The sequence below is a fragment of the Arthrobacter rhamnosi genome (genome assembly GCF_054510975.1).
Genome location: NZ_JBTNDN010000007.1, coordinates 54,841 through 110,991, shown reverse-complemented (window position 1 = coordinate 110,991; position 56,151 = coordinate 54,841). Strand labels below are relative to the sequence as shown.

Genomic DNA, 56,151 nt, shown 5'->3' with positions numbered 1-56,151 from the left:
GCACGAGCGGCTCCTCGAGAGGGCGGCCCGCGGCCTGCAGGTGCCCCAGATCGATGCCCAGGAAGTCATCCAGATCTACGACCTCCGGGTCATGCTCGAGGAGGAGGCTGCCGGCCAGGCGGCCCTGAACCGCGGATCGGCGGACATCATGCGGCTCGAGGCGCTGCTCGAACGCGACCGCGCCGTCATCGACCCGGATGACACCACCAAGGTGACCAACAACCTCGAATTCCACACCTCCCTCTGGGCCTCCGCGCGCAACCCCATCCTCATGGACCTCCTGCAGCGGCTCTCGACCCACCTCATCCACACGCCGCGCTCCACGCTGTCCGTGGGCAACCGCTGGAAGGACGTGCTCCTCGAACACGAGTCGCTGATCAGCGCCATCGCCGAACGGCGCAGCGACGACGCCCGCGCCATCGCGCGCACGCACATGGAGACGGCCCGCACGCTCCGGCTGCAGCTGCTCCGCACCACCGCGGCGGACTGATGGTGGCGGACACCCGGCAGCGCCTCCTGCTCGATGTCGACACCGGCATCGATGACGCCGTCGCCCTCCTGTACCTGCTCGCAACGCCCGGCGTGGGCATCGAGGCCATCACCTGCACGGCCGGCAATGTCGGTGCCCGGCAGGTGGCCCTCAACAACCTCGCCCTGCTCGAACTGTGCGGACATGCCGGCGTCGAGGTGGCCATCGGCAGCGAGGTCCCGCTCGAGGTCCCGCTCGTCACCACCGAGGAGACGCACGGCGACCAGGGCATCGGGTACGCCGTCCTGCCGTCGCCGCGGGGTTCCGTCTCGGCGCGCCACGCCGTCGACGTGTGGCTCGAAGCCGTCCGCTGCCATCCGGGGCAGATCACCGCGCTGGTCACCGGACCGCTCACCAACCTCGCTCTGGCCCTCCGTGCCGAACCGGAGCTGCCCATGCTCCTGAAGGGGCTCGTGATCATGGGTGGGGCCTTCAACTACCCGGGGAACACGACGCCGGTGGCCGAGTGGAACATCCATGTGGACCCCCACGCGGCCAAGGAGGTCTTCGCGGCCTACGAGGGGCTACCGCGGGAGAAGCTGCCCGTGGTGTGCGCGCTCGAGACCACCGAGCGCATCGAGTGCACGCCGGCTCACATCGACGCCCTCGCGCGCGCGGCCGGTGCCGGGCCCGAGGTGCTCGACCCCGACGAACCGGAGGGGACCCGCAGCGGCAGCGACAACGCCGTCGTCGCCTGCGTGTCCGACGCCCTGCGCTTCTACATGGAGTTCCACCGCCTGTACGACCAGGGCTACATCGCGCACCTGCACGACCTGTTCGCGGCGATGGTGGCGACGGGGGAGGCGGGCTTCGAGGAGCGGCTCGCAACCGTCGATGTCGAGACGGACTCGCCGCTGACCATCGGGCAGACGGTCGCGGACGTCGCGGGGATGTGGAGGCGGGCGCCGAACGCGCGGATCGTCACGGGCAACGATCCTGCCGCGGTGTTCGAGCTTCTGGTCCGCCGGTTGTCGAGCCTTGCGAGGATGCACGGCTGAGGCCTGCTGTCCGGTGTGCACCTGGCGTCTGGGCGGGCAGACGTTCGTCGAGCGTGCAGACGTTCGTCGAGCGGGCACCCGGCGCGGCGGTGCAGACCCGTGGCGGCGTTGCCCCGGGTCTGGACGCCCGGCGCGGCGGCGCAACGCCCCGGTACACTGGTAGCTGCCCGCAGTGCTGCGCGGCTGGCGCCGAGGTGACATGAGGTGCGTCCTCCTCCCTCCATCGCGCCCAAGGAATATCGTGAGTTCACCCCTGACCCTCGCAGCCGAGCCCACCGCACAGCGCCCGCGGCGCCTGCTCCTCGCCCTGGGCGGAGCGCTCATCGTTGCCACCTACCTGTTCCTCGTGATCGTCCAGCCGGCGGAGATCGCCGGCGGGATGGGCAGCACGGCGTCGCTCGTCTCCCTGTTCGGGTTCCTCGGCGGCGGTGCGCTGCTGGTCGGCGGCATCCTGCCGATGCTGACCACGAGTTCCCTGGTCGTCATGCCGCTCGGCATCGCCCTGAACATCGCCATCGGGCAGATCGCCGGCTCCCTGGGCATGCAGATCTACCTCGACGCGATCGGGACCGTCCTCGTGGCCGTCCTCGCCGGTCCTGCCGCCGGAGCGGCAACCGGCGCGATCAGCAACGCGATCTGGGGCCTCTTCAACCCCTTCGCGCTGCCCTTCGCGGCGGGCGCCGCCCTCATCGGGCTGCTCGCCGGCCTGGCCGCGAAGTACGGGGCGTTCCGCCGGGTGTACCTCGCGCCCATCGCGGGTCTCGTCGTGGGTGCCATCGGCGGGTTGGTGGCCGCCCCGGTGGCCGTGTTCATGTTCGGCGCGGCCGGGACCTTCGGCACCAACGCCATCATCGCCGCCTTCCGCTCGATGGGTGACAAGCTGCTGGTCGCGGCCACCAAGCAGGGACTGCTGTCGGACTCGCTGGACAAGATCGTGGTCTTCGTCCTGGTGGCCCTGATCGTGTACGCCCTGCCGCAGCGCGCCGTCCGCCAGTTCCCGTTCGCACGGACCCACCGGGTCCTCGGGACGCGGGCCGGCACCCGGACCGGCGACGCTGCTGTCCAGCCCGCGGGGAAATAGCACCCGCGCAGCCTCGGCCATGCCCCGCCGACGGATCTACAACCCCCTGACCGAACTGCTCGCCGCGGTCCTGCTGGTGGTGCTCGTCCTCGTGGTGAACCGCTGGGAGTTCTCCCTCGCGGTCCTGGTGTTCGGGGTGCTCCCCGCGGTACTGCTGTCCGGCAGGGCGCGCCGGATCGGCCTCGCGATCGTGCTGGTGGCCGGGCCGCTGCTGCTCTCGTCGCTCCTGCTCCACGGCCTGTTCTTCCCCGAGGGCAGCACGGTCCTGGTCGACCTGGGCATCGCCCGGGTGACGGCGGAGGGCCTCACCTTCGCGGCCGGAATGGGCCTGCGCATGACCGTGTTCACCGGAGTGCTGCTGACGGCGACGATGACCCTGGACATCCCCGAACTCCTGGCCACCATGACGCATCGGGGCTGGAACCGGAAACTCGTGTTCATCGTGGGATCCGCTGTCGGGCTGCTTCCCCATGTCACCCTGCGGGCGGGGCAGGTGACACGCGCCCAGCAGGCCCGCGGACTGGTCGTCGGCCGCGGCCCGCTCTCGCGCTTCCGGGCACTGGTGGCCGTCACGACGCCGCTCGTCATCGGGCTCCTCGTGGACGCATCGGAACGCAACTCCATGCTCGAGGCCCGGGGCTTCTCGTCCTCCGGCGCGCGCACGAGCTATCTGCCGGACACGGACACCCCGCTTCAGCGCCGGGTGCGCCGCGCGATGGTCGGCGTCGTCGGCGTGTTCTCGGCGGCATGGCTCGTGGTCACGGCGATCACGTGATCAGCGTCGACAGCGAGACCTTCGCCTACGACGACGGCGTGCCGCTCCTGGCGGGTCTGACCCTCACGGTACGGCCGGGGGAGTACGTCGTTATCGCGGGAGCGTCGGGTTCCGGCAAGACGACACTGGCCCGGCTGCTCGCCGGGATGACGGGCGCCGATGCCGGGTCCGTCTTCCGCGGTTCGATAGCACTGGACGGCGAGACGATCCGTTTCACGGGCACCCCCACGGATCCGCGGATCGACCCCGCCGCCTGGAGCAGCAGGGTCGCCTACGTGGCACAGGGAGCGTGGGGGCAGCTGTCCATGATGTCCGCAACGGTCGGAGAGGAGATAGCCTTCGGCCCCTCCAACCGCGGCGTCCCCACGGAACGGCTGCGCCGGCTCGTCGCGGAGGTCGCAGCGTCTTTGAAGCTGACACCCCTGCTCGGCCGTGATCCCCGCCGGCTCTCCGGGGGCCAGCTGCAGCGGACCCTCATCGCCGCTGCCGTGGTCCAGCGACCACGGATCCTCGTCCTCGACGAGCCGTTCCAGGGGCTCGACGACGACGCGGTACAGGACGTCGCGGCGGCCCTGGAGGCCCTTCGTCGGGACGGCACGGCCGTGGTGGTATGCGAGCCGATGCTCCCGCGGTCCGCACCCTCCGGCGCCCGCGTCGTCGCACTGGCCGACGGACGTCCCGTCTTCGACGGCCCGCTGGAGGAAGGGCTCCGGGCGGGACTGCGGCGCTACGGGATCGGCACGGCAGGGGAGTCTCCCCGCGTCGATCCCGGGGCCGTAGCCGCCCAGGGCTGCTCCGGTCCCGTCCCCGCTCCCGTCCCGGGACCCGACCGGAAACCCGGCCCTCCGCTCGTCGTACTGCGCGATGCCACCTTCCGCTACCCTGCGGCCGGTGGGCCCCACCCGCCGACGGGCCTGACGGACGTGAACCTGACGATCTCGGCGGGCGAGATCGTCGCGGTGAGGGGACCCAACGGTTCGGGGAAGTCGACGCTCCTCCAGCACCTGGACGGCCTGTACCGGGCGGACAGCGGCTCCGTCACGGTGGACGGGATCACGATCCGCCGCCAGCCGACGGGCACCCTCGCCACCACGGTCGGCTACCTGTTCCAGGACACGGACCGGCAGCTCTTCGAGCGCACCGTGCTGCGCGAGGTCTCCTACGGCCCGCGGGCCACCGGGTCGCGCAGGGCGGACGCCGTCCGGAAGGCCGGTGAGGCCCTCGACCGTGTGGGACTGGGTGGGCTGAAGGACGCCCATCCCTACGAACTGAGCTTCGTCCGGCGGCGTCTCGTCGCCCTTGCCTCCCTCATGGCCACGGGCCCGCTGGTCTGGGCGCTCGACGAGCCGACCGCGGGCCTCGACGAGCCCACCCGTTCGATGCTCGCCACCCTGCTGACCCGCCATGCCGAGGGCGGGGGCGCCGTCGTCCTGGCGACGCACGATGCCGCCTTCGCCGACACTGTCGCGCACAGGTCCGTCTGGCTCGAGGACGGCAGGATCCGCGCCACCGGCACTGGCACCGGCGCTGCCTCCTGACTCGGCGCCCGGCTCGGCACCCGGCTCCTGATACGAGATTCCGGCTCCTGATACAGGATTTCTGCACCGGCTCGGCGCCCGTCCGCGCCGGTGAGCACCTAGGGTGGGACGCATGGACGTGTTGCGCGAGAGGCATCGGACGATCCGCACCCAGGGAGCGGACCTCGCGGTGTTCGAGTACGGGCGGGACCCTCACCCCGACGCTCCGACGATGGTCTTCCTGCACGGATACCCCGACAACCACCGGGTGTTCCACCCGGTCCTGCGGGAGCTCGCGCCCACACACCATCTCGTCGCGTTCGACACGCGCAACGCCGGCCGGTCACGCCCCCGCGACGGAGCCGGTTTCACGCTGGCGGAACTGGTCGACGACCTCTTCGCCGTCCTCGACGGGATCGACGCCCCCGGCGGGGTCCGCCTCGTGGGCCACGACTGGGGTTCCATCCAGGGCTGGGCCGCCGTGCAGGACGAGCGCGCGGACGGGAGGATCACCGACTACACGAGCATCTCGGGTCCCGACCTGCGCCATTTCTCCCGCTGGCTGCGCGGCCGCTTCCGGAACCCTCGGCTGGTCCCCCAGGGGATCGGACAGGTACTGCGCAGCTGGTACGTCGCGGCCTTCCAGCTGCCGGTCCTGCCCGAGCTGTCCTGGAAATACGTCCTGACCCGCCGCTACGAGCTGACGGCGCGGCGCAACGTCGGCGCGGACCCTCTCCGCGGCCTCGCCCTGTACCGGACGAACATGTCCCGTACTGCAGAGCCTCCCCGGGGCCGACCGGTCACCCTTCCCGTGCATGTCATCGTCCCCCGGAAGGATCCGTTCCTGTCCCGGCACCTCGTCGACGGACTGGAGGAGTGGGTGGAGGACCTCACCGTCACCACTGTCCACGGTGGCCACTGGTGGATCGCCTCGCGACCCCGGGAGTTCGCGGAACTGCTCGACCCCTCGCTGCGCGGCGAGGCCTGATCGAGGTTCCGGGCGCGCGCTACGCCTCCAGCAGGCCCCGGATGTCCTCGGCGGTGAGCGCGGAGCTGAAGACGGCGTCGTCGTCCATGACCGAGGTGAACAGCTTGGCCTTCTGCTCCTTGAGCTTCATGACCTTCTCCTCGATGGTCCCCGTGGACACCATGCGGTAGACCATGACGTTCTTCGTCTGCCCGATGCGGTGGGTGCGGTCCACGGCCTGCGCCTCCGAGGCCGGGTTCCACCAGGGGTCGAGGAGGAAGCAGTAGTCCGCCTCGGTGAGGTTGAGGCCGAAACCGCCGGCCTTGAGGCTGATGAGGAACACGGGGGCCTTGCCGTCCTTGAAGGAGTCGATGACCTCGCCCCGGCTGCGGGTGGAGCCGTCGAGGTACGCATACTCGATGCCCCGGGCGTCGAGCTGCTCGGCGGCCTTCTTGAGGTAGGACGTGAATTGGCTGAAGACGAGCGCGCGGTGTCCCTCGGCGAGGACGTCCTCGAGGTTCTCGAACAGGACCTCGAGCTTGGCGGACGGGACGCCCTCGTGCTCGGGATCGACGAGCGAGGCATCGAGACTGAGCATGCGCAGCAGGGTCAGGGACCGGAAGACGATCATCCGGTTGCGGTTCATGTCCTCGATCAGGCCGAGGAGCTTCTGCCGCTCGCGCTGCAGGTACGTCTCGTAGATGCGCCTGTGCTCGGGATGGAGCTCCACCTCGAGGACCTGTTCCTGCTTCGGCGGGAGGTCGGACGCGACGGCCTCCTTGGTGCGGCGCATCATCAGCGGCCGGATGCGCTTGCGCAGCCGCACCAGCGGCCGGTTGTCGCCGATCTTCTCGATCGGCGTCCGGTAGTCCTCCGTGAACTTCCGGGCGGAGGGGAACAAGCCCGGCGCCACGATGTTGAACAGGGACCACAGCTCCATGAGGTTGTTCTCCATGGGCGTTCCGGTGATGGCGAGTTTGAAGGGCGCGTCGAAGTCCTTCGCCGCCTGGTGCACCTTGGACGCCCTGTTCTTGACGAACTGGGCCTCGTCGAGCACGAGCCCGGACCACGAGAGGTCTTGGTAGGCGGAGAAGTCGAGCCGGAACAGGGTGTAGGAGGTGATGACGACGTCGGCGTCGCCCACCTGCTCGCGGATCGGGACGCCGGAGGCGCCCTGCGTGTCACTGATCGCGGCGACCTTGAGGCCGGGCACGAAGCGGTGCGCCTCCTTGGACCAGTTGGGCACCACGGAGGTGGGCGCTACGACGAGGAACGGAGCATCGAGCCCCGTGCTCTCCTTCGCGTAGGCCATGAGCGCGAGCGCCTGCAGGGTCTTGCCGAGGCCCATGTCGTCGGCGAGTACTCCGCCGAGCTGGTGCCGCCACAGGAACGCGAGCCAGCTGAAGCCCTCCGCCTGGTAGGGCCGCATCTCCGCGACGAGGCCCGCGGGCGCCGGGGTGGCTTTGACATCCTTGAGTTCGAGCAGGCCGCTGACGGCGTCACGCCAGGACTGCGCCTGCTCGGTCTCCTCGGCGAGGTCCTCGAAGTCCGCCCACAACCCCGCCTGGTAACGGCTGATCTGCAGGCCGGACTCGGGATCCCACTCGCTCAGCGCGCGGGCCTCCTCGATGAGTTCACGGAGCTGGTCGAAGACGGGCTGCTCGAGGGACAGGTAGCTGTTGTCGACGAGCTTCAGCTTCTTCCGGCCCTGCGCCAGTGCGCGGAAGATCGAGTCGAAGGGGATGGTGCGCCCGCTCACCGTCACCATGACGCCGAGGTCGAACCAGTCGCGATTGTCCGTCTCGACGGTGCTGATGCGCAGCGTGGGCGTCTCCGTCAGCTCCCGGTAGTCCGGCTTCTCGCCGACGACGTCCACGCTCACGCCGTCGAGCTCCAAAAGTTTCGGCAGCACGTCCTCGGCGAACTCCACGGCCTGCATGTCCTCGAGATTCAGGGACTTCAGGGGCAGGGCACCGAGGACCTGGCGGACAGCAGCGGCGAGCGCGTCCTCGGCATCGGTGTCGCGGTATCCGTCGTCGCTGCCCGGACCGCCCCGGCGGAACGGCCTGCGCTGCACGGCGTCACCCAGCGGGTAGTCGAAGTTCCAGTCGAGGGCCACGGACCCGTCGGCGCCGTAGGCCGTCGTCAGGACGAGGACCGGGGGCTGGATCTCGGGGAGCTCGACGGTGCCGTCGCTGCTCTCCACGGAGATGGACTGCCGCAGCTTGGGGTAGTACTCCTGCAGGAAGAGGGACTTCTCCTCCTCGGGGACGACGACGGCGCGGCCGCGCTGCAGGAGCTCGATGTCCTTGGGCGTGAGCCTCCGCGAGGTCGGCGCGAGCGTGATGGTGTCATCGGGGGCCACGGTGTAGATGCCGTGGGTGCTGATGACGTGGGCGGTCTCCGAGGGGTGGGGCCGGCCGTCGACGTCGAGGGCCGGGCAGAGCTGGAGTGAGCCGTCCTCCGTCTCCGTCGCGTCGAGTTTCAGGGTGGCGCGGGCGGCGAGCTCGATGGTCACCGATTTCTTGGACCCCACGAAGGCGATCCCGAGGCGCTGCGCCTCGTCCAGCAGCTGCCACAGGAGCGGGTTGCTGAAGTCGTCGAGGTACAGCCAGGAGTCGTTGTTGCCGAAGTAGTTGACGCCCGTCCCGCGGTGCAGCGCCGGGAACTGGGAGAACCAGCGGTGCTGGTCGGGGTCGAGCTTCAGCCCGTACGTCTGGTAGCTGATGCTGCCCCAGGACAGGTTGTTCTTGATCCACTTGCCCTTGCCGTTCTGGCTGACCGGCCGCACCCCGAGGCGCGTATTGAGCGTCCGCTGCCCCTGGCGCTGGGCTGCCGACCCCCACCGCTGGACGGCCACTTCGGGGGTCCGCAGCTCGAACTGGAGCCCGAGGGGCGTCAGCGCCGCCGCCGGGCTCCCGTCGGAGCCGTCGGCGTCGAGGAGCTCGAGGAGGGAGGCCTGCCAGCCTTCCGGAGCCGACGGACGCGGCGCGGGCCGTGCGCCCAGTTCGCGCTCGTGCTGCGCGAGGAGGTTCTCGGTGTTGCTCTGCAGGGCCGTGGCGGCGACGTGCTTGCAGTCCGCGCCGACGGGGCAGCTGCAGAAGTTCTCCAGCGGGCGGAAGCGGCCGTCGCCCTTCACCCCGAGGCGGAGTTTGGTCCGGTAGTCGGAGGGTGCGGTGCCGCGGACCTTTCCGGTCAGGATCTTGGACTCCGCATCCCACGCGAGGGAGCTGACGGCGCCGTCCTTGGCGTAGGTCTGTCCGCGCTGGAACGCAGCCCCGCCCACGATCCGGATGATGTCGGTGACATCGACCATGGGGTGGCTGGAATTGGGCATAATTCCATGCTCTCACGCGAGGGTGACGCCCCGGGCCACAGGAGTCCGCTTTCGCGCGCAGCTGCCCGCCACCGCGCGCCCGGATGCTGCGGCCGGCTGCCGCCGCCCGCCCGGATGCGGGTCCTGGACCATGCGCCCTGACGGTGCAACCGGATGATGGGTCGGAATGCCTGCCCTACTGTTGGTAAGGGGGCTGACAAACGCCGGGGTCGGCGGAAACGGAAGAGGTCGTGCGTGTTCGAGGTACCCAGCATCATCTATGCGGCGGCGGGGCTCGCCGTGTTCGCCGCCGCGCTCCTGCCACGGCTGCTCATGCGCGCGCCGGTCTCGATGCCCATGGTGTTCCTCGCCGCGGGCATCCTGGTCTTCGGTTTCGCGCGTGACCTGCCCGATCCCGACCCGCTGAAGTACAGCGACGTGGCGCTCCACCTCAGCGAGGTGTGCGTGATCATCTCGCTCATGGGAGCCGGGCTCGCCCTGGACCGCAGGGTGGGCTGGCGCAGCTGGTCCACCACGTGGCGCCTCCTCGGCATCGCGATGCCCCTGTGCATCCTCCTCCTGACCCTGATGGGGCTGTGGCTGCTCGGGCTCGGCCTGGCCTCCGCCCTGCTGGTGGCTGCGGCTCTGGCGCCGACCGATCCCGTCCTCGCCTCCGAGGTGCAGGTCGGTGAGCCGTCGGAGTCGGAGGAGGACCTCGGTGCCGAGGACGAGGTGCGCTTCGGGCTGACGTCCGAGGCCGGCCTCAACGACGGGCTGGCCTTCCCCTTCGTCTACCTCGCCATCCTGATGAGCACTGTCGGGCTGGCGCCGTCCGCCTGGTTCGCGGAATGGATCCTGCTCGACGTGCTGTGGCGGATGATCATCGGCTGTGCCTTCGGGTTCGGCATCGGCAGGCTGCTGGGCCGTATTTTCTTCCGGACGCCGATCAAGAGCGTCCGCCTCGCGAACTACTCCGAGGGTTTCGTGGCGCTGGCCGCGACGTTCCTGACGTACGGACTGACCGAAGCCGTGGAGGGCTACGGTTTCATCGCGGTCTTCGTCTGCGCCGTCACCATCCGGGCCGGCGAACAGACCCATGGCTACCACGGAGTGCTGCACAGCTACATCGAGCAGCTGGAGCGGCTCCTGACCGTCGTCGTGCTCGTCCTGCTCGGCGGCGCCGTCGCCCGGGGGCTGTTCGAGGGCCTGCGACCCCTGGAGGTGGTGGTCGCCGTCGCGTTCATCCTGCTGGTCCGCCCGCTCACCGCCTGGCTGAGCCTCGCGCGTGGCAAGACCGGCCCCAGGGAACGCACCGTGCTCGCCTTCTTCGGGGTGCGCGGGATCGGCTCCATCTACTACCTCAGCTACGCGCTGTCGAAGGGCGAGTTCGCGGCGGACGAGACGGCACTGTGGCGGGTCGGCGGACTCGTCATCGTCCTGTCGATCGTGGTCCACGGCATCACTGCCGCGCCCGTCATCAACGCCCTGGACCGCGCCCGCCAGCGCAAGGCGCGCGCGCAGGGCGATGAGGCGCAGGCGCCGAACACCCCCGTCTAGCCGCATCCGCCTCAGCCGAGCGGAGCCTTCCGTTCCAGGGCCGCCCGGACCAGGAGCCCGCCGACGAGTGCCCAGAACGCCCCTCCGATCCCGAGGACGGACAGGCCCGACGCCGCCAGCAGGAACGTCACGGCGCCGCTCATCCGGCCCCTCGCATCCTGAAAGGATGCCGTCACCGCCGTCGCCATGGTGCCGATGAGCGCCAGGCCGGCCACGGCCTCCACGAGCCCTGCCGGGGCGGCGCCCACGACGACGACGAGGGCACCCGAGACGCCGGCGAGCACCAGGTAGGAGAGCCCGGCCGTCAGGGCCGCGATCCAGCGGCGGTCCCGGTCCTCGCCTGCGCCTTCCCCGGCGGACAGCGCCGCGGACAGGGCCGCGAGGTTGACCGCGTGCCCGCCGAAGGGCGCGACGACGGCGGTGCCGAGTCCCGTCACGGCGAGCGCCGGCCGCCAGGGTGCCCGGTAGCCGAAGGACGCGAGGACGGCGACGCCGGGGAGGTTCTGCGACGCCATGGTCACCACGTAGAGGGGCAGGGCTATGCCGACGACGGCGGCCGGATCCAGGGCCGGCAGGGTGACGGTGAGCGTCGGTGCCAGGGAGGAGGGGTCGATGACGGTCCCGTGGAGGGTGAGCTGGACGCCGATCACCGCCAGGGCGGCGGCGAGGGCGAGCGGAACGGCCCACTTCGGCACGAGCGCGGAGGCAGCGAGCCAGACGGCGATCACCGGGAACACCAGCAGCGGGATGGAGCCCAGGGACTGGAAAGGGGCCAGGCAGAGCGGCAGCAGCACGCCTGCGAGCATGGCCTGGGCGAGGTGCTGCGGGATCCGGGCGACGAGGCGGCCGAGCCAGGGCACCGCGCCGGTCAGGGCGATCAGGACGCCCGTGACGAGGAACGCGCCCACCGCTGCCGGCCAGCCTCCCGCCGGGATGCTCGCGCCGGCCAGGAGGGCGGCTCCGGGCGTGGACCAGGACAGGGTGACCGGGAGGCGGTACCGCAGCGACAGCAGGACGATCCCGACGCCCACGACGGCCGTCAGGGCGAGCAACCCCGAAGCAGCCTGCTCCGGCGTGGCGCCGGTGGCCCGCAGTCCCGCGAGGACGACGGCGAAGGACGACGTGAAGCCGACGAGGGCCGTGACGACCCCGGCGAGGACGGGTTCGTGCAGGCCGGGCCGGACGGCGGTACTCGTGTGCACCGGGGTCTCCTGTTCGGAACGCCGAGCGCCCAGTCGATCGAAGTGTTCTGTATATGGAACGGCAAGCGTAGGATGCGGGGATGCCCGAGGACAAGCCCGACCGGACCGGATCGCTCCGAACCGCCGTCGCCCGGCGCATCACGGCGCTGCGACAGGAGAAAGGGCTCTCACTCAGCAGCCTGGCCGCCCGGGCAGGGATCGGCAAGGGCACGCTGTCCGAACTCGAGGCCGGCACCCGCAATGCGACCCTCGAGACCCTGTACGCGCTGGCGGGTCCGCTGGGAGTTCCACTGACCGGCCTCGTGGGGGACGAGACGGGCCGCAGCGTGTCCGACGGCGTGGTGGACGCCCGGCTCCTGTCGGTCCGCCTGCACGACGACGGCGGGACCACGGAGATCTTCTGGCTCACCATCGCCGCCGGCGGCACGAGGACCTCGCCACCGCATGCCCCGGGCACCACCGAGCATCTGCGGCTGGTGCGGGGGAGTGCGCAGGTGGGGCCCCGGGGCGCCGAGCGGCCGGTCGACGCAGGCGGGTCGCGGTCGTGGTCCGGCGACACGGTGCACTGCTACGGGTCCGCGGAGGGAGCCGAAGGAGTCCTCGTCATCGAGACTCCGAGGGGGCCGGCCTGAGCAGGGTCAGGTAGGGCCGATCGGACGCCCGCGTCCCCTCAGCCGTTGCGGACCTGCTCCAGGCGCCGCTGCACGGCTTCCAGTTCGTCGCTGAGGGACTGCAGGCGCGCGGTGTTCTGTTCCACGGCGAGTGCCCGGACGAGGGAGTCCTGGCGCTCGCGGAGCGCCGTCTCGGAGGTCGGCAGGTCGGGATTCGGCATGCTCCCAGTCTCGCAGAGCGCGGCCTGCCGCGGCGTGATATCGGCCACTGCCCTGCAGGGCCCGGGCCCTGCAGGAAATAGATGCGCCGAGGCAACCGTTCCCTCAACAGGCCCACGACTGCCGTCGTGGTTCTGGAAATCGAGAGGTGCATCCATGACTGTCCCCCTGTCCATCCTGGATCTGGCGCAGGTCGCCGAGGGTTCCACTCCGGCGGAGACGTTCGCGTCCAGCGTGTCGCTCGCGCAGCACGCCGAGACGTGGGGCTACCGCCGTATCTGGTACGCGGAGCACCACAACATGGGCAGCATCGCCTCCTCGGCCACGAGCGTCCTGATCGCCCACATCGCCGCCCACACCTCGAGCATCCGGCTCGGTTCCGGCGGCGTCATGCTGCCCAACCACTCACCGCTGACGATCGCGGAGCAGTTCGGCACCCTCGAGAGCCTGCACCCCGGACGCATCGACCTCGGGCTCGGCCGCGCCCCGGGGAGCGACCAGGTCACGGCCCGCGCGCTGCGCCGCGATCCCGCGTCCGCGGACAGCTTCCCGCAGGACGTCCTCGAACTGCAGGGCTACCTCACGGGGGAGACGAGGGTTCCCGGCGTCCAGGCCACCCCCGGCAAGGGCACCAACGTCCCGCTGTACATCCTCGGGTCCTCGCTTTTCGGCGCGCGGCTCGCCGCTGCCCTCGGCCTGCCCTTCGCCTTCGCCTCCCACTTCGCGCCGCAGGCCCTGCAGGATGCCGCCGCGATCTACCGCCGGGAGTTCAAGCCCTCCGAGCAGGCCGACAGGCCGCACTTCATCGCCGGGGTCAACGTGATCGCGGCGGACAGCGCGAACGATGCGCACCACGAGTTCCACGAGGCGATGCTGCGTCGCGTGAGCCTCCTCCTCGGGCGCGGCCAGACCTTCACGCGCGAGGAGTCCGAAGCCATCCTCGCCTCTCCGGGCGGCCAGCAGATGGCCGACATGGCCCGCTACAGCGCGGTGGGAACGGCCGACGTCGTGCAGGACTACCTGGACCGATTCGCCGCCCAGACCGGGGCGGACGAACTCATCATCGCGACGCAGGCGGGCAGCACGGAGGCGTGGCTGCGCTCCTTCGAGCTGGTGGCCGACGCCATGCTTCGCGTCGGCGCCTGAGGGCCACGAAAAAAAGAACCTCGCACTTCTGCTTGCCATCACCCTCCAACGTTTGGTTAAGTAGGACCTAGTTGTAGTGTTGCGCATTTGAATTTCGCGCGGTTTAGCCCTCGCGGGATAGGCCGCGTCTCTGAAAAAGCGGACAAGCACGCCGCGACTGGGGCGTTCCGAAAGTCGGAGCGCGTCTGAATTTCAGAAGGATGAACAAAAAATGGCAACAGGTACCGTGAAGTGGTTCAACGCTGAAAAGGGCTTTGGATTCATTGCTCCCGACGACGGAAGCGCAGACGTGTTCGCACACTTCTCCGCGATCAACGCGAGCGGCTACCGCTCGCTCGACGAGAACCAGAAGGTCAGCTTCGACACCGAGCAGGGCCCCAAGGGTCCCCAGGCGTCGAACATCCAGCCCCTCTAAGGCTCGGATCTTCAACTAGATCTTTTCGAAGAAGCAGGATGGACTCCGGTCCGTCCTGCTTCTTCGTTTAACTCGCCGGGCAGCGGACGGGGTCGCCCGTCAGGAGACGCCGGCGCAGAGTCCGATGAAGGCGCCGAGCTCCTCGAGGGCTGCCGGCGTCGACGGCAGGTGGTGGGTCAGCCGGGGCGAGCGGATGAGGACGGCCCGCCATTGACCGCGTGAGACGGCCACATTGATGCGATTGCGGTTGAGCAGGAACCCGATGCCCCTCGGTGCCTCCGCAGCCGAGGATGCCGCCATGGTGACGATCACGACGGCGGCCTGCTGGCCCTGGAACCGGTCCACCGTTCCCACCCGGACGTCCCCATACCCCGCGGCGGCCAGTGCCTTCCGCACGAGCTGCACCTGTGCGTTGTAGGCGGCCACCACGAGGATGTCGGTCTGCGCGAGGGGGCGGGGCGTGGCGCGCGCGTCCGGGGTCCAGGGAAGACCGAGGTGCCGCCGCACCTGAGCGACCACCTCCTCGGCCTCCTCGGGTGAGGACGTGGCATTGCCGGAATGCTCCACGGACACGCATTCGACGCCGGGTCCGGACCTCTCCAGGTGGCGGCCCCGGGCGGCCGGAGCCGTGGTGAGGCGTCCGTCGTAGGCGAAGGCAGACACCGCCCGGCACAGGTCCGGGTGCATCCGCCAGGTGTCCGCCAGGAAGTAACCGAACTCCGCCGGAAGGGTCGAGTGGCCGGCGGAGAGCCAGCCGAGCGCCGAGGCATCGACCGGTTCGGGGTGGGTCCCCTGGGTCACCTGCGGAAGCTGTTGTGGATCCCCGAGGAGCAGGAGCCGGGAGGCGGCCTGCGCCACGGCCATCGTGTTGGCGAGCGAGAACTGACCCGCCTCGTCGATGACCAGCAGGTCGAGCGAGCCCGCCGGGACCTTGCTGCCGGTCATCGTCCAGGCCGTGCCGCCGATGAGGCACCCGCCCGCCGTGCCGAGAAGGCGGGCGACGTCGTCGTCGGACCGCTGGTTCCAGGGCGTGGTGGGGTCCTCGGTCCGTTTGGCCACCAGCTGTGCGGGAACCCCCGCTTCCATCGCGCGGCACAGCAGGTTCTCGACCACGGCATGGGACTGGGCGACGACGCCGACCTTCCAGCCGCTCCGCACCAGCCGTTCGACGACGTCGGCGCCGACGTGCGTCTTGCCCGTGCCGGGCGGTCCCTGCACCGCGAGGTACGAGTCGGAGAGCAACCGCAGTGCCGCGGTGATCGCCTCCGCATAGCCGTTGCTCCCCGGCGGGACGGCGGGCAGGACGCCGCTCGAGAGGCGTGGCGGTATGCGCCGCAGCAGGTCGAGTGCAGGACCCGCGGGGATCCCGGGCAGCGCCCGGCCGACACGGTCCGCAAGCGCCACCAGTGCCTCCTGCAGGGACTTCGTCAGGAGGGGCTGGTCCGGGGAGAGGGCCACGGGCACGACGGGACGAGGCTCTGCACCGCGCTTCAGCTTCTCCCGGAGGACCGCTGCGACGCCGTCGCCGTCCTCCGACAGCTCCGTCACCTCGACCCCGAACCACCCGCCGCGCCCGGTGCCGCTGCTGTCCGCGACGTCGGCGCCGGCGGGCACGGGGGAGTCGTAGATGGCGAAGTAGGAGGAGCCCTCACGGAAGTCCGCGCCGGGCTGTAGCCGGGCTGTGACCTTCAGCGTCCGCACGGGGTTGGACCGGGACGTCGGCCGGGCCCAGTCCTCGACGACCTCCAGCGTGCGGAAGGCCATCACATCGCGGGACTCCTCCCACTCGGAGGCGGGAGCCGCCAGGCGGTCGAAGTGCGACCACCAGAACTGCTTCCTCTCCCGCCGGTGGTAGCCCACCGCCGCCGCGACGAGGGCGACGGCCTGCTGGTCGGGGTGCTTCGCCTCCTCGGGCGACAGCCGCGCGAGGTGGTCCAGCAGCCGCGCCTCCTCGGGGGCGGGCCCGTAGGCGATCCGCTCCTCGGCGGCCGGACCATCCCGGTCCACCGGGTCTGGCCCCGCGTGGCGTACCCGGAGGCCGAGCAGCCAGTCCCGGAGCCGGAGCGTCGAGACGCAGTCGTACCGGTTGTAGTCGCTGATCCCGGCCAGGATCTCCGCCGCAGCGGCCTGCTCACCGGCGTCACGAGCGGTGCAGTAGGCGGCATAGGCGACGACGGAGGCGCCGGCATCCGGGACATCGCCCGAGCGGAGGTCGCCGTCCATGTAGAGGGGCTCGAGCTTCTTGAGGCTGTAGGAGCGTTCGGAGATGCGGAGACTGGAGCGCACGGTCTCGTAGAGGTCCATGAGCACACCGTCCCGCAGCAGCGTGTCCACGGCGTCCTCGCCGATGACGTGGACGAGGGACAGGCGGCGCAGCGCGCTCTTCTCGTAGGCCGCGTAGTGGTAGACGTGCAGGTCCGGATACTGCCGGCGGCGCTGCGCCACGTAGTCCAGGAAGTGGGCGAAGGCACTGCGTTCCTCGGCCCTGCTGTGCGCCCAGAACGGACGGAAGGTCGGCTCCGCCGCGTCGTCGGCCGGCTGTTCGACGACGCCGAACAGGTACTCGATGCCCCAGCTCCCATCCGCGGGGTCCTGCCACAGCGGATCGCCCTCGAAGTCGAAGAAGATGTCGCCCTTGCTCGGGGCGGGGAGCGACGCCAGGGCGTGGCCGGGGAGGACGCGGTAGGAGACGGTGTGCTCCCGGCCTCCGGCGTCGCGGTAGGTGACGCCACCGTCGACCTCCGCAGTGCCGAGCTGCAGGCGCGCCTGCTCCTGCAGCCGGGTGAGGGATGCATCCTCCGGGCGCGGTGCCATGGCGGCGAGCTGCTCGATCGTCGCGATGCCCTCGCGGCGCAGCCTCGCCCTGCGCTCCCCGGTCATCGAGGCGACGAGCAGCAGGTCGCGCGTCGCCTCGACCTGCTCCCAGCAGTAGTCGCAGCGGCCACAGGCGGCGAGGTCCGCCGTCTCCCAGGCCACGGGGTCCGGCTGGTTCCGGTGGCTGTGCACGAGGTCGAGGAAGCGTGCGCGGCGTTCGCGGAACACCGGCAGGAGGTCGGAGAGGCTGTGGACGCTGCGCGTACGGTCGCCGAGCACGAGCGTCACGTCCGGCGAGGTCGGGATGCCGGCCGCCTGCAGCTGATCGCCGTAGGCGGCGAGCTGGAGCAGGGCGCCGACCTTCGCGTGGCGCGCCAGCTTCGTGTCCCAGACGGCGTAGGAGCCGTCCCCCTGCCGGACGAGGAAGTCGGAGCGGCCGTGGAACGTGCCGTCGAAGAAGGCCGCCTGGAACACCACGGATGCTCCCGAGCGCAGCGCGCGGATCGATTCCTCGTGCTTGTCCACCAGGACGCCGCGGTCCATCACCGCGGCCGGTTCGACGTCGTACACGCCCGTCGGGTTGCCCGGCGACCAGAGCCCGTGCTCGGCCACCAGCTCATCCAGCACCCGGCGCTCGTGCAGGTCGCCGAGGGCGGCCGCACGCTGCAGCATCTCATCCGTTGCGAACTCGGCACGCTCGGCCCGTCCCAGCTTCTCGTCGAGGACGCGCAGGAGCCGGTACCCGCATTCGGAGGCCAGGACGAGGTCGGTCGCGGAGAACACGAGATCGGGGCCGGACGCCTCGGGGCCACCGTCGAGCAGGAACATGTGCTGCGGACCCTTCCGTCGTGCTGCCAGGACTCCTACAGTCCATCATGTCCCACCGACGTCCGTGTGGCCCGGCCCACAGCAGGACGGGGCGGAGCGGTGCCGACCCCGGGGGATGGAAGAATTGGCAGTACCGACCACCGACCAGGAGCAACCGCCATGAACCCCCGCACGCTATTCCGCACCGTCGCCGTCGCGGAGGCGGTGACCTGGGCCTTCCTGCTGCTCGGCATGTTCTTCAAGTACGTCGCCCGCACGACCGAGGCGCTCGTGCCGCCGGCGGGAGCGGTGCATGGATTCGTTTTCCTGTGCTTCGTGGTCACGACGGTGTTCGTCTGGATCAACCAGCGCTGGTCCCTGGCGACGGGCCTGCTGGGGCTCGCGTCGGCGGTCCTCCCCTTCGCCACCGTCCCCTACGAGCGATGGCTCGAACGCCACGGGCGGCTCGCGCGTGCCTGGCGCCTCGCTCCCGGCGCCGAGGCACCCCGGAACCCCCTCGAGAACCTCCAGGCCTGGGTGCTGCGGAGCCCGCTCGCCGCACTGCTGGTCGCCGTCGCCGGGATCTCGGTGGTCTTCACCGTGCTGCTGATCGTCGGGCCTCCCGGATCCTCGAGCTGACGGGCGCACCATGACCGAGCCAGACGGCACCACTGACGACGAGCGGTACTTCCTCTCCGGCGGACGCCGCTGGCGCAGGGCCGATCCGTCGCTGCCCGAGGACATCAAGGCGCGGCTGATGTCCCACCTGGGTCGCGGCCGATCGGGTGTCCGCAACAGCGCCAGGGGCGACGACGGCGGAGCGCTTCCCCGCGCACGACGTACCGTCCAGCTGGCCAAGGAAGGGCTCGGCGAACGGGGGACTCCCTGGTGGGAGCAGTCCGAGGCCGAACGGACGGCTCGCTGGGCCGCCGCACTGAAGGAACTCGACGCGCTGCACCCGCAGCGGCCCGGCGGTACCGACCGGAAGCGGTCCGGGGATGACTGACCATCCCTCCGACGAGGCCCTGCGCGCGGAGATCCTGCGGATCGCCGAGCACCGGGGGAGTGAGAAGACGTTGTGCCCCTCGGACGCGGCCCGCAGCATCGGCGGCAACACCTGGCGGGAGCTGATGCCCTCGGCGCGGCGGATCGCCTTCGAGCTCGCCGGCGAGGGGCGCGTGGACGTCACGCAGCACGGGGAGCGCGTGGAGGCGGAGGCGCGGGGCCCCATCCGCATCCGTTGGGTGGACGGCCCCGACCGGTCCTGAGGTGCGGGGAATCCCGGACATCACGACGACGGCGGCACCCGGTGGGTGCCGCCGTCGTCGTCCCCGCGTCTACTTTTTGGCGAGCTCGGGGTGGTGGAGTTCGGTGACGTCGGGGTGGGCGCGGACGCGGCCCTTCAGGACGTTCGACCCGTAGGTGGACAGCATCGGGTTCTCCGGATCGTCCGTGATGCCGCGGGCCGCGGCCTTCAGGTCCTCCGTGAGCGGCACCGGCGCGATCACGGCGTCGAGGCGCGGTGACCAGAAGAACGGGACGGCGTAGCGGTCGACGCCCGCCGGGGGCGCGGTGACGCGGTGGATGGTGGCGGCGAGGTAGCCCTCGGTGGCCACCTCGAGCATCTCGCCGAGGTTCACGACGAGTGCCCCGGGGATCGGTGTGACCGGGACCCACTCGCTCGCGCTGTGGGGGAGGACCTCGAGGCCGCCCACCTCGTCCTGCAGCAGGAGGGTCACGAAGCCGTAGTCGGCGTGGGCGCCCACGCCCTGGGATCCGGCTCCCTCCACGACGCCTCCGACGTAGTGGACGAGCTTCGCCATCCAGGCGGGCGTCCTCTCGAACGGCTCGGCGAAGTAGTCCTCGGGGAGGTGGAGGGCGACGGCGATGGCCGAGAGCAGTTCGGCGCCGACCCGGGACATCAGCCCGGCCCAGGCCATCGCCTGCTCCTCGAGTTCGGGGAGGGTCTCCCGCGGCCACAGGTTGGGCCCCTGGAGCAGCCAGTACGGCTCGTCGGCGGGGTAGTCGCTGAGCGGTTCACGCTCGGGGGAGAAATCGATCTGCTCCCGGGCGTCGGGCCTGCCGCGCGTGATCTCGGTCCCCAGTCCCGCGTAGCCGCGGAAGTGGGGCGAGGTGCGGTTGTGGATCTTCAGCCGCTCCTCGAGCGGGAGGTCGAAGAAGCGGCGCGTGACATCGAAGAGGTCGTCCACCTGGGTGGGCGCGGCGCCGTAGTTGACGACGTGGAAGAAGCCGACGGTGTGCGCGGCGTTGCGCAGTTCCTCGATGAAGCCGGGGTTGAAGGAACCATCGGCGGAACGTGCGGTACTGAGGTCAAGGGTGGGGATCGATCCCGTGGAATGCTCCATGCGGAGGAGATTACGCCCGTTCAAAGACGCTTCATGACTTTTCGTTACGCAGTATTGCGGCCGGGCCCACCGGTCTCCGGACCGCCCACGCCCGCCAACCCGCGCACGAGGCGGAGGCCTCCCTCGGATCCCGGCCAGTGCCGCTCCAGCGCGTCCGGTCCGGCGCTCCGGACGACGGCGCGCAGGACGACGGCGACCAGCACGATGTCGTCCGCGTAGCCGATGACGGGCAGGAAATCCGGGACGAGGTCGATCGGCAGCAGAAGATACACCACGAGGGCGCCGAGCAGGAACCGGGCACGCCCCGGGACCGTCCGGTCCGCGGCGAGCCGGCGGATGAGCCGCAGGAGGTCCGGTCCGAGACGCAGCACGTCCGTCAGCGACAGGATCTCCGGGTGCCGCCTGGCGTAGAGGCCCAGGAAGAGGAGGAAGAGCCCGTAGGCGGCGAGGATCGCGATGCCGGCCTCCAGCAGCACGTGCCAGTCCACTCCGTACCCCTTCCCGCCATGGTCCGTGAACACCCTACTGCTAGGTGGCCAGGGCGGCGCGCAGGACGGCCGCGATGCTCTCGGTCACCTGTTCCTCGGTGACGGCGCCGGGATCGGCGGCGCACTCGATGGCCATGCCGTTCACCGTCGCCAGCAGGATGGTGGCGAAGACGGTGTAGTGCTCCGGCTCCGACGGCGCGCCGAAGGCCGCCGCCCGCTCGGCCAGCGTCGCGGCCAGCAGCGAGCGCCGGGTGCGTCGGTGCTCGCGGAACACGGCACCCACCTCGGGGTCCCGGCCCGCCTGGAGGGCGAACTCGACGACGAGCGCATGCCAGCGCTGGTCGCGCAGGACACCCCGGGCGAGGTAGCGCGCAGTGTGCAGGACGGTCTCGTCGAGCGAGGTCAGGTGATCCACCTGGCTGAGGACGTCCGCGGCGGTGTCGGCGAGCCGTTCGCCCAGCAGGGTGGCGAAGAGTTCCTGCTTGGAGCCGAAGTTCGAGTAGACGGCGCCCTTCGTGTACCCGGCCCGCTCGGCGATCGTGTCCAGCCGGGCGGCGACGTAGCCGATCTCCTCGAAGACCTCGAGCGCCGCGACGAGCAGCCCCGCGCGGACGTCCTCGCGCCGTGGGCGGCGGCGTGGCCTTCCCGCCGTCGTGCTGTCGGTTGTCGTACGTGCTGTCATGTCGTCCTCCCACAGTTACGATACCATTGGTATTGAATACTCCCAGTATTGAAATCGAGGATCGCCATGGTCACCTCCCTGCTCCCGAACCCCGACGCCCAGGCGGGCGGTGCTCCTGCCATCGTCGTCGAGGGCCTGGCACTACGGACGGGGAGGAGGACGATCTTCGAGGACGTCAGCTTCGACGTCCCGGCCGGGTCGCTCACCGTGCTCGCGGGAGCATCCGGGACCGGCAGGACCGCCCTGGCCCTGGCGCTCGCCGGACGGTTCTCCGTCTCCGCGGGGCGGTTCTCGGTCCTCGGCCTCGCACTGCCACGGCACGCCGGTGAGGTGCGCCGCCGCGTGGGCTTCACGGGCAACGCCACGGTGGTGCCGCTCGACGAGAACCTCACGGTGCGGCACCACGTGGCCGAGGCGCTCGGGCTGGCGGGCCCGTGGTGGAGGCGGTCGGCCACCCGCGAGCGGGTGGACCGCACCATCACCGCCGCCAACGACCTGCTCGCCGCCCTCAAGGACGTGATCGGCGGGAACGCACCGTCGGGGCCACTGGCGCAGGCGCGCCTCCACCGGGGTGAACTGGTGCGCGACGCCTCACCCGTGGCGCGCTTCACGCTCAGCCTCGTCCTCGCCCTCGTGTCGGGTCCCGACGTCCTCGTGGTGGACGACGTCGACCAGCTCCGCACCGCCGACGAGCGCCGTGCCGCCTGGGCCGCACTGCTCACCCTCGAACGCACCCGGCGCGGCGACGGGGGGCCGCTGACCGTCGTCGCCACCTGCCAGGACTGGCAGGAGCTCGACGACGTCCTCGACCCGGGCCGGCTCGGCGCCCTGCCCCTGCGTCCCGTCACCGTCCACACCCTGGGCGCCCCAGTCTCCGCCCCGACCCCAGATCCAGAAACCAGGTAAAACCGTGTTCTCCCTGCTCCGCACGGAACTCTCCCGCTTCCGCATCTCCCTCCTGTCCAGGGCCGCACTGGTGGTGATCGCCATCATCCCCGCGCTGTACGGCGGGCTCTACCTCGCGGCCAACTGGAACCCGACGGGCAACCTCGACCACCTGACGGCCGCCGTCGTGAACGAGGACCAGCCCGCGACGGCTGCCGGCCCCGACGGCACCGAAACCACCATCTCGGCGGGCGCGGACCTCACCGGTACCCTCACCTCCTCGGACGGCGCCGGGTTCACCTGGGTCGAGGCCAGCAGGGAGGACGCGCAGGAGGGCCTCGATGACGGGACCTACGCCGCCACACTCGAGATCCCGTCGGGGTTCTCGGCCAGGCTCGCCTCCGTCGGTGGCGACACCCCGGCGCAGGCGACGCTCGACATCACCACGAACGACGCCGACAGCTACATCGTCGGCCAGGTCGGCAACACCGTGGCCGCCACCCTCCAGCGCCAGGTGCAGTCCGGCGCCACCGAGGACTACCTCGACAGCATCTACCTGGGCTTCTCCTCCCTGCACGGCGAGCTCACCGAAGCCGGCGAGGGTGCCGGCAGGATCGCCGACGGCGCACGGAGTGCCGATGAAGGGTCGGGCTCGCTCGTCGTCGGGCTCGGCAGCCTCGTGGACGGCAGCGTCCAGCTGTCCTCCGGCAGCGCGCAGGTCGCCGGCGGAGCGGCGGACCTCTCGGGAGGAGCCTCCGACCTCGCCGCCGGGCTGGCCCAGCTCGAGGCGGCGACGACGGACCTTGTCCCGCAGTCGCAGCAGCTCGCGGAGGGTGCCGCAGCGGCAGTCACGGGAGGAGCAGCGGTGCGCGACGGAGCCGCACAGGCAGCGGCGGGAACGCGGTCGGTCGCCGACGGGGCCGGCTCGCTGTCCGGTTCGGCGACGGCCCTCGCGGACGGCACGCGCAGCGTCGCCGACGGCGTCGCCCAGGTCGGGGACGGGGCAGCGGCCCTCTCCGCGGGAGCGACGCAGCTCTCTGCCGGTGCAGGGCAGGCGGCCACAGGCTCGCGTGCCGTGTCCGACGGCCTCGCACAGCTCACCGCGAACTACGGTGCACTGACCGACGCCGAACGGATCGCCGCACTCCAACAGCTCGCGTCCGGCGCGGATGCCGCGGCTGCGGGGAGCGAGCAGATGGCCACCGGCACGGGGACCCTCGCCGCCTCCGCCACGGACCTCGCCACCGGTGCCGGAACTGCGGCCGCCGGAGCGGGCGCCGCGGCCGATGGCGCAGGCCGCCTCGCCACGGGCGCCTCCGACCTCGCGACCGGCGCGGACGGTGCCGCAGCGGGTGCCGGACAGGTGGCACAGGGCGCGGCGGGCCTCGCCGACGGGCTCGAGCAGCTCCAGTCGGGGACCGGTACCCTCGCTGCAAGCGCCCCGGCGCTGCGTGACGGCATCGTCTCCGCCTCCGCCGGCGCCGGCCGCCTCGCCGCAGGAGCGTCCACGCTCAGCAGCGGTGCGGAGCAGGTGGCCGGGGGAGCGGCAGCCCTCGCCGACGGTTCCGGGCAGGCGTACGACGGCGCCACCCGCCTCGAGGACGGCCTCGGGACCCTGTCCAGCGGCTCGCGGGACCTTGCACAGCAGCTCGAGCAGGGCGCAGGGCAGGTGCCGGACTACTCCGACGCCCAGCGCACGGAGCTGAGCGGCGTGGGGGCGTCACCGGTCGCCGTCGAGCGGACGCACGCGAATGCCGTCGACGCGTACGGCGAGGGCATGGCGCCCTACTTCATCCCGCTGGCCCTCTGGGTCGGCGGCATCGTGACCTACATCGTGCTCCGGGCACTGTCGCCGCGCGCACTGGCCTCGACGGCCGCTTCCTGGCGGGTGTCAGCCGCCGGCTACCTGCAGGGCGCGCTGTTCGCGGTGCTGCAGGCACTGGTGCTCCTCGGGGTCCTGGTGGCAGGCGTCGGGTTGACCACGCCCCACCCGGTGGGCCTGCTGGCCTTCACGATCCTCACGGCGCTGGTCTTCACCGCCATCCATCAGGCGCTCGTCGCCCTGCTCGGCGGCGTCGGCAGGCTGGTCGCGCTGGTGCTGCTGATGCTGCAGCTCACGTCCGCGGGAGGCACCTACCCCGTGGCGACGTCGCCCGGCTTCTTCCAGTTCCTGAGCCCGCTGCTGCCCATGACGCACGCCGTCGTCGGCCTGCGTCACCTCATCGCCGGCGGGGACCTCGGTGTCGTCTGGCTCTCGGCGGCTCAGCTGCTGGTCTTCTTCGTGCTCGCGGCGGGCCTGTCCGTCGTCGCGGCGCACCGGCACCGCTCGTGGTCCCTCGGGAAGCTGCACCCCAGCCTCGCGCTCTGACAACTCCCCGCAGGTGGGGAGCGCGCACGCGCAGGAACTTATAGGTTGGAACGGTACCCAAGCACAGTACGTCCACCAGGAAGGCACCATCCCATGATCTTCATCGTCGTCAAGTTCAACGTGAAGCCCGAGTGGAGCGACCGCTGGATCGATCTGACGCGGGACTTCACGGAGGCCACCCGCCAGGAACCGGGGAACCTCTGGTTCGACTGGTCCCGCAGCGTCGAGGACCCGAACCGGTTCGTGCTCGTCGAGGCGTTCCATGACGACGCCGCGGAAGCCCACGTCAACAGCGCCCACTTCTCCCAGGCCATGGAGGACATGCCGCAGGCACTCGTGGAGACGCCGGAGATCATCAGCGAGCGCATCGGTGCAGAGGGCTGGGGCCGCATGGGGGAGCTGACGGTCGACTAGGGTCGCGTCGCCCAGGGCGGGGGTGCCGGACGGGTGTGCTCCGCGAGCAGGCCCGTCACCTCCCCGTCCGCGATGAGCGCGTGATCCCCGGCGGACAGGAAGGACCCGGGCTTCCGCAGGTCCTTGACGATGTCCCAGTGCAGCGACGACTGGTTGATGCCGCCGCAGTCCGGATAGGCCCGTCCCAGCGCCAGGTGCATCGTGCCCAGGATCTTCTCGTCGATCAGCAGGTCGCCCGTGGCGGTCGTCATGCCGGGGTTGGTCCCGATGCCCAGTTCCCCCACGCGTCGTGAACCCGCATCGGTGCCGAGCAGCTCGTGCACGAACCCCTCGCCCCGGGCCGCGGACGCTTCCACGACGGTGCCGCCCTCGAACCGCAGCTCCAGCTCGGTGATGGGAGTACCGGCGAACCAGAAGGTGCCGGGGAAGCGGATGTGACCGTCGACCCCGTCGTCGAGGGGAGCCGTGGCGATCTCCCCGTCCGGCAGGTTAGCCTCGCCCGCGAAGCTGATCCAGGTCCGTCCACCGGTCCGGAAGGTGAGGTCGGTGTCCCCGGTGACGACGCGGACGGTGTCCTCCTGCCCGAGGGCAGCACACAGCGTGTCCCAGCGCGCGCGGAGGTCGGACCAGGGCGCCAGACAGCCGGCGAAGAACTCGTCCAGCAGACCGACGTACCCGACGCCGATCAGCTCGGCCCACTCCGGCGTCGGGACCCGCACCAGGCACCACGCGGTCTCCTCCCACCGGGCGGTGGATACGAGGCCCTTCCCCCGACGCTGGGCGGCGAGCCGCACCTCGTCGACGTCGTCGCCCGTCGGAGCGATCATGCCCCGGAAGGACACGTGGACGTCCGCCCAGTGCATCGACGCCAGCTCCAGGGGAGCGGGCGCGGACAGCATCTCCACCGGGGCGTGCGCGACGGCGAGTCGGTCGAATCGTTCGTCGGTCGCCAGGACCTGCGGACAGGCACCCAGGCGGTAGCACTCCTCGACGAAGGCTTCCACCGCGGGCATGACCTGCGGATCCGTCATGAAGACCGAGACCCTGCTGCCATTCCTCACACCGGTGCCGCCGGCGACCTGCGCTGCGAGCAGGGCCCACCGGTGATCAGCGGTCATGGCGTCTCTCCATCCTCCGTGCGTTCAGGGGCGACAGGGAGCGGTACAGCTCCAGGTAGTCGGCGTGGTCACTGCGGAGGACCGCGGCACTGGACGGCTCGACGTCGATCCTCTCGCCGAGCCGGACCCAGTCCCTGATGCTGTCCCGATGCGGGAGCCTGCCGACGGCGAAGGCCGCGATCGCCGCATCGCCGAGGGCTGCGCCGTCCGTCAGCGCAACGGTCTGCGGGGAGCCCGTGATGTCCGTGACGGACTGGGTGAAGATCCGGTTCTTCGTCCCGCCGCCGACCGCGAGGACCCGCTCAGGGGTCTCCCCGACGTCGTCGTAGGCGGAGAGAGCGTGCGCGACCGAGTGGGCGACCCCCTCCAGGACTGCCCGGGCGATATCCGCGCGGCCGTGCTCGAGCGACAGGCCGATCAGGGCTCCCCGACTCGTCGGATCGTGGACAGGTGTGCGTTCCCCGCTGAAGTGCGGAAGCAGCAGCAGGCCGTGCGCTCCCGGAGGTGACTGCTCCGCGAGCGCCAGCAGTCCACCGAAGAGCTCGTCGTCGCTGACGGACAAGTCCAGTCCCAGGACCTCCGCCACCCACCGGGTCAGGGTCCCCGCCGTGGACGTGCCGGCGGCCAGGACGAACGTCCCGGGGAAGACGTACGGGGCGGACCAGAGCACCTTCCCGCGCAGGGGCGCCTCGGTCACCTTGATCATGTAGGTCGAGGAGCCGTACATCAGCATGAGATCGCCCGGATCGACCACTGTCGCGCTCACCGCTTCCGCGGGAGCGTCGACGGCGCCGAAGACGACCGGGACCCCCACCGGAAGGCCGGTGAGCCCGGACGCCTCCTCGGTGACGGTCCCGGCGATGTCCGTGGCCCAGCCCAGCTCCGGCAACTGCTCCCGGCGCACGGCATCCTCGCAGCCCGTGACATCCCAGGACTGGCTGTCGAGGTCGTAGAAGGGATGGAAATACCCCGCGGTCCCGTGATCCATCGTCACCCGGCCGGTGAGCCGGGCCACGAGGTAGCCGTGCGCCGTGACGTACCAGCGCGCGGCCGCCGCGATCTCCGGCTCGTTGTTCCGAACCCAGGCGACCTTCGGTCCGGCGGACTGGCTGGTGAGCGCATTCCCGCTCCGCCGGAAGACCTCCTCGCGGCCGAGGGTCTCCTCCAGCTCTCCGATCTCGCGGGAGGCCCTGGTATCGATCCCGTACAGAATTCCAGGGCGCAGCGGGCGCAGGCCGGCATCGAGCGGCAGCACGCACGGCCCGATCGCGCTGCAGCCGACGGCGGTGACGGTCCCGTCCCGGGCGGCGTCCGACGCCATCAGCTTCGAGCTCACCGCCGCGAAGTCCGACCACCACACCAGGTCCGCGTCCTGCTCCACGTGTCCCTGCCGGGGCGTGGAGATCCCGTGCCGGCGTCGGGCGCGCGCCTGCACGACGCCCTCCGCGTCGACGAGCACCCCCTTCGTCTCGAAGGTGCCGACGTCGATGCCGACGAACAGCTCCACGGCGGCTAGAGCGACCGTCGGAGGTTCTGGACCTCGGACATCAGTTCCTTCACGCGCGCGGTATCGGCGGGGTTCTCGAAGACGCCGTCGGACTTGAAGTAGGTCCCGACGATGGCCGCGTCGGCGACGCGCAACTGCTCTGCGGCGTTCGCCGCCCTCACGCCGGTGTTGACGATCACCGGAGTGGATCCCGCATTCTCCTTGACCGTCGCCAGGACACTGGTGTCCGTCGGGGCGCCGGCCGTGAGTCCGGAGACGCAGAGCCCGTCGGGCCGGCAGTTGAAGACGGTGCTCCGGGCGATGTCGGCGATGGTGCGCGACCCGAGGTAGGACGCGGCTTCCGGCACGATGTTGTAGAGCAGCCGGACGTTCTCCCCGCCGACCGCCCTGCGGTGCCGTGCGGTGGCGCCGACGTTGGTGTCCCACGTGCCGAAGTCCGATGCGTACACGCCGGTGAAGATCTCCCGGACGAACGAGGCACCCGTCGCGACAGCCAGGTCGATCGAGGCCGTCGCGTCCCAGAGGACGTTCACGCCGAAAGGCACCCGTATCCCGTCCCGCAGCTCGCCGATGATCCTGGCCATGGTGATGGCGGTGATGGGCTCCGTCTTCGTCAGGTAGGGCAGGCTGAATTCGTTGGAGATGAGGATGCCGTCCACACCGCCGTCCTGCAGCGCCTGCAACTCCCGGCGTGCATGGTCGAGGACTGCTGCGACGCCGCCGTCCCGATCGTAGGAGGGGTCACCCGGGAGTGCCTGCAGGTGGCACATCGCGATGACCGGTTTGGGTACCTCGAATACGTCGTCCAGCCACGTCATGGGGGTCCAGCTTTCTGTTCGGGGTGCCTGCCGGGCCGGCAGGCAGGGGTGCGGATGCTAGTTCGCGGCCTTCCAGGACTGCAGGAACCGCAGGAACGCGGTCGCCCCCGGGTCCTGCAGGCCGATGCTGCGCTCCTGGAGCCAGGACGCGCGGCCCCGGCGCGACTGCATGCCGACGGTGTCCGTCACGCCGCGCTGTGCCGCATCGATGGCCTTGTCCAGGGCCGCGTCCGGTGGGTCACCGGCAGACAGTGCTTCCGCGGCGGGCATCAGGGCATCGAGGATGGTCTTGTCACCGACCTGCGATTTTCCGCGTTTGCCGATGTTCTCGCCTGCCGCGGTGGCGAAGGCGCCGGCGTCGGCGACGCTGATCGACGCGGCGTCGTCCCAGACCCGGGATCCCGCCAGTAACGCCCCGGCCACCAGTGCAGCCATGGTCGACGGGTTGGCATTTGCGAAGGCCTTCGCGCAGGTCTTCGCGATGTCGGCGGGGAGCGCGTCGTCGGGGAGTTCCTCGAGCGCGGCGCGGACTGCTTTGGCCCCGAGCGACACGGTGACGCCCAGATCGCCGTCGCCCAGCGCGGCGTCGAGGTCGCGCAGCTCGTCGGCGTACTGGATCACGTCGGCCAGCGCGTTGCGGATCGCTGTGTTGATGTCCGGTCCCTGCATGGCACTCATCCCTCCCGGAAGAACGGAGACTCGGCGGGGGCGTTGAGCAGCGCGAGCCGCTCATCGCTCAGCTTGAGGAGCGAGATCGAGGCCCCCGCCATCTCCAGGCTCGTCGCGTACTCGCCGATGTAGCGTTTCTCCACCGTCAGGCCGAGCTCCTCGGCGATGTGGTGGACGCGCCGGTAGAGGACGTAGAGCTCCTCCAGGGGAGTGGCTCCCATCCCGTTCACCAGGACGGCCACACGGTCCCCGGCCGCCAGTCCGAGGTCCTCCACCAGCGGGTGGACGAGCCGGGTGGCGATCTGGTCGGCCGTCTCCAGCTGTCCCCGGTGGATGCCCGGCTCGCCGTGGATGCCGATCCCGATCTCCATCTCGCCGTCGGGCAGGTCGAAGCTGGCCTTCGCCGTCGTCGGAAGGATCGTGGGGGAGAGGCCGATGCCCATGGTCGCCGTGTTCCCGATGATGTCCTCGGCCACGGCCGCCACCTCGGCGAGACTGTCGCCCCGTTCGGCGGCAGCACCGGCGGCCTTGTACGCGAAGACGATGCCGGCGACGCCGCGCCGGTCCTCGGCGCGTTCTTTCGGCTGGCTTGCGACGTCGTCCCGGCCGAGGACGGTGCGCGTCTCGACGTCCTCGAGCTCGGCCAGATCGGCCGCCAGGTCGAAGTTGAGGACATCCCCGCCGTAGTTGCCGTAGAGGTAGAGGACTCCGGCGCCGCCGTTGACGGCCAGGGTCGCCTCGAGGATCTGCTCCGACGACGGCGAGGAGAAGACGTTGCCGATGGCGACGGCGGAGCAGAGGCCCCTGCCCACGTACCCCTTGAACAGGGGCAGGTGCCCCGAGCCGCCGCCCGTGACGATGCCGACCTTGCCCTGAAGCGGAGCATCGGCCCGCACCAGGATCCGGGGATCACTGCCAGGGGTCCGGACGAGATCCGGATGGGCCAGCGTGATCCCTTCGATCATCTCGTCCACGAAGTTCTCCGGGTCGTTGATTATCTTCTTCATGATTTCCTTCGTCGTTACGGCAGCACCGGGTTGGTGTCCGGGAGATCCTTGCGGGCTTTCCTCCTCCGGAAGTGGATCTGGTCGAAGACCATCACCGCGATGAGGATGAGGCCCTGGGCTATGGAGTACTCATAGGAGGACAGGCGGATGGCGTTGAATCCACTGGAGACGATCTGCAGTGTCAGCGTGGCCATGACCACACCGGCGACGGTCGCGAATCCACCGCTCGGGTTGGTCCCTCCCAGCACGGCGATCACGATGACGAGCAGGACGTAGGACGACCCGTAGTCGGCGCTCGCCGTCGGATTGCGGGCGAGGAAGACGATGCCGGCGAGCCCGCCGAGGAGACCGGACACCAGGTAGGTGCCCATCAGGACCCTCCGGCTGCCGATGCCGGAGTACTTGGCGGCCAAGGGGTTGGCGCCCTGCAGCTGCAGCTTCAGCCCCAGCGGTGTCCTGTTCAGCAGGACGGCGATGGCCGCGGCGACCAGCAGGAAGAACAGGAAGAGCGCGGGGATGCCGGCGACGGTCGTCGTCGCGAAGGTGGTGAGGGCCTCGGGCGCACCGTAGAGCGTCTGCCCGTTCGTCCAGACCACGGCGATGCCGTTCAGGATCTGCATGGTGCCCAGCGTGGCGAGGATCGGGGTGATTCCCACGACGCCGATGAGGAACCCGTTGAACAGCCCGGCGACAAGGGCCGTTGCGAGCCCGAGCACCAGGATCAGCGGCATCATCGCGGCGGCCTGTGCCGGATCCCCGGCTGCGATCCCGGAGTAGACCGTGGTGATCGTGATGGCCGCGAAGTTCGCGATGGCGACGATCGACAGATCGATCCCGCCGGTCACCATCGCCAGCATCATCGCCACAGCCAGGATGCCGATCTCGGGCGAGGCGATCGCGATGTTCTCGAGGTTGAGCGGATTCAGGAAGATCGCCGGCTTCAGCAGGGCGAAGATCGCGAAGGACAGCAGGAGGAGGATCAGCATCCGGGTGATGCCCTTCTCCCTCCGGATCGTGGCGAGGAAGGACCCGAGGCCCTGATCGAGCTGCGCGTTGAGCCGGCCCAGGGTGGGCCCGGCGTTCTTCTGGTCCAGAGACATGGTTACGCCCCCGCCTCTTCGGTGACGAATACCTTCTTGGACTGCCGCTTCGCGGAGAGGGCCTGGATCCCGACGCCGACGATCAGCAGGACGCCGACGGCGGTGCGCTGCCACGCGGTAGGAATGCCGACCAGGATCAGGCTGTTGTTGATCAGCTGCACGAGCAGCACCCCGAGCACCGTTCCGAGGACCGACCCCCTGCCACCGAAGATGGAGGCCCCTCCGAGGACCACGGCGGCGATGATGTCCAGCTCCGTTCCCACGAGCGCCTGCGGATTGGCGTTGCGGCCGAGGATCACATGCAGTACCCCGGCGAAGGCGGCGAGGACACCGGCCAGCACGTACAGCGCCACCTGGATCCTCGTCACCGCGAACCCGGCACGGCGTGCAGCCTCGGGATCGCCGCCGATCGCATAGATTCCCCGACCGAACATCGTCCGTTTGAGCACCCACGCCACCAGGACGCACAGGGCGATCACCGGGACCACGAGCACGTGCAGGAAGGCCTCGGAGTCGCCGGCCCGGATGGAGATCACGTTGGCCGTCGATACCGCCGACATGCTTCCCGGCAGGTCCGCGATGTAGCGCGAGCCGATGTAGGCGACCAGGAGTCCGCGGAAGATCCCCTGCGTCCCCAGGGTGACGATCAGCGTCGAGAGCCGGAAGCGGGCGATGACGGCACCGTTCACCAGCCCGAGCAGTGCCCCCATGCCGCAGGCGATGGCGAAGACCCCGATGAGCCCCGGATCGAAACCGCCGGCCTCCGATACCCTCACGGTCGTGTACCCGGCGAAGATCGCGATGGCTGCGAAGGAGACGTCGATCCCGCCGGAGATGATGACGATCAGCACTCCGAGGGCGAACACCATGGGCACGATGGCGCCGCGCATGATCGAGAACAGCGTGCCGACCGTGAAGAAGGAGGGGCTGATCAGTGCCATGCCGATGATCAGCACCAGCAGGACGAGGGCGAGGACGCCCTCGTTGTTGGCTCCGCGCAGGTCGGCCCATCGGAGCTGCCTCGTCCGGGCGAGCACGTCGCTCATGCCGCCATCCTCTCCTCGATGGCTCCGGGCTGGATCTCCTCGCCGCCGAGTTCGTCGACCACGGCGCCCTGCCGCACGACCAGGACCCGGTTGCAGACCGCGACGAGCTCCGGGACGTCGTCGGAGATGACGATCACGCCCATGCCGCCGTCCGCCTGTTCCCGCAGGACCGCGAGGATCTCCTCCTTGGAGCCGACGTCCACCCCGACGGTGGGACCGTTGAGGATCAGGATGGCCGGGTGGTTCGCCAGCCACTTCGCGAGGACGACGCGCTGGGCGTTGCCGCCGGAGAGGCTCCGGACCGGAGCTGTCACGTTCGCTGCCTTGATGCGCAGCTGGTCGAAGAGCCGTTTGATCGTCTGCGCGACCTTCCGGGAGTCGACGAACAGTCTGCCCTGCAGGTGCTTGTCGACGGAGCCGGCGATGATGTTGTCCGCGATCGACTTCTCGAGGAAGAGTCCCTGGCTGAGCCGGTCTTCGGGGACGTACCCGATCCCCGCGCGGATGGCGTCCTCGATGGAGTTCAGCCTCACCCGTTTCCCGTTCACGTGGACCGACCCGGAGTCGGCGGGCAGCACCCCGAAGAGGCTCTCGGCGATCTCACTGCGGCCGGAGCCGAGCAGTCCCGTGATCCCGAGGATCTCCCCGCGGTGCAGGGTGAAGGAGACGTTGTGGAACGCGCCCTGGAGGGTGAGCGAGTCGACGGTCAGGACGGGATCCTCCTCCAGCCGCGGGGTGGTGACGAGACGGGTCTCGTTGACGTCACGTCCGGTCATGTGCCGGATGAGCGATCCCCGGTCGAAACCGGCGGTGGGTCCTGACACGACGTTCCTGCCGCTGCGCAGGATGGTGAGGTCCTGTGAGACCTCGAGGGCCTCCTCCAGCTTGTGGCTCACGAACACGAGAGCCACGCCGCGCTGCTGCAGGGTGCGGACGACGGCGAAGAGCCTCGCGACCTCGCTGTGGGTGAGCGCCGTCGTCGGCTCGTCCATGATGATGACCCGGGCATCGTTCACCAGGGCGCGGCAGATCGCGGTGAGCTGCTTGTCGGCCACCGAGAGGCGCTCCACGTCCTGGTCGAGGTCCAGGTGCAGCCTCAGCTCTTTCACGATGCGCTCGGCGGCCGGCCGGGATCTCCGCGCCGAGAAGGTCCTGCTGCGAGCGGCGACAGCGGACGTGAGCACGATGTTCTCGGCCACGGTGAGATTGGGGAAGAGGGAGAAGTCCTGGTAGATCACCTGGATACCGGCCTTGATCGCTTCCGCGGGAGTCATGAAGGCGTGAGGACGGCCGTCGATGAAGATCTCGCCCCCGTCGGGATGCTCGGCTCCGCTGATGATCTTGATGAGGGTGGATTTGCCGCAGCCGTTCTCACCGGCAAGGCAGTGGACGTTGCCGCTCACGAGGGAGAGGCTGACGTCCTGGAGGGCTTTCGCGCCGCCGTAACTCTTGGAGATGTTCCTGACCTCAAGGACCGGAGGTGCGCCGTCGGGCGCGGAGGATGTGCTGGTCATGGGTGCGTCCTCGGTATGCAGCGGGGCGGCCGGCGCGGCGATATCCGTGCCGGCCACTTCCGAACTGCGCGTCGCTGCTAGAAGTTGTAGTCGCCGACGTTGGACTTGTCCACGACGACCGCCGCATCGCCGACCACCACGTTGTCGAAGCCTTCCAGCTTCTTCAGTGAGTTGTAGCCCTCGATGCCGAGGTCGGTGCCGTCCCCGACCTCCTCGCCATCAGCGAGGAGCTGGGCGATCTTCAGCTGCGCCTCACCGGCCAGGGCCGGATCCCAGAAGAAGATCTTGTCGATGGATCCGTCCTCGAGGTACTTGCTGGCGACCGAGGGGATGCTGGTGCCCATGACACAGACGTCGTCCTGCTTGCCTGCTTCCTGCACGGCGCGGGCGATGCCGGCCACGTCCGTACCGGCGGACCCCTGGAAGCCCTTGATGTCGGGGTGCTTCGCGAGGACTTCCTTGGCCCGGTCGTAGGCGACGTTCTCGTCTTCCTTGCTCTCGATCGGATCCTCGACGCGGGTCAGGTCGGGGTATTCGGCTTTCTGCTGATCGAGGGCTCCGCTCACCCAGTCCATGTGGGTCTTCGCCGTGAGGCCGCCGACGAAGGAGACGTACTCGCCCTTCCCTCCCATGCATTCGGCGAGGTTGTCCATGATCTGCGCGCCATAGGCCTTGTTGTCGAACGCCTCGATGTCCATGTCCGCATTCTTGATGCCGCTGGCCTCATGGGTGACGACGACGATTCCCTGATCCCGCGCCTGGGTGAGCACGTTCTCGAGCCCCTCCGGCGAGTTCGGCACCACCGTGATCGCTGTCGGCGCCTGGGGGATGAGGTCCTGGATGATCTGGATCTGCTTCTCCGGGCTCGCGTCGTCCGCGCCTTCCTGGCGGGCATCGATACCCGTGGTCTCGGCGAAGTTGTTGACGCCTTCCTCCATGCGGTCGAACCAGCCGACACCGCTGATCTTCACGACGGTCACCATCGTCATGTCCTCGGGGGCGGCGCTTGCGCCTCCCTCGCTCTTCTCCGCGGTACCTCCGCCGCCCGTCGTTCCGCACGATGCGAGGAGCATCGCGACGGCGCCCGCGGACAGGACTCGGGCAGACTTGCTGTGCTTCATGTTCACTCCCTTGTGAAAATGCGATGCAGCGACCCGCTGCATCAGAGCAGTTCGTGGATGCTGGATGGAGTTGAACTCTAGGGTCGCGTCCGCGCGAGTGTCAACGGATTTGCCCTTATTCTGCGCGGGTCTCTTCACGACTCGCGCAGTTCTGCGCGATGTCGCGCAAACCGCGCAGTACTATGGCCGAATCGGAGTGCCATCGACGTCAGGACCCCTATGTCGCGCCAAGCGGAGATCATCGAGATCCTTCAGGATGAGGGCTTCCAGTCGGTCGTGGAGTTGGCGCGTCGGCTGGGGGTCAATCCCTCGACGATCCGGCGGGAGTTCGAGAAGCTGGAGCAGCTGGAACTGATCCAGCGGACGCACGGCGGTGCCTACCCCGTCAAACAGACCGACACCCCGTCGCTGATCAAGGAATCCCTCCACCACAGGGAGAAGGAAGCCATCGGCCGGGCGATGGCGGACAAGGTCCTGGACGGCCAGACGATCCTCCTCGACAGCGGGTCGACGACCCTCGAGGTGGCGAAGCATCTCGACAACTCGCGGTTGACCGTCGTCACGAATGACCTGCGGATCGGCCTGGAGATCGCGAATCGGCAGTGCGCACATCTGGTCCTGATCGGGGGCGAACTACTCCCCAACGTGTACACGCTCTGGGGTCCCTCGTCGGTCCAGCAGATCGAGCAGCTGCGCGTGGATGTGGCCATCTTCGGGGCGGACACGGTGGACGAGCAGGGGATCTTCAATACGAGCAGCTACGAGCTGGAGCTGAAGCGCACCATGCGGTCCATCGCGAAGGAAGCCTTCTTCGTCGCCGACAGCTCGAAGTTCGGCAGGGAAGCCCTCTTCAAGGTGTTCGGCCTGGACCAGTTCACGGCCGGCATCACCGATGACCTGCTGGATCCCATCCGGGCGTCCCACTTCCCCGTCCCGATCATCAGCGTCAGCCCGCAGAGGCTGGCGAAGAAATGACGGCCCTGCCGGGCCTCGGCCCGCTGGAGCTTAGGTGGCGCTGTCCGCGCGGGCAGGCAGCGTCTGCTCCAGGATGAAGTCGTCCTCGAAGCGGTTCCCGAGCCGGAACCGCTTGGTGCCCACGGTGCGGAAACCGCTCTTCGTGTAGAAGCGGATGGCGCGGGCGTTCTCCTGGTTCACGCCGAGCCAGATGCCCGGCAGCCCGGACGCGGCGGCGCGTTCGAGGGTCGCCGCCATCAGGGCGGCGGCGGACCCTCGGCCGTGATGGCCCGGGTGCACATAGAACTTGCTGAGCTCCACGGCCGGCGAGGCCGACAGCGCCGCCAGGACGTCCGGATCCGACGGCTGGTCCAGCACGATCATGCTGTATCCGGCGATTCCGTCGCCGTCCCGGATGCACAGGATCGTGTGCCCGGGGGCCGCGATGTTCGCGGCGAACCGCTCCGCGGAGAGCTGCGTCTGGATGTGCCGCCGGATGTCCTCCGGGTCGGCATCGGGTGGGCAGGCCAGCGGGAAGGCGACGGCGGCGCACGCCGCGAGGGCGGCGGCGTCGTCGGGCGTCGCCGTCGAGATGTCGAGGGTCATGCTCCCAATCTAGGACGAAGAACAGCAGGACGCGGACCTGGTGGTCCACGTCCTGCTGTTCTGCTGTGCCGTCGCTGGCAGGGCGGGGCTACCCGAACACGGGCACGCCGTCGCGGGTCAGCTTCCAGTTCTCCTGGAAGAAGGTCGAGGGGTCGATCGTGCCCTCGGCGATCAGGTAGTCGATCAGCAGCTGGCGGATCTCCGTGGTCTGGTTGACCAGCACCGGAGCCGAGGCGATGTGCGGGAAGTTCCCGCCGCCCGACTGCCGGTAGTTGTTGGTCGCCACGGCGAAGCGCTGCGCGGGGTCGATCGGCGCACCGTTGTAGCTCAGGTCGGTGATGCGCTCGCCGACGGGCTTGCTGATGTCGATGTCGTAGGAGACGCCGGACATCATGTCGTAGTTGTAGTCGGGCGTTCCTGCGGCATTGGTCAGCGTCGCAGGGTCCACCGGAGCGCCGGGAGCGGTCTGGTTGAAGTACTTCGCCGAGTACTCGAGGTAGTCCTTCACCTGGGCGCCGGTCATCTCCACGCCGAACAGCGTGTTCGGGAAGACGTACAGCCCGGCCATGTCGCGGATGGTCACGGGACCCTCGGGGATGACGGCGGCCCGGTTGAAGGGCGCCACGATGGACAGCACCGGCAGGTCGGCGTTCGGCGTCCCCTCCAGGGCCTTGTCGACGGCGCCGGCCTGCACCTCGTTGACGAAGTCCATGACGGCCGTGTCACGGATCCGCGCGTCGGCGGCGGACATGGTCTCCGTCGCGGTGCCGATGGGGGTGTTCACGTAGTCGATGACGCGCTGGTGCTGCTCGGCGATGATCGACGAGACCTTCGGATCGGCGGGCACGGTGTTGGCGTTCAGCAGTTCCGACGACGCCGAGGTGACGTCCCACTGGCCGCGCACCTTCGTGAGCCCGAAGTCCATCACGGACAGGCGCATGCCCCAGTTCTTCGGTTCGGTCAGCAGCACCCGGTCACCGGTCTGCCGGTTCGTGACGAAACGCTCGGGGATCTCCTGGTGCGCGTGTCCCACGAGGATCGCGTCGATGCCGGGTACCTGCTCGGCGAGCTGCGTCGACGCGTTCTCGAGGGGCAGGTCGCCGCCGTAGGACGAGGTGCCCGAGGTGCCGGAGTGCGAGCTGACGACGACGACGTCCGCGCCGGCGGCCTTCATCTCGGGAACGTACTTCTCGGCCTGCTCGACGATCCCGGGGAAGCGCAGCTTGCCCTCGACGTTGTTCCTGTCCCAGATGGCGATGCCCGGGTTGGTCAGGCCGAGGATGCCGACACGGATGGGCTTCTGCCCCGCGACCTTGACCGTCTTGATGACGTAGGGCGTGAAGGCCTCCGCCCCGGTGGTCCAGTCCACGACGTTGGCGCCGAGGAGCGGGAAGTCGAGCTGGTCCTCGTACTTGCGCAGGAGCGGCAGCCCGTAGTTGAACTCGTGGTTGCCCAGCGCTGCGGCGTCGTAGTCCATGGCATTCATGGCGGCGGCCATCGGGTGGGTCTCGCCGCTCGCCGTGACCGGCTTGACCGTGGCGAAGTAGTCCGTCAGCGACGTGCCCTGGATGGTGTCGCCTGCGTCGATGAGGAGCGTGGACTCCGCGCCGCGGTCGGCGCGGACCTGGTTGATGAGGCCCGAGACCTTGGCGAGCCCGACGTCGTTGTGCGCGGCGTCGTCGTACTCCGCGTTGGTGAAGTAGTCCCAGTTCTCGATGTAGCCGTGGAGATCGCTGGTCCCGAGGACGGTGATGGTGGCCGTCGGGTTCCCGGGACCCTTGCTTCCGCCGGGTGCGGCGGTTGCTGCGGGCGCGAGTGCTAGTGCTGCGACGCAGCTGACGGCGACTGCCGCGATGGCGCGGCGGTGCCCCCTGATGAAACTTCCTGGCACGGTGAATCAGCTCCTGTTGTGGTGCGGTGGCGCCAGCTTAGCCGTGACCGGTGACACACTGGGAACGGTGGGCTGACTCCCGGATGAACGGGGAGGTCCGCCGTTCGCCACGCGTCCATCCGGGCATTTCGCCCGGATCCAGGTCAGGGAGGACCATCATGACACCGGAGTCGGAGCACCAGGACGCGTATCGCGAGGACTTCCTCGGTCCCGGCTACGACGTGCGGACGCTGCCGCTGCGGCCCGACGACGAGGGCCAGGTCGTCGCGACGCTGGTCCGCTCTGCCGTCCCGGGCGGTTCACGCCGGGCAGTGCTCTACGTCCACGGCTTCGTGGACTACTTCTTCCAGACCAATCTCGCCGAGGCCTGGCGCGAGGCGGGGTTCGACTTCTACGCCCTGGACCTGCGGAAGTACGGCCGGTCCATCGGGGAGCACCAGACACCCAACTACGTCACCTCGCTCGAGGACTACGACGAGGAACTCGACGAGGCCGCCCGGATCATCCGCGAGGACGAAGGCCACGACGTCCTCGTGGTCATGGGTCACTCGACCGGTGGCCTGATCACCTCCCTCTGGGCACACCGGCGGCGCGGCCGCGGCATCGTGGACGCGCTCGTCCTCAACAGCCCCTGGTTCGACCTCAATGCCAGCCTGTTCCAGCGCACCCTCGGCACGGCCGCGGTCCACCGGATCGGCACGCTCAAGCCCCGCACCGTCGTCGGTAAGCTCGGGACCTCCTACGGCCGCTACCTGCACCGGGAGACCGGAGGGGACTGGGACTACAACCTGGCGTGGAAGCCGCACGGCGGGTTCCCCGTCGTCGCCGGCTGGCTGCGCACCATCCGCGCCGGCCATGCGCTCCTCAACCGTGGGCTCGCCATCGACTGTCCCGTGTTCGTCGCGTGTTCGGACGCCACCTCGAATCCCGTGCGGGAGCCGGAGCGGATCTCGTCGACGGACGTGGTCCTCAACGTGGACCACATCGCGGCACGGGCACCCCGGCTCGGCCGGCACGTCACCCTGGTGCGCATCGAGGGCGGCATCCATGACCTCGCCCTCTCGCCGCAGCCGGCCCGGTCCAGGTTCTTCGCCGAACTCGCGCGCTGGCGGGACGCCTACGTGCCGCAGGCCGGAGCGGGCGGCCATCGGGGCGTCGGGGCGAACGACGACGGCGCCTCGCGCCGCACTGACGCCGCCGGACCTACGGCGGGCCGTGCGCGACGTCGTAGGTGAGGAACGCGAACTGGCCCTGCTGCTCGACGGACCGCAGCGTGAGCCGGTCCGATTCGACCCGCAACGGCAGCAGCGGGGCTCCGCCCGTCAGCGCGACGGGCGCGATGGCCACCTGAATCTCGTCGAGGAGTCCCGCCGCGAGGAACTGCCCGGCGAGGTCGCCGCCTCCGACCACCCAGATGTCGCGATCGCCCGCCGCCTCGCGCAGCTGCCCGAACACCGCGCGCACGTCGCCCGACACGAGGCGCACGTCCGCGCCGTCCGGGACCGAAAGGTCCCGCGTCGTGAAGACGAAGGTGGGGCGCTCGCCGTACAGCGTGCCCCACTTGTCCGGATCGGCGAGCAGTCCCTCGAAGTCCAGCACCCACTCGTACGTCGTCGAGCCCTCCACCAGGACGCCCACCGTCCCGAGGAAGCGCTCGTAGAGTTCGGGCGGTGGTGGTTCGACGGCGAAGAGCCAGTCCAGCGAGTTGTGCTCATCGGCCAGGAAGCCGTTGAGCGTGGAGGCCGTGTAGTAGATGACCCGCGTCATGGTTCATTCCATCACCGACGGGGCGCCGGGGCCAGGGGGCCCAGCGCGCTCATCAGCACGCAACGTGCCCCTACTCCCTACCGTCCTCGAGCGGGATGAGCATGGTGCGGAATGGACCCGCTACGGCATGGAGGCCCCAGACACGGTCGGCGACGTCGTCGATGCCGTTGGCAAGCTGAAGCTTGGGAATGCCACCGGGGATCACGAGTTGCGCGACACGGATGCCCTCACCCTCGAGTGCGTCGTGGAGCATCTCGCCGTAGGCACTCTCGGCCGGGAACGCGACCGATGTGCCGGCGAAGTCGGCGCGTGCCTTGACCGAGGTTCCGCCATTGATCAGGAGGACGCTGCCGTCTCCTGCCTGACGCATCGCTGGTAGAACCGTACGCACCGCGTGAATAAGCCCGAGAGCCGAGAACCGCAATGCTTCCAACGCCAGCTCGGGAGTCATGTCGAGTACGGGCTTCAGGTAATCACGCGATGGGAGTGGGCTGTACTGCAACGTGGTGATCGGTCCCAGCTCTGCCGCGGCACGTCTGAGGGCGTCCTCCAACGCTGCCGGTACCAGCACGTCTGCAGCGTAACCACGGGCGGTCACGCCGGCGTCCTCGAGCTCCGCGGCCATGACGTCGAGCTTCGACTGGTTCCTCGAGATCAGGGCTATCGAGAAGCCTTCGCGCCCAAACCTCCGCGCAACTGCCGCCCCGAGTCCCGGTCCAGCTCCGATGATAGCGATGACAGGCACGGGGGGTTTCCTTCGCTTGATCTATTGTCCTGACGGTCGTGCGGTCAGGTGTGTCAGCATCACCGTCGACACACCCGAATCCCTGACTCTAGTTCACGCCGTCACTCCTCGCGAGCGTCAGCTGGAGAGCTCGGCTCATCGGTGTCGAGTCCAGATGAACCGCCTGATCCTTGTGCCTCGACGCCGCTGATGAACTGCCGCACCAGGGCGTCGAACTCCTCCTCGCGTTCGATCTGCGGCATGTGCCCGCACTTCTCGAACAGGTGGAACTCCGCATGCGGGAACACCGCGCGGGCGTGTTCCAGGTGCGACGCCGGGAGGACCCGGTCCTCGTCGCCCCACACCACGAGGGTGGGTTTCCGCTGGGCGGCGACCGTGCGGAGGAGTTGGGTCCGCCACCGCCGGCGCACACCGCGGACGGTGCCGAGGTGCCGGGCGACGGCCAGCAGGACGTCGTCGTAGCCGGGATTCCTGCCCACCTCCTGCGCGTGGTCGAGGCGTTCCTCGGTCACGAACCTCTTGTCGTAGAACAGCGAGCGCTCCGTGCGGTAGGCGGCCTTGCGGGACTTGTCCTTCAGGAGCCGTCGGCCGATCGGCCGGACGGCGAGGATCCGCAGTGCGAGCGTCACCTCCTTGCCGAAGCCGGCGCTGTTCACGAGTACCAGGCTCCGGACGCGCTGGGGCTCGAGGGCGCTGATCTTCATGGCGACTGCGCCTCCGAGCGAATTGCCCACGACGTGCAGGGGCCGGTGCTCACTGAGGGTGTCGAGCGCGGCCAGGACGAAGCGGGCCATCGACTCCATCGAGTACCGTCCCTCGGTCCTCTCGGACAGCCCGAAGCCGGGCAGGTCCACGCTGAGGACACGGTGGGCGGGGGCGAGCCGGCCGTACAGTCCCTCCCAGTCCTCGAGGCTGCGGCCGATGCCGTGCAGCAGCAGGACGGGAGGCTTCTCCCGGGCGCCCTCGTCCCGATAGCGGACGCGGATCCCGTCGACCCGCAGGAAGCCCTCGTCGGCCGTGCTCGACATCGACGCAGGCGCAGCGGAACCGGATGACCCTGATCCGGCATGCGCCCCGCTCATCGGCGCACCTTCCCGGCGAGGCGGACGAGTGCCGTTGCGCGGCGTTCCAGCGTGCCGAAGGACATCGGCGCAACGCGGGCGACGACGTCGGGCACCTTGGCGCTCAGCCCGATCAGCAGGCGCGGCTTGCGGGCCTTCGCCGCTCCGAGAATGAGCTCGGCCGCCTGGTCGGCCGGAAAGGTGAGCAGTTTGTCGAAGTCGGCCTTCGCCTTCCTCACCTCCGCCTCGCTGAGGTTGCCGCCGATGCGTGCGTTGCGTGCGATGTCGGTCCGGATGCCGCCGGGATGGACGGACGTGGTGCCGATGCCGCGCGGCAGGAGTTCGTTGCGCAGTGCTTCCGTGAAGCCGCGGAGGGCGAACTTGCTGGACGAGTACGCCGTCTGACCCTTCGGTCCCACGAGGCCGAACAGGCTGGAGACGTTCACGATGTGTCCGCCGGGGGAGATCCTCGGCAGCAGGCGGTGGGTGAGCAGTACGGGCGCGGAGAAGTTGATGGCCATCACCCAGTCGAAGTCCTCCATGCTGATCTGGTCGAATTTCCCCGCGAGGGCCACACCGGCGTTGTTGATCAGCAGGTCCACGGTGTCGGTGGCGGCGAGCAGATCGGCCGCGAGGCGCTCGACGGCACCGCGGTCCGCGAGGTCCGCGACGAACGTCGTGACTCTGCTGCCGGGATAGGTGGAGCGGATGGAGGAGGCGACGGCGTCGAGCCGGGAGGCGTCGCGGTCGACGAGCAGTAGCGTGCTCCCGCGCTCGGCGAGCTTGCGGGCCAGGTGTTGGCCCATGCCTCCAGCGGCTCCGGTGAGGACGGCGGTGGCGCCGGCGAACTGGAAGGGTCGGATGCTCACGCGTGGATCTCCTGGAGGTCGGGTGCGGGTGTGCTTGGGGGTGCGGGGGCGTCGAAGACCATGTTCTTCGCGAGGTTGCCGTGCAGTGCGGTCGGGGCGTCCAGCAGGTAGTTCTGGCGCATGATCCACGGCTGCCGGTCACCCTGCTTGGGGAAGGCCGAGACCGCGCGCTGCACGTACCCCGATGTCAGGTCGAGGATGGGATGGGCCTTCATCCCGCCGTCGGCGGCCGGTGCGCCATAGCGGTGGCCGGTGCGGTCCAAGTACTTGATGAAGCGGCAGACATAGCGCGAGCTGAGGTCCGCGCGCAGCGTCCACGAGGCGTTGGTGTACCCCACGCAGAGGGCGAGGTTCGGCACGCCGCTCACCATGACCCCCCGGTACACCCAGGAGTCGCCCAGGTTCACGGGCTTCCCGTCGACGGTGAACGTGGCACCGCCGAGGGGCAGCATCGACAGCCCGGTGGCGGTCACGACGACGTCGGCCTCGAGTTCCTTCCCGGACGAGAGGCGGATGCCGTGGGGTGTGAAGGTGTCGATGGTGTCCGTCACCACCGAGGCCCTGCTGGACTTGAGGGCCCGGAAGAAGTCGGCACTCGGCGCGACGCAGAGCCGCTGGTCCCAGGGGTTGTAGGCGGGCGTGAAATGCTCCTCCAGGAGCGTGTCGTCGCCGAGGATCCGCGCCGTCTGGGAGCGGATGAGCTTCTTGGCGAGCTCCGGGCGGCGACGGCACAGCTGGAAGAAGGCCTGCGTGAAGAGGACGTTCTTGGCCCGCGCGACGTGGTGGGCGAGCCCTGCGGGCAGGTGGCGGCGCGCGGCGTCGGAGAACTTGTCGCGGCTCGGGACCGCCGTGATGTAGGTGGGGGAGCGCTGCAGCATCGTCACATGCGCTGCGTCCTCCGCCATCGACGGCACGAGGGTGACGGCGGTGGCACCGCTGCCGATCACGACCACGCGCTTGTCCGTGTAGTCCAGGTCCTCGGGCCAGAACTGGGGCCGGACGACCTCGCCCTCGAAGGACCCGAGGCCCGGGAAGGTCGGGTCGTAGCCGTGCTCGTAGTTGTAGTAGCCGCTGCAGAGGTAGAGGAATCCGCAGGTGAGACGTCGGCGTTCGGTGGTGCCGTCGTCGTCCGTAACGTCCAGTTCCAGGGTCCACCGGGCGTCGTCGGAGGACCACGCCGCGCCGACCAGCCTGGTGCGGAACCGGATGCGCTCCTGGATCCGCGGATCCTCGGCGGTCTCCCGGATGTACATGAGGATGGACACGCCGTCGGCGATCGCCTTGGGCTCGGTCCACGGGCGGAAGGGGTAGCCGAGGGTGAACATGTCGCTGTCGGAGCGGACGCCCGGATAGCGGAAGAGATCCCACGTGCCGCCGATGGCACTGCGGGCTTCCAGGACGGCGAAGCTCTTGCCCGGAAGTTCGGTGGAGACGCGGTAGGCGGCGCCGATGCCGGAGAGCCCGGCGCCGACGATCACGACGTCGAGGTGTTCGGGGGAGGATTCCATAGATCCATTATTCGGTGGTCGCCCGTCCTCGTGCTTGACTTCGCGCGACACCTATTTACCCTTGGACGACATGGGCTCCGTGATCCGATCCGCAGGCATGCGCGGCTTCCGCACCATCGTCGAACAGTTCGGGGGTGACGCCGCAGCGCTCGCAGCGCACTACCGTGTGCCCGTGGAAGCCCTAGACAGCGACGACGTCCTCGTCTCCGACGTGGCCATGGCCAAGCTCCTCGAGGGTGCCGCCCGCGTGTTGCCCTGTCCGGACCTCGGCCTGCGCATCTCCGAATACCAGGACATCGGTATCCTCGGCCCGCTCGCCGTCGCCGTGCAGAACTCGCCCACCGTCGGCGCTGCCCTGGAGTGCGCGTCGCAGTTCCTCTTCCTCCACAGTCCGGTGCTGCGCTTCACGATCGTGCCCGACCCGGAAGGTCGTCCCGGCGAAGTGGGCCTCTGCTACGGGTCCTCCGAGGGCACGCCGCCGCGGCAGGCCACGGACGCCATCCTCGCCTTCTCGCATCGGATGATCCGCTTCCTGGTCGACGGGCCCTACGGCCTCCATTCGGTGCACCTCTCGCACACGCCGAAAGCTCCTGCCTCCCGGTATGCCGAATTCTTCGGGGCCGAGGTGCGCTTCGGTGCCGCCGCGTCCCTGCTGCGCGTGCCCCGCAGCCTCCTCGACCGCCCGCTCGCCGGAGTGGATGACACGCTGCGGGAGATCGCGCTCGACTACCTGCACAGCCACTTCCCGGAGCCGGGTCGGGTCGTCGCCCCGCAGGTCCGGAACGCGATCGACCGCATGCTCGGCACCTCGCCGCCCCGCATCGACTCCGCGGCCCGGCTGCTGGGAATGCACCCGCGGACGCTGCAGCGGCGGCTCGCCGCGGAGGGCACCACGTTCGAGGCACTGCTCGACGACGTCCGCCGGGACTCCGCGCTCCGGTTGCTGACGCGGAGCGATCTACCCCTGCAGCAGGTCGCGGGACTGGTGGGCCTGTCCGAGCAGTCGGCCCTCACGCGGTGCGTACGCCGGTGGTTCGGGGCGACGCCGAGCACCGTGCGTTCCGGAGGGGTCGGTACCGCCGTGCCGGCGGCCCACGGGAGCGGTATCTCGAGGACCAAGGTCAGCTACTCCATCCCCGGTACGGAGTGAAGTCAAGGATGGTTGATGGGCGCCAGCCATTGAAGGGATGCGGCTTGGGTGCTAAAGCTTGGGGGAGTGTTGCCGGCCGCGGTCGGCAACCGCGGCCCGTACCCGACCCGAGGAGATCCCATGGCAACGCCCGACGACGCCGAGCGCACCCTGAACGACTGGAGCCGCACGCTCGGCCAGGCCCTACAGGTCCTCGACCTCGAACTGGACCACGCGACGATCCTGGAGCTCGCCGCACGGACCTCGCACCTGCTGTCGGCGGATGCCGGTGTGATCAGCGCTTTCATGGTCGGCTATGCCGCGGGCACCGTCACTACCGAAGGTCGGGCCGAGACGGACGCGGCCATCGAGAAGGCCGTGAAGACCGTATTGACCATCATCGAGAAGGACGAGCACACCAACGAGCAGGCAGGCTGGACCGGTACGGCCCAGTAGCGCGTCACGCCGCCGCGGGTGTTCCGCGCCGTATCGAGCCGAGGCGCGTAAGCGTCCAGGCCATGACGACGGCGACCAGCGCCGCGGCGGCGAGCCCGAGGCCCGCATAGCCGAGTAGCACGAGGGTGGGGCCCGCGAGGGCTCCGCCCACTGCGCCCGAGCCATTCATCACGAGGTCGGAGAAGCCCTGTACGGGTGTCCGCTCGGAGGGTTCCACCGCGCCGGCCAGGAGCGCCGACGCGGAGACGACGCAGGCCGACCAGCCGAGGCCGAGCAGTACCAGGCTCGTGGTCACCCACCCGTCGGATTCAGAGCCACGCCAGGCCGTGACGAGTGCCAGGAGCAGGAGGACCTGCCCGCACAGGATGCCCTGCGTCTTCCCGAAGCGGTCCGCAATCCAACCGAACACCGGCGACAGCGCGTACATGCCTGCTACGTGCAGGCTGATGGTCAGTCCGACGACGGACAGCCCCGCGCCGTGGTCGTGGAGGTGCACCGGGGTCATGGACATGAGCGAGACCATGGCGGCGTGGCTCACCGCGATGGTCGCGACAGCGAAGCGCGCCGAGGGATTCTCGGCGAGGATGCGGAGCCCGTGCCGGCGTTCGGGCGCCACGCTGCCGACGGGCCGGGCATCCGCCTGCCGGGCGAGGGCGGTCAGAAGAGGATCGGGCCGGAGCCCGAGCGCATAAACGGCCGCGGCGCCCGCCTGCGCCGCTGCGGAGAAGACGAACCCGCCACTGAGCGGCGGGATGCCGAGCACCAGCGCGACCGCCGCGCCGGGTTCGAAGAGATTGGGCCCCAGGACCGCCCCGACGGTGGTGGACCAGACGACGACGGCGAGGCTCCGCCCCCGTGTCCCCTCGGAGGCGAGGTCGGTGGCTGCGAAACGGGCCTGGAGGCCCGTCGCGGAGCCGACGCCCAGGAGCGCGAGGGCGAGCAGCAGCAGGGGGAACGCGGAGAGTGATGCCGCGGCGATCGCCAGCACTGCGCCGACGCCGGAGATGACAGCGCCCGTAGCCAGGGACACCCGGCGTCCCCTGCGCTGGGCGAGGGCTGCGAGGGGCACGGCTGCCGCGGCGGCGCCCAGGGTTGCCATGGTAGCGGCCATCCCCGACCACGCGCTCGACCCGGAGGTCTCAGCAGCAAGCAGAGCACCCAGGGAGAGTGTTGCGCCGGCCCCGAGGCCGCCCAGGATCTGGGCGGCCACGAGGACGCGGATGACGCGGCGCTGCTGGGCCTGGAGCACGCGGGGATGCGCTGCCGGGTGCGCAGCCTGCGGTCCCGTGTGCTGCCCAGCCCGTTGTGTGTCCGACTGTTCCTCCACGCTGTCCGATCCTCCGGTCGTCACGACCGGAGCAGTCTATCCGCGGCGGTGCCGTCAGGCGTTGGCTGCCTCCGCCTTCTTGGCCGGCGCCGTGGTGCCGTTGGTCGGGAAGCCATCCGGCTCCACCTCGGGCGCCTGTACGGTCGCGACGGAATCGTGCGCCTCGGGTGCCGTGTGGTTGCTCGGCTCGAACCGGACGATGATCTGCTTCGACCTCGGCGTGTTGCTGCCCTCCGCCACTTCGTCGAGCGGAACCAGCACGTTCGCCTCGGGGTAGTACGCAGCTGCGCAGCCGCGCGCCGTCGGGTACGAGACCACGCGGTAGGCGCGGAGCACGCGCTGCACGCCGTCGTCGTACACGCCGTGGACATCCACGTTCTGGCCGTCCGTCAGGCCCAGGTCCGCGATGTCCTCCGGGTTCATGAACACCACGTGGCGGCCCTTCTTGATGCCGCGGTAGCGGTCGTTGTGGCCGTAGATCGTGGTGTTCCACTGGTCGTGGGAGCGCAGTGACTGCAGGATCAGCGTGCCCTCGGGGCGCTCGAGGTACTCGAGGTCGTTGACGGTGAGGACGGCCTTGCCCGTGGGCGTGTTGAACGTCCGAGAGTCACGCGGCCCGTTCGCCATGATGAAGCCGCCCTTCAGGCGAATCTTTTGGTTGTAGTCCTCGCACCCCTCGACCACGTGCGCGATGTGCTCGCGGATGAGGTCGTAGTCCTTCTCGAAGCCCTCCCAGTCGGCGTCGATCTTGCCGTCGATCGTGGCGCGGGCGAGCCGGCTGATGATCGCCGGTTCGGAGAGCAGGTTGTCGGAGACGGGCTCGACGCTTCCCCAGGAGGGGTGTACGGCGCAGACCGTGTCCTCGACGGAGACGAACTGCTCGCCGGTGGCCTGGCGGTCGATCTCCGTTCGCCCCTTACAGGGGAGGATGAGCGCCTCCTCGCCGGTGATGAGGTGCGAGCGATTGAGTTTGATGGAGATCTGCACAGTCATCTCGGTGTTCGCGAAGGCCTTCTCCGCCACCTGGGTGTCGGAGATCGCTGAGACGAGGTTGCCACCGAGCGCCACGAGCACCTTGACGTCGCCGTCGCGCATGCGCCGGATGGACTCCACGGCGTCGACGCCGTGCTCCTGGGGCGGTTCGAAGTTGAACTCCTTGCCGAGGGAGTCCATGAACGTCTGGGGCATCTGCTCCCAGATGCCCATGGTGCGGTCGCCCTGGACGTTGCTGTGGCCGCGGATGGGGGAGGCGCCGGCGCCGGGCTTGCCGATGTTGCCGCGGAGCAGGAGGAGGTTGATGATCTCCTTGATCGTGGCGACGCCCTTCTTCTGCTGCGTGATGCCCATCGCCCAGGTGATGATGACCTTGTCCGCCGCGAGGTAGCGTGCAGCGAGCTCGTCGATCTCCTCGATCCGCAGGCCCGTGGCCTCGAGGACCGTGGCGTCGTCGAGCTTCATCAGGTAGTCGCGCAGCTCATCGAGGCCTTCGCAGTGCTCTTCGAGGAATGCGTGGTCCAGGACGGTACCGGGGTTCTTCGCCTCGGCCTCGAACACGCGCTTGGACACGGCCTGCAGGAGGGCCATGTCGCCGCCCAGTCGGACCTGGAGGAACTGGTCGGAGATTTCGGTGCCCTTGCCAGCGACGCCCTTGACCTTCTGCGGGTTCTTGTAGCGCTTCAGGCCGGCTTCCGGCAGGGGGTTCACGGAGACGATCTGGCCGCCGGACTCCTTGCACGCCTCCAGCTCGGTGAGCATGCGAGGGTGGTTCGTGCCCGGATTCTGGCCCATGACGATGATGAGGTCGGCGTCGGCGTAGTCGTCGAACGTGACCGTCGCCTTGCCGATGCCGATGGTCTGGCCCATTGCCCAACCGGAGGACTCGTGGCACATGTTCGAGCAGTCGGGCAGGTTGTTGGTGCCGTAGCCGCGTACGAACAGCTGGTACAGGAACGCGGCCTCGTTCGAGGTGCGGCCGCTCGTGTAGAAGGCGGCTTCGTCCGGGGCGTCGAGGCTCTTCAGCTTGTTGCCGACGATCTCGAAGGCCTTGTCCCAGCTGACCGGCCGGTAGTGGTCCTCACCGGCGGGCTTGTACACGGGCTCCACGAGGCGCCCCTGCATGCCCAGCCAGTACTCGGAGCGCTCCCGGAGGTCGCTGATGGAGTGTTCGGCCCAGAAGTCCGAGGAGATCACCACGGGCGTTGCTTCCCAGGTGACGGCCTTGGCTCCGTTCTCGCAGAACTCGAAGGTCTTGCGCTTAGCCGGGTCGGGCCAGGCGCAGCTCGGGCAGTCGAAGCCGTCCTTGTGGTTCATCTTGAGGACGGTCTGGAGAGTGCGCTTCACGCCCATGTGCTCGATCGCCGGCTTCATGGAGTGGTAGACGCCCGGGATGCCCGCCGCCCAGTCCTTCGGCCGCTCCGAGACCTCGATGTCCTTCTCGTCGACTTCCTCTACGCGGGGTTCCTTGCGCGTCATGGCGAACGTCCTCTTCCGTGGCCCGGGGGTGGGCACTTCCTGACAGGTGATCCAACTGCCCTTGTGTATCAGGCCTAACAGGGCGGTGGCCGGAACCGCAAGCCTTCGGGGCCGTGTCCCCGCATTCTTGACGCGCAGCGGGACCGCGAGGCGCCGGGTGAAGCCCCGGTCGGCGGACAGTATGAGGCGTTCGATGGCGTGTCGTCCATGAAAAGGGCAGGCCGCAGCACCTCGTTGAGCCGCCAGCGTGGAGGGTGATTTATTTAGTTGACCTAACGAAACGGCAGGCGTACAGTTACTTAGAGCAACGAAGTAATGAGGCCGGGAGTCGGAAATGTCAGTAGCACAGCACACGGCCGCGGAGCTGGTGCACAACATCTTCGATCTGCAGCGTGCCCTGCGCGGCGTCACCGCCGCCGGGATGAAGCACTCGGAGCTGGGGCCCGCCCACACGGGGGTCCTCTTCTTCATCGGTGAGGGCGGCCCGATGCGCGCATCGGCCCTCGCCGCGAAGCTCGGCGTGGGGCCGTCGGCGCTGAGCCGGCAGCTCGCGGACCTCGAGCAGTACGGCTTCGTGGTCCGCACACCCGACCCGCTGGACGGCAGGGCGTGTCTCCTCTCGCTGTCGGAGGAGGGGCAGAGCTACCTCGCCGAGACCTACGAGCGCAGGGCCGAGACCCTGCGGGAGATCCTCTCCGACTGGACCGAGAGCGAGGCCGAGGCCGCGTCCTCGTCGGTGCAGCACCTCACGGCAGCACTTCGCTCCGCCGCCTCGGGCGCGGCAGGACACGCCGTCCTGGACGCTCCCAGAACTCCCCGCACCACAGCACACCACACGGGCAATGGCGGCCGTCACCACCTGGACTCCTCGTCCGAGATCACGAAGGAAGCACTCTGATGGCCACCCATTCCACTACGGCGGAAACAGCGCCCGCGCCGCACCCGGCCCGGGCCCCGCATCACGGGGCTGCTGAGCCCATGAACCACAAGCAGATCCTGCAGGCGCTCACGGGTCTGCTGGCCGGTCTGTTCACGGCGATCCTGAGCAGCACGATCGTGGCGAACGCCCTGCCCACGATCATGAGCGACCTCAACGGGTCGCAGACGGACTTCGCCTGGGTCATCACGGCCGCGCTGCTCGCCAATGCGGCGACCACCCCGATCTGGGGCAAGTTCTCCGACCTGTTCGACAAGAAGATCCTGGTGCAGGTCAGCATCGTGATCTTCGTGGCGGGCTCGGTCCTCGCAGGCCTCGCACAGACCATCCCGCTGCTGCTCGCCGCGCGCGTCGTTCAGGGTGTCGCCATGGGCGGCCTGACCGCGCTGGCCCAGGCCATCATCGGCACCATCATCGCCCCGCGCGAGCGCGGCCGGTACTCCGGCTACATGGGCGGCGTCATGGCCGTCGCCACGGCCGGAGGGCCCCTTCTCGGTGGCTTCATCGTCGACTCGCCCCTGGGCTGGCGCTGGACGTTCTTCGTCTGCGTGCCGCTCGCGATCATCGCCCTGATCCTGCTGCAGGTCACCCTCAAGCTCCCCGACACGCGCCGCAAGGCCCGGATCGACTGGCTCGGTTCCGTCCTCCTGACCGCCGGCGTCAGCCTCCTGCTCATCTGGGTCTCCTTCGCCGGCAAGGAGGGCTACTACGAGTGGTTCTCCCGCGAGAGCGCCCTCATGGTCGGTGGCAGCGTGATCCTGCTCGCACTCCTGCTCGTGGTCGAGGCCCGAGTGGCCGAGCCGATCATCCCGCTGAAGATCATCTCCGAGCGCACCACCGCCCTGGCCATCATCGCCTCGATCGCCGTCGGCATCGCGCTGTTCGCCACCTCGAGCTACCTCGGCCAGTACTACCAGGTGGCACGCGGCGCCACGCCCACCGAGGCAGGCCTCCTGACGCTCCCCATGATCGCCGGAAACCTGCTCGGATCCATCGGTGCCGGTCAGCTCGTCACGAAGTTCGGCAAGTGGAAGAGGTACCTCATCGCGGGCGGCCTGTTCCTCATCGCGGGCCTCGGACTCGCCGGCACAATTGACCACCTCACGGAACTCTGGGTCGTCGGCATCTACACCTTCGTGTTCGGCATGGGCCTCGGCCTGATGCTGCAGAACCTCGTCCTCGCGGTGCAGAACACCGTGGCGGTCAAGGACATCGGCTCGGCCAGTGCCTCCGTGGCGTTCTTCCGCTCGCTCGGCGGGGCTGCCGGCGTGGCTGTCCTGGGCGCCATCCTGGGAAACCAGGTCGCGGACAAGACCACCGAGGGCCTCGCTGCGGCAGGCATCCCCACCAGCGGCGGTGCGGCCGGCGGCTCGCTCGACCTCGTCGACCTCCCCGCGCCGATCGCCGACATCGTGCGGGCCGCCTATGGCGACAGCACGGCCCTGATCTTCCTGATCACGGCGGTCATCGCGGTCCTCGGGCTCGTGTGCGTGCTGTTCATCAAGGAGACCCCGCTGCGGCGTACGGTCGACTTCGCCCAGGCCGCACCCGCCGGTCCCGCGGCCTCGATGTCACCCGCGGCGACGGGCACCACGCCCGCCGTCGCCGGAGCGCAGGCTGCCGCCCCGTCCGCAGCGGAGTCAGCGCCTGCACACTCTCCACGCAAGGACGGCGCCGCGCACGCAGCGGCCGGTACGGGGGACTCCGACGTCGTCGCGCTGAAGCCGTCCCGCGGCCGTCACAGTGCCGGACCGGTGGCCATCTCCAAGGCGGATCTGGAGCGGGTGGCGCAGGAATTGTCCGAACTGGACGCCGAGCTGTCCGACCGCGCGGGCGCCAACCGCTGATCCGACAGCATCGGACACCAGGCCACCGGGGCAATCCGGTGGCCTGGTGTCGTCTCCGGGGAGGGCGCTGCTGCCCGCGTCGCAGACGGCGGCATTGTGGAGCTGGGGGCCAGTAGCATCGAGGGGTGAAACCGTTCCTCCTCCTGGGCACACGTGCCGAGAACCATGCCGCCGACGCCGAATACCGGAGTTTCCTGCGCTACGGCGGCCTGGCCGAGGGAGACCTGCGGCGCATCCGGCTGGAGGCGGAGCCGCTGCCCGAGCTGGATCTCGCCGACTACTCCGGGATCTTCCTCGGCGGCAGCCCCTTCAATTCCTCCGACCCGGAGGAGGAGAAGAGTGCCGTCCAGGTCCGTGTGGAGCGTGAGCTCGGCGGGCTGCTGGACCGTGTCGTCGAGGAGGACTACCCCTTCTTCGGTGCGTGCTACGGCGTCGGGACCCTGGGGCGCCACCAGGGAGCCGTCATCGACTCCACCTACGCCGAGCCGGTCGGCGCCGTCGAGGTCACCCTGACCAGGGACGGCGTCTCCGATCCGCTGCTGGCCGGGTTGCCCTCGTCGTTCGCCGCCTACGTGGGGCACAAGGAAGCGTGTGCTGCGATGCCGGGATCGGCGGTGCTGCTCGCGTCGTCGGCCACCTGCCCCGTGCAGATGTTCCGAGTGGGGGAGAACGTGTACGCGACGCAGTTCCACCCTGAACTCGACGTCGAGGCCCTCGTGGGGCGCATCCGTACCTACCGCCATGCCGGCTATTTCCCGCCGGAGGAGGCCGACGACTACATCGCGCGGGCCCGTGCCCTGGTGGTGGACAGGCCCGCGACGATCCTGCGGACCTTCGTGACGAGGTACGCACGCGGCTGACCGGCGTCGTCCGGTGCGGTCCCGTGGCGTCCGGTACGGCCCGGCGGCCCGGCGGTTGCCGCGGTGCCGATCCGGTGCGGCAGGGGCCCTGGCCTCACCCCGGTTTCCCGGTTCCCTGTCCTGCGTCGGTGCCGAGCGGTACTGTCAGGGGACAGGCCGCGCAGGGTGATCAGAAGAGGTAGTTGCCATCGGATCCAGCACGAGCACTCCACGGGCGGGCCGGATGGTCCCCGTCATCCCCGCTCCGGGGGAGAAACGCCACCACCAGGTGCTCATCATCGGTGGCGGCAACGCCGGCGTGTCACTCGCCGGGCGTCTGAAGCGATACCGGTTGAAGGACATCGCCGTCATCGAGCCCCGGAGCCGGCACCTCTACCAGCCGCTCTTCTCGCACATCGCGGGTGGCACGGCCGACGCGTTCGAGGCGGTGCGCCTGCAGTCCGCCGTGATGCCGCGGGGGGTCACCTGGATCCAGGACAAGGCCACCGATGTCAGCACCGACTCCAACACGGTGCTGCTGGAGTCCGGGTCCGCCGTCACCTACGACCACCTCGTCGTATGCCCGGGGATCCAGAACGACTGGACGGCCATCCCGGGTCTCAAGGAGGCCATGGAAGGGCCGTACGGGGGATCGAACTACGAGTACGAGCTGGCTCCCAAGGCCTGGAAGCTCTTTCGGGACCTGACCAGCGGGACCGTGGTCTTCACGCAGCCGCCCGGGCCGGCCTCGTGCGACGGTGCCGCCCAGAAACCGATGTACCTCGCGTGCGACCACTGGCGGCGCCAGGGCGTCCTGAAGGACATCCGGGTGGTCCTCGCCGTCTCCACGCCCACGATCTTCGGCATGGAGATCATCGACGAGGAACTCAACCGGAAGATCGACGAGTACGGGATCGAGGTCCACTACAGCACCGAGCTCGAGTCCGTGGATCCGGAGGCACGCACGGTGGTGCTTCGGCGCTCCACCGATGACACCACCGAGACGATCGGCTACGACGTCCTCCACGCCGTGCCGCCGCAGTCCGCGCCGGAGTGGCTGAAGAGCACGGACCTTCCGGCGCCCGGAAACCGCGGAGGCTTCGTCGAGGTGGACCCCGTCATCCTGCGGCATCCGCGTTTCCCCGCCATCTGGTCCCTGGGGGACGCCGCCTCGACGCTCAACTCCAAATCGGGAGCGGCGCTTCGCATGCAGACGAAGGTGCTCGCCAAGAACCTCAAAGCCGTGATCAAGGGGAAGAAGCCTACCGCGAAGTACAACCATTATTCGGCGTGCCCCTTCGTGGTCAGCCGGAAGACGGTCGTGTTCTCCGAGTTCGACGACAAGTACTCGCCGATGCCCACCGTGCCGGGCTGGAAGAACCTGGCCCGCGAGCGCAGATCCACGTTCATCGTGGAGCGCGTCGTGCTGCCGAAGGTGTACTGGAACCTCATTCTGAAGGGCCGCGCCTGAGCAGAGGGTCCCGATGCGGGGCCTGAGCAGGAGGCGGGTCGGCCGCGCGCATGCTCGTTCCTGCGGTACGCCGTCGTCCGCCTTTCCTCTTGTTCCCTGGCGCCGGCAGGCCTATCCTTGCATTATCAACCAGCTGGTTGATCAACGAGGAGGTGGATCATGCAGGACGATGATCTGGATGCCGCTTTCTCGGCGCTCGCTGACCCAGCCCGCAGGGCCATCATCGCGCGGCTCTCGCGCAGCTCGGCCACCGTCAACGAACTGGCGGAACCCTTCGCCATGACCAAGCAGGCAGTCTCCAAGCACATCCAGGTGCTCGAGCAGGCCGGCCTGATCACCCGCACGCGGGACGGCCAGCGCCGTCCCTGCCATCTCGATCCCGCCGCGCTCGAAACTCTGACGGGCTGGATCGACACCTACCGCCTGGAAGCCGAACGGCAATACCGCAGGCTCGACGGCGTGCTCGCAACCCTGCAGCACCAGTCCAAGGAACAGTCATGAAAAATCCCACCACCATCACGGCGGAACCCGGCCAACCATTCGTCGACATCGTCCGCGAGTTCAACGCCCCGCGGAGCGTCGTCTTCCGGGCATTCACCGAGCCGGACCTCGTGCGCCAGTGGCTCGGCCCGCGCCGCATCACCATGGAGGTCCTCGAGTTCGACGCCGTCACCGGCGGCTCGTACTCCTACATCCACCGCGACGACGAGGGCCACGCCTACGGTTTCCGCGGCGTCTTCCACACCGTTCTCGCGCCGGAGCGGATCATCCAGACGTTCGAGTTCGAGGGTGCCCCGCACCAGGCCAGCATCGAGAGCATGGTCCTCGAGGAGCTCGACGACGGCCGCACGCGCTGTTCGGCGCGGTCGGTATTCCTCGCCGTCGAGGCCAGGGACGCGATGATCAGCAGCGGGATGGAGAACGGTGTCATCGAGGGGTACGAGCGCCTCGACGACGTGCTGTCCTCGCTGTCCGTCGCCACCTGACACTCCGCGGTCGGGACGGCTTCCGGCCCTTGTCCGGGCCGGGGCCGCCCCGTAGCATCCGGTCATGGAGATCATCGAGTACCACCCGCGGCGCGACCAGCTCGTGTACACCTTCGGTGGCAGCGCCCCGGTACTCACGGTCCAGCCGGGTACCGCACTGAAGCTCTGGACCGAGGACGCGTTCAACAACGCGCTGACCTCCGTCGACGATGTGTCCGGCGAGAAGGTG

At 69.5% G+C, this 56,151-nt stretch carries 52 protein-coding genes (2 of these 52 cut by a window edge); 27 read left to right on the top strand and 25 right to left on the bottom strand.

The annotated features are described in order from the left end of the window. From ACX80J_RS15240 to ACX80J_RS15215, 6 genes are all read left to right on the top strand, one after another. Positions 1–490, top strand: the 3' portion of a protein-coding gene (locus ACX80J_RS15240) for a GntR family transcriptional regulator (RefSeq protein ID WP_459348362.1). The gene continues 176 nt to the left of window position 1, outside the view; 490 of the gene's 666 nt are visible here — the last part of the coding sequence; the start codon falls outside the window, past its left edge; the stop codon is at positions 488–490. Continuing rightward, positions 490–1,527 carry a nucleoside hydrolase gene (locus tag ACX80J_RS15235; RefSeq protein ID WP_459348361.1) on the top strand — a complete coding sequence of 346 codons (1,038 nt, stop codon included), beginning with the start codon at positions 490–492 and terminating at the stop codon, positions 1,525–1,527. The genes ACX80J_RS15240 and ACX80J_RS15235 overlap by 1 nt, the downstream gene beginning before the upstream one ends. A gap of 241 nt (positions 1,528–1,768) precedes the next feature. Continuing rightward, the gene (locus ACX80J_RS15230) at positions 1,769–2,608 is read left to right on the top strand and encodes an ECF transporter S component (RefSeq protein WP_459348360.1); all 840 of its coding nucleotides are present in this window, start codon (positions 1,769–1,771) and stop codon (positions 2,606–2,608) included. A 19-nt stretch (positions 2,609–2,627) separates the two neighbouring features. Then, the gene (locus tag ACX80J_RS15225; protein ID WP_459344834.1) at positions 2,628–3,383 is read left to right on the top strand and encodes an energy-coupling factor transporter transmembrane component T; all 756 of its coding nucleotides are present in this window, start codon (positions 2,628–2,630) and stop codon (positions 3,381–3,383) included. Further along, entirely contained in the window at positions 3,380–4,921 is a 1,542-nt protein-coding gene (locus ACX80J_RS15220; RefSeq protein WP_459348359.1) for an ABC transporter ATP-binding protein, read from the top strand. Before ACX80J_RS15225 ends, ACX80J_RS15220 begins: the two co-directional genes overlap by 4 nt. A 112-nt stretch (positions 4,922–5,033) precedes the next feature. Beyond that, positions 5,034–5,888 carry an alpha/beta fold hydrolase gene (locus ACX80J_RS15215; RefSeq protein WP_459344836.1) on the top strand — a complete coding sequence of 285 codons (855 nt, stop codon included), beginning with the start codon at positions 5,034–5,036 and terminating at the stop codon, positions 5,886–5,888. Between the two features lie 19 nt (positions 5,889–5,907). Here ACX80J_RS15215 and ACX80J_RS15210 read toward each other — a convergent pair whose 3' ends face one another. After that, the gene (locus ACX80J_RS15210) at positions 5,908–9,204 is read right to left on the bottom strand and encodes a DEAD/DEAH box helicase (RefSeq protein ID WP_459348358.1); all 3,297 of its coding nucleotides are present in this window, start codon (positions 9,202–9,204) and stop codon (positions 5,908–5,910) included. 234 nt (positions 9,205–9,438) lie between these two features. Between ACX80J_RS15210 and ACX80J_RS15205 the strand changes: the two genes are divergently transcribed. After that, the gene (locus tag ACX80J_RS15205) at positions 9,439–10,740 is read left to right on the top strand and encodes a cation:proton antiporter (protein ID WP_459348357.1); all 1,302 of its coding nucleotides are present in this window, start codon (positions 9,439–9,441) and stop codon (positions 10,738–10,740) included. 11 nt (positions 10,741–10,751) lie between these two features. Here the strand turns inward: ACX80J_RS15205 and ACX80J_RS15200 are convergent, their stop codons facing one another. Next, positions 10,752–11,942, bottom strand: coding sequence for a benzoate/H(+) symporter BenE family transporter (locus ACX80J_RS15200; protein ID WP_459344839.1), 1,191 nt, complete (start codon positions 11,940–11,942; stop codon positions 10,752–10,754). 80 nt (positions 11,943–12,022) lie between these two features. Here ACX80J_RS15200 and ACX80J_RS15195 point away from each other — a divergent pair, with 80 nt between their 5' ends. Then, a complete protein-coding gene (locus tag ACX80J_RS15195; protein ID WP_459344840.1) occupies positions 12,023–12,574 on the top strand; it encodes a helix-turn-helix domain-containing protein in 552 nt (183 codons plus the stop codon). 38 nt (positions 12,575–12,612) lie between these two features. On the opposite strand, the gene ACX80J_RS15190 is transcribed toward ACX80J_RS15195, so the two are convergent. Next, positions 12,613–12,774 (bottom strand): hypothetical protein, encoded by a 162-nt coding sequence (locus ACX80J_RS15190; RefSeq protein WP_459344841.1) that lies wholly within the window; start codon positions 12,772–12,774, stop codon positions 12,613–12,615. A gap of 154 nt (positions 12,775–12,928) precedes the next feature. On the opposite strand from ACX80J_RS15190, the gene ACX80J_RS15185 reads away from it, so the two are divergent. Both ACX80J_RS15185 and ACX80J_RS15180 read left to right on the top strand, forming a co-directional pair. After that, complete coding sequence (locus ACX80J_RS15185; RefSeq protein WP_459344842.1) at positions 12,929–13,918, top strand: LLM class flavin-dependent oxidoreductase; 990 nt, start codon at positions 12,929–12,931, stop codon at positions 13,916–13,918. 211 nt (positions 13,919–14,129) lie between these two features. Beyond that, positions 14,130–14,333 carry a cold-shock protein gene (locus ACX80J_RS15180; protein WP_026533290.1) on the top strand — a complete coding sequence of 68 codons (204 nt, stop codon included), beginning with the start codon at positions 14,130–14,132 and terminating at the stop codon, positions 14,331–14,333. Positions 14,334–14,432: 99 nt separating this feature from the next. Here the strand turns inward: ACX80J_RS15180 and ACX80J_RS15175 are convergent, their stop codons facing one another. Next, positions 14,433–17,975 (bottom strand): TM0106 family RecB-like putative nuclease, encoded by a 3,543-nt coding sequence (locus ACX80J_RS15175; RefSeq protein ID WP_459348356.1) that lies wholly within the window; start codon positions 17,973–17,975, stop codon positions 14,433–14,435. A gap of 159 nt (positions 17,976–18,134) precedes the next feature. On the opposite strand from ACX80J_RS15175, the gene ACX80J_RS15170 reads away from it, so the two are divergent. From ACX80J_RS15170 to ACX80J_RS15160, 3 genes are read left to right on the top strand one after another with little or no spacing between them, the layout of a single operon-like run. Then, positions 18,135–18,593: a DUF3817 domain-containing protein gene (locus ACX80J_RS15170; RefSeq protein ID WP_459348355.1), complete on the top strand. Its 459-nt coding sequence runs from the start codon at positions 18,135–18,137 to the stop codon at positions 18,591–18,593. 10 nt (positions 18,594–18,603) lie between these two features. After that, positions 18,604–18,960: a hypothetical protein gene (locus ACX80J_RS15165; protein ID WP_459344845.1), complete on the top strand. Its 357-nt coding sequence runs from the start codon at positions 18,604–18,606 to the stop codon at positions 18,958–18,960. Then, entirely contained in the window at positions 18,953–19,222 is a 270-nt protein-coding gene (locus ACX80J_RS15160; protein WP_459348354.1) for a DUF3253 domain-containing protein, read from the top strand. Before ACX80J_RS15165 ends, ACX80J_RS15160 begins: the two co-directional genes overlap by 8 nt. A gap of 69 nt (positions 19,223–19,291) precedes the next feature. Here the strand turns inward: ACX80J_RS15160 and ACX80J_RS15155 are convergent, their stop codons facing one another. From ACX80J_RS15155 to ACX80J_RS15145, 3 genes are read right to left on the bottom strand one after another with little or no spacing between them, the layout of a single operon-like run. After that, entirely contained in the window at positions 19,292–20,320 is a 1,029-nt protein-coding gene (locus ACX80J_RS15155) for an isopenicillin N synthase family dioxygenase (RefSeq protein ID WP_459344847.1), read from the bottom strand. A gap of 44 nt (positions 20,321–20,364) precedes the next feature. Then, on the bottom strand, positions 20,365–20,808 hold the full coding sequence (locus tag ACX80J_RS15150) for a YkvA family protein (protein WP_459348353.1): 444 nt from the start codon (positions 20,806–20,808) through the stop codon (positions 20,365–20,367). Between the two features lie 40 nt (positions 20,809–20,848). Further along, entirely contained in the window at positions 20,849–21,490 is a 642-nt protein-coding gene (locus tag ACX80J_RS15145) for a TetR/AcrR family transcriptional regulator (RefSeq protein ID WP_459348352.1), read from the bottom strand. Between the two features lie 66 nt (positions 21,491–21,556). Here ACX80J_RS15145 and ACX80J_RS15140 point away from each other — a divergent pair, with 66 nt between their 5' ends. The 3 genes from ACX80J_RS15140 to ACX80J_RS15130 all read left to right on the top strand — a co-directional run bounded on the left by ACX80J_RS15140 (position 21,557) and on the right by ACX80J_RS15130 (position 25,157). Then, positions 21,557–22,396, top strand: a complete 840-nt coding sequence (locus tag ACX80J_RS15140; protein WP_459348351.1) for an ATP-binding cassette domain-containing protein — start codon at positions 21,557–21,559, stop codon at positions 22,394–22,396. A 4-nt stretch (positions 22,397–22,400) separates the two neighbouring features. Continuing rightward, positions 22,401–24,743: a YhgE/Pip domain-containing protein gene (locus tag ACX80J_RS15135; RefSeq protein ID WP_459348350.1), complete on the top strand. Its 2,343-nt coding sequence runs from the start codon at positions 22,401–22,403 to the stop codon at positions 24,741–24,743. Positions 24,744–24,836: 93 nt separating this feature from the next. Then, the gene (locus ACX80J_RS15130; protein ID WP_459348349.1) at positions 24,837–25,157 is read left to right on the top strand and encodes a putative quinol monooxygenase; all 321 of its coding nucleotides are present in this window, start codon (positions 24,837–24,839) and stop codon (positions 25,155–25,157) included. Here ACX80J_RS15130 and ACX80J_RS15125 read toward each other — a convergent pair. The 9 genes from ACX80J_RS15125 to ACX80J_RS15085 form a co-directional block, all read right to left on the bottom strand. After that, entirely contained in the window at positions 25,154–26,275 is a 1,122-nt protein-coding gene (locus tag ACX80J_RS15125; protein WP_459348348.1) for an aminopeptidase, read from the bottom strand. The genes ACX80J_RS15130 and ACX80J_RS15125 overlap by 4 nt on opposite strands. Next, the gene (locus ACX80J_RS15120; RefSeq protein ID WP_459348347.1) at positions 26,265–27,782 is read right to left on the bottom strand and encodes an FGGY-family carbohydrate kinase; all 1,518 of its coding nucleotides are present in this window, start codon (positions 27,780–27,782) and stop codon (positions 26,265–26,267) included. Before ACX80J_RS15120 ends, ACX80J_RS15125 begins: the two co-directional genes overlap by 11 nt. 5 nt (positions 27,783–27,787) lie before the next feature. After that, positions 27,788–28,600, bottom strand: coding sequence for a BtpA/SgcQ family protein (locus tag ACX80J_RS15115; RefSeq protein WP_459348346.1), 813 nt, complete (start codon positions 28,598–28,600; stop codon positions 27,788–27,790). Between the two features lie 57 nt (positions 28,601–28,657). Beyond that, a complete protein-coding gene (locus tag ACX80J_RS15110; RefSeq protein WP_459348345.1) occupies positions 28,658–29,278 on the bottom strand; it encodes a DAK2 domain-containing protein in 621 nt (206 codons plus the stop codon). Further along, positions 29,275–30,276 (bottom strand): dihydroxyacetone kinase subunit DhaK, encoded by a 1,002-nt coding sequence (locus ACX80J_RS15105; protein ID WP_459348344.1) that lies wholly within the window; start codon positions 30,274–30,276, stop codon positions 29,275–29,277. Before ACX80J_RS15105 ends, ACX80J_RS15110 begins: the two co-directional genes overlap by 4 nt. Before the next feature lie 14 nt (positions 30,277–30,290). Further along, on the bottom strand, positions 30,291–31,376 hold the full coding sequence (locus ACX80J_RS15100) for an ABC transporter permease (RefSeq protein ID WP_459348343.1): 1,086 nt from the start codon (positions 31,374–31,376) through the stop codon (positions 30,291–30,293). Positions 31,377–31,378: 2 nt separating this feature from the next. Continuing rightward, positions 31,379–32,422 (bottom strand): ABC transporter permease, encoded by a 1,044-nt coding sequence (locus ACX80J_RS15095; RefSeq protein ID WP_459348342.1) that lies wholly within the window; start codon positions 32,420–32,422, stop codon positions 31,379–31,381. Continuing rightward, positions 32,419–33,936 carry a sugar ABC transporter ATP-binding protein gene (locus ACX80J_RS15090; protein WP_459348341.1) on the bottom strand — a complete coding sequence of 506 codons (1,518 nt, stop codon included), beginning with the start codon at positions 33,934–33,936 and terminating at the stop codon, positions 32,419–32,421. Before ACX80J_RS15090 ends, ACX80J_RS15095 begins: the two co-directional genes overlap by 4 nt. Before the next feature lie 77 nt (positions 33,937–34,013). Then, complete coding sequence (locus ACX80J_RS15085) at positions 34,014–35,057, bottom strand: substrate-binding domain-containing protein (RefSeq protein WP_459348340.1); 1,044 nt, start codon at positions 35,055–35,057, stop codon at positions 34,014–34,016. 219 nt (positions 35,058–35,276) lie between these two features. Between ACX80J_RS15085 and ACX80J_RS15080 the strand changes: the two genes are divergently transcribed. Next, positions 35,277–36,032: a DeoR/GlpR family DNA-binding transcription regulator gene (locus ACX80J_RS15080; RefSeq protein ID WP_301229073.1), complete on the top strand. Its 756-nt coding sequence runs from the start codon at positions 35,277–35,279 to the stop codon at positions 36,030–36,032. A gap of 30 nt (positions 36,033–36,062) precedes the next feature. On the opposite strand, the gene ACX80J_RS15075 is transcribed toward ACX80J_RS15080, so the two are convergent. Further along, entirely contained in the window at positions 36,063–36,617 is a 555-nt protein-coding gene (locus tag ACX80J_RS15075) for a GNAT family N-acetyltransferase (protein ID WP_459348339.1), read from the bottom strand. A gap of 88 nt (positions 36,618–36,705) precedes the next feature. Then, a complete protein-coding gene (locus ACX80J_RS15070) occupies positions 36,706–38,508 on the bottom strand; it encodes a bifunctional metallophosphatase/5'-nucleotidase (RefSeq protein WP_459348338.1) in 1,803 nt (600 codons plus the stop codon). Positions 38,509–38,666: 158 nt separating this feature from the next. Between ACX80J_RS15070 and ACX80J_RS15065 the strand changes: the two genes are divergently transcribed. Beyond that, the gene (locus tag ACX80J_RS15065) at positions 38,667–39,743 is read left to right on the top strand and encodes an alpha/beta hydrolase (protein WP_459348337.1); all 1,077 of its coding nucleotides are present in this window, start codon (positions 38,667–38,669) and stop codon (positions 39,741–39,743) included. Here the strand turns inward: ACX80J_RS15065 and ACX80J_RS15060 are convergent. From ACX80J_RS15060 to ACX80J_RS15040, 5 genes are all read right to left on the bottom strand, one after another. Beyond that, complete coding sequence (locus ACX80J_RS15060; RefSeq protein ID WP_459348336.1) at positions 39,712–40,275, bottom strand: dihydrofolate reductase family protein; 564 nt, start codon at positions 40,273–40,275, stop codon at positions 39,712–39,714. The two genes, ACX80J_RS15065 and ACX80J_RS15060, sit on opposite strands and share 32 nt — an antisense overlap. Positions 40,276–40,345: 70 nt before the next feature. Next, complete coding sequence (locus ACX80J_RS15055; RefSeq protein ID WP_459348335.1) at positions 40,346–41,020, bottom strand: SDR family NAD(P)-dependent oxidoreductase; 675 nt, start codon at positions 41,018–41,020, stop codon at positions 40,346–40,348. A gap of 101 nt (positions 41,021–41,121) precedes the next feature. Beyond that, positions 41,122–42,102 (bottom strand): alpha/beta fold hydrolase, encoded by a 981-nt coding sequence (locus ACX80J_RS15050; protein ID WP_459348334.1) that lies wholly within the window; start codon positions 42,100–42,102, stop codon positions 41,122–41,124. Next, the gene (locus ACX80J_RS15045; protein ID WP_459344869.1) at positions 42,099–42,950 is read right to left on the bottom strand and encodes an SDR family NAD(P)-dependent oxidoreductase; all 852 of its coding nucleotides are present in this window, start codon (positions 42,948–42,950) and stop codon (positions 42,099–42,101) included. Before ACX80J_RS15045 ends, ACX80J_RS15050 begins: the two co-directional genes overlap by 4 nt. After that, positions 42,947–44,458 (bottom strand): flavin-containing monooxygenase, encoded by a 1,512-nt coding sequence (locus ACX80J_RS15040; protein ID WP_459344870.1) that lies wholly within the window; start codon positions 44,456–44,458, stop codon positions 42,947–42,949. The genes ACX80J_RS15045 and ACX80J_RS15040 overlap by 4 nt, the downstream gene beginning before the upstream one ends. Before the next feature lie 70 nt (positions 44,459–44,528). On the opposite strand from ACX80J_RS15040, the gene ACX80J_RS15035 reads away from it, so the two are divergent. Further along, complete coding sequence (locus ACX80J_RS15035) at positions 44,529–45,608, top strand: AraC family transcriptional regulator (protein WP_459348333.1); 1,080 nt, start codon at positions 44,529–44,531, stop codon at positions 45,606–45,608. 120 nt (positions 45,609–45,728) lie between these two features. Then, complete coding sequence (locus tag ACX80J_RS15030; RefSeq protein WP_459348332.1) at positions 45,729–46,043, top strand: DUF6457 domain-containing protein; 315 nt, start codon at positions 45,729–45,731, stop codon at positions 46,041–46,043. 4 nt (positions 46,044–46,047) lie between these two features. Here the strand turns inward: ACX80J_RS15030 and ACX80J_RS15025 are convergent, their stop codons facing one another. Both ACX80J_RS15025 and ACX80J_RS15020 read right to left on the bottom strand, forming a co-directional pair. Beyond that, a complete protein-coding gene (locus ACX80J_RS15025; RefSeq protein ID WP_459348331.1) occupies positions 46,048–47,292 on the bottom strand; it encodes an MFS transporter in 1,245 nt (414 codons plus the stop codon). A gap of 132 nt (positions 47,293–47,424) precedes the next feature. After that, positions 47,425–49,842: an FdhF/YdeP family oxidoreductase gene (locus tag ACX80J_RS15020; RefSeq protein WP_459344874.1), complete on the bottom strand. Its 2,418-nt coding sequence runs from the start codon at positions 49,840–49,842 to the stop codon at positions 47,425–47,427. A 334-nt stretch (positions 49,843–50,176) separates the two neighbouring features. On the opposite strand from ACX80J_RS15020, the gene ACX80J_RS15015 reads away from it, so the two are divergent. The 7 genes from ACX80J_RS15015 to ACX80J_RS14985 all read left to right on the top strand — a co-directional run. Further along, positions 50,177–50,740: a MarR family winged helix-turn-helix transcriptional regulator gene (locus ACX80J_RS15015; protein WP_459344875.1), complete on the top strand. Its 564-nt coding sequence runs from the start codon at positions 50,177–50,179 to the stop codon at positions 50,738–50,740. Between the two features lie 80 nt (positions 50,741–50,820). Further along, positions 50,821–52,626, top strand: coding sequence for an MFS transporter (locus ACX80J_RS15010; RefSeq protein ID WP_459348330.1), 1,806 nt, complete (start codon positions 50,821–50,823; stop codon positions 52,624–52,626). A 125-nt stretch (positions 52,627–52,751) separates the two neighbouring features. Continuing rightward, positions 52,752–53,486, top strand: a complete 735-nt coding sequence (locus tag ACX80J_RS15005) for a glutamine amidotransferase (RefSeq protein ID WP_459344877.1) — start codon at positions 52,752–52,754, stop codon at positions 53,484–53,486. A 223-nt stretch (positions 53,487–53,709) separates the two neighbouring features. Then, positions 53,710–54,936: an NAD(P)/FAD-dependent oxidoreductase gene (locus ACX80J_RS15000; protein ID WP_459348329.1), complete on the top strand. Its 1,227-nt coding sequence runs from the start codon at positions 53,710–53,712 to the stop codon at positions 54,934–54,936. 159 nt (positions 54,937–55,095) lie between these two features. Next, positions 55,096–55,437: an ArsR/SmtB family transcription factor gene (locus ACX80J_RS14995; RefSeq protein ID WP_459344879.1), complete on the top strand. Its 342-nt coding sequence runs from the start codon at positions 55,096–55,098 to the stop codon at positions 55,435–55,437. After that, positions 55,434–55,922 carry an SRPBCC family protein gene (locus ACX80J_RS14990; RefSeq protein WP_459344880.1) on the top strand — a complete coding sequence of 163 codons (489 nt, stop codon included), beginning with the start codon at positions 55,434–55,436 and terminating at the stop codon, positions 55,920–55,922. Before ACX80J_RS14995 ends, ACX80J_RS14990 begins: the two co-directional genes overlap by 4 nt. A 64-nt stretch (positions 55,923–55,986) precedes the next feature. Beyond that, positions 55,987–56,151 carry the 5' end (the start) of an acetamidase/formamidase family protein gene (locus ACX80J_RS14985; protein WP_459344881.1) on the top strand. The gene runs 837 nt beyond the window's last position, so only the first 165 of its 1,002 coding nucleotides appear in the window; its start codon is at positions 55,987–55,989; its stop codon lies off the right edge, out of view.

Excerpts from the sequence above, each read along its gene's own strand:
- ACX80J_RS15235 (WP_459348361.1), top strand. The coding sequence starts at position 490 with ATGGTGGCGGACACCCGGCAGCGCCTCCTGCTCGATGTCGACACCGGC.
- ACX80J_RS15225 (WP_459344834.1), top strand. The coding sequence starts at position 2,628 with ATGCCCCGCCGACGGATCTACAACCCCCTGACCGAACTGCTCGCCGCG.
- ACX80J_RS15215 (WP_459344836.1), top strand. The coding sequence starts at position 5,034 with ATGGACGTGTTGCGCGAGAGGCATCGGACGATCCGCACCCAGGGAGCG.
- ACX80J_RS15210 (WP_459348358.1), bottom strand. The coding sequence starts at position 9,204 with ATGCCCAATTCCAGCCACCCCATGGTCGATGTCACCGACATCATCCGG.
- ACX80J_RS15195 (WP_459344840.1), top strand. The coding sequence starts at position 12,023 with ATGCCCGAGGACAAGCCCGACCGGACCGGATCGCTCCGAACCGCCGTC.
- ACX80J_RS15190 (WP_459344841.1), bottom strand. The coding sequence starts at position 12,774 with ATGCCGAATCCCGACCTGCCGACCTCCGAGACGGCGCTCCGCGAGCGC.
- ACX80J_RS15185 (WP_459344842.1), top strand. The coding sequence starts at position 12,929 with ATGACTGTCCCCCTGTCCATCCTGGATCTGGCGCAGGTCGCCGAGGGT.
- ACX80J_RS15180 (WP_026533290.1), top strand. The coding sequence starts at position 14,130 with ATGGCAACAGGTACCGTGAAGTGGTTCAACGCTGAAAAGGGCTTTGGA.
- ACX80J_RS15175 (WP_459348356.1), bottom strand. The coding sequence starts at position 17,975 with ATGTTCCTGCTCGACGGTGGCCCCGAGGCGTCCGGCCCCGATCTCGTG.
- ACX80J_RS15170 (WP_459348355.1), top strand. The coding sequence starts at position 18,135 with ATGAACCCCCGCACGCTATTCCGCACCGTCGCCGTCGCGGAGGCGGTG.
- ACX80J_RS15165 (WP_459344845.1), top strand. The coding sequence starts at position 18,604 with ATGACCGAGCCAGACGGCACCACTGACGACGAGCGGTACTTCCTCTCC.
- ACX80J_RS15160 (WP_459348354.1), top strand. The coding sequence starts at position 18,953 with ATGACTGACCATCCCTCCGACGAGGCCCTGCGCGCGGAGATCCTGCGG.
- ACX80J_RS15155 (WP_459344847.1), bottom strand. The coding sequence starts at position 20,320 with ATGGAGCATTCCACGGGATCGATCCCCACCCTTGACCTCAGTACCGCA.
- ACX80J_RS15145 (WP_459348352.1), bottom strand. The coding sequence starts at position 21,490 with ATGACAGCACGTACGACAACCGACAGCACGACGGCGGGAAGGCCACGC.
- ACX80J_RS15140 (WP_459348351.1), top strand. The coding sequence starts at position 21,557 with ATGGTCACCTCCCTGCTCCCGAACCCCGACGCCCAGGCGGGCGGTGCT.
- ACX80J_RS15130 (WP_459348349.1), top strand. The coding sequence starts at position 24,837 with ATGATCTTCATCGTCGTCAAGTTCAACGTGAAGCCCGAGTGGAGCGAC.
- ACX80J_RS15125 (WP_459348348.1), bottom strand. The coding sequence starts at position 26,275 with ATGACCGCTGATCACCGGTGGGCCCTGCTCGCAGCGCAGGTCGCCGGC.
- ACX80J_RS15115 (WP_459348346.1), bottom strand. The coding sequence starts at position 28,600 with ATGACGTGGCTGGACGACGTATTCGAGGTACCCAAACCGGTCATCGCG.
- ACX80J_RS15110 (WP_459348345.1), bottom strand. The coding sequence starts at position 29,278 with ATGAGTGCCATGCAGGGACCGGACATCAACACAGCGATCCGCAACGCG.
- ACX80J_RS15105 (WP_459348344.1), bottom strand. The coding sequence starts at position 30,276 with ATGAAGAAGATAATCAACGACCCGGAGAACTTCGTGGACGAGATGATC.
- ACX80J_RS15100 (WP_459348343.1), bottom strand. The coding sequence starts at position 31,376 with ATGTCTCTGGACCAGAAGAACGCCGGGCCCACCCTGGGCCGGCTCAAC.
- ACX80J_RS15095 (WP_459348342.1), bottom strand. The coding sequence starts at position 32,422 with ATGAGCGACGTGCTCGCCCGGACGAGGCAGCTCCGATGGGCCGACCTG.
- ACX80J_RS15090 (WP_459348341.1), bottom strand. The coding sequence starts at position 33,936 with ATGACCAGCACATCCTCCGCGCCCGACGGCGCACCTCCGGTCCTTGAG.
- ACX80J_RS15085 (WP_459348340.1), bottom strand. The coding sequence starts at position 35,057 with ATGAAGCACAGCAAGTCTGCCCGAGTCCTGTCCGCGGGCGCCGTCGCG.
- ACX80J_RS15080 (WP_301229073.1), top strand. The coding sequence starts at position 35,277 with ATGTCGCGCCAAGCGGAGATCATCGAGATCCTTCAGGATGAGGGCTTC.
- ACX80J_RS15075 (WP_459348339.1), bottom strand. The coding sequence starts at position 36,617 with ATGACCCTCGACATCTCGACGGCGACGCCCGACGACGCCGCCGCCCTC.
- ACX80J_RS15065 (WP_459348337.1), top strand. The coding sequence starts at position 38,667 with ATGACACCGGAGTCGGAGCACCAGGACGCGTATCGCGAGGACTTCCTC.
- ACX80J_RS15060 (WP_459348336.1), bottom strand. The coding sequence starts at position 40,275 with ATGACGCGGGTCATCTACTACACGGCCTCCACGCTCAACGGCTTCCTG.
- ACX80J_RS15050 (WP_459348334.1), bottom strand. The coding sequence starts at position 42,102 with ATGAGCGGGGCGCATGCCGGATCAGGGTCATCCGGTTCCGCTGCGCCT.
- ACX80J_RS15040 (WP_459344870.1), bottom strand. The coding sequence starts at position 44,458 with ATGGAATCCTCCCCCGAACACCTCGACGTCGTGATCGTCGGCGCCGGG.
- ACX80J_RS15035 (WP_459348333.1), top strand. The coding sequence starts at position 44,529 with ATGGGCTCCGTGATCCGATCCGCAGGCATGCGCGGCTTCCGCACCATC.
- ACX80J_RS15030 (WP_459348332.1), top strand. The coding sequence starts at position 45,729 with ATGGCAACGCCCGACGACGCCGAGCGCACCCTGAACGACTGGAGCCGC.
- ACX80J_RS15020 (WP_459344874.1), bottom strand. The coding sequence starts at position 49,842 with ATGACGCGCAAGGAACCCCGCGTAGAGGAAGTCGACGAGAAGGACATC.
- ACX80J_RS15015 (WP_459344875.1), top strand. The coding sequence starts at position 50,177 with ATGTCAGTAGCACAGCACACGGCCGCGGAGCTGGTGCACAACATCTTC.
- ACX80J_RS15010 (WP_459348330.1), top strand. The coding sequence starts at position 50,821 with ATGAACCACAAGCAGATCCTGCAGGCGCTCACGGGTCTGCTGGCCGGT.
- ACX80J_RS15000 (WP_459348329.1), top strand. The coding sequence starts at position 53,710 with ATGGTCCCCGTCATCCCCGCTCCGGGGGAGAAACGCCACCACCAGGTG.
- ACX80J_RS14995 (WP_459344879.1), top strand. The coding sequence starts at position 55,096 with ATGCAGGACGATGATCTGGATGCCGCTTTCTCGGCGCTCGCTGACCCA.
- ACX80J_RS14990 (WP_459344880.1), top strand. The coding sequence starts at position 55,434 with ATGAAAAATCCCACCACCATCACGGCGGAACCCGGCCAACCATTCGTC.